The organism is Deltaproteobacteria bacterium (assembly GCA_029860075.1).
GTDB lineage: Bacteria > Desulfobacterota > JADFVX01 > JADFVX01 > JADFVX01 > JAOUBX01.
On the sequence record JAOUBX010000007.1, the window covers coordinates 57,672 to 101,071 of the forward strand.

Annotated in this window: 44 protein-coding genes (1 of these 44 only partly in view); 28 read left to right on the forward strand and 16 right to left on the reverse strand. The window is 45.7% G+C overall.

Translation table 11 applies throughout. From position 1 onward, the window contains the following. On the forward strand, nucleotides 1–453 hold the 3' portion of the coding sequence (locus tag OEV42_03740) for a SurA N-terminal domain-containing protein (GenBank protein ID MDH3973372.1). The gene continues 1,443 nt to the left of window position 1, outside the view; the window shows 453 of its 1,896 coding nt (coding positions 1,444–1,896); the start codon falls outside the window, past its left edge; the stop codon is at nucleotides 451–453. A gap of 106 nt (nucleotides 454–559) precedes the next feature. On the opposite strand, the gene OEV42_03745 is transcribed toward OEV42_03740, so the two are convergent. After that, on the reverse strand, nucleotides 560–1,474 hold the full coding sequence (locus OEV42_03745) for a ketopantoate reductase family protein (protein ID MDH3973373.1): 915 nt from the start codon (nucleotides 1,472–1,474) through the stop codon (nucleotides 560–562). A 310-nt stretch (nucleotides 1,475–1,784) separates the two neighbouring features. On the opposite strand from OEV42_03745, the gene OEV42_03750 reads away from it, so the two are divergent. From OEV42_03750 to OEV42_03840, 19 genes are all read left to right on the forward strand, one after another. After that, the gene (locus OEV42_03750; protein MDH3973374.1) at nucleotides 1,785–2,276 is read left to right on the forward strand and encodes a phosphatidylglycerophosphatase A; all 492 of its coding nucleotides are present in this window, start codon (nucleotides 1,785–1,787) and stop codon (nucleotides 2,274–2,276) included. Then, nucleotides 2,270–3,532, forward strand: a complete 1,263-nt coding sequence (locus OEV42_03755; protein ID MDH3973375.1) for a nicotinamide-nucleotide amidohydrolase family protein — start codon at nucleotides 2,270–2,272, stop codon at nucleotides 3,530–3,532. The genes OEV42_03750 and OEV42_03755 overlap by 7 nt, the downstream gene beginning before the upstream one ends. 12 nt (nucleotides 3,533–3,544) lie before the next feature. Beyond that, on the forward strand, nucleotides 3,545–4,135 hold the full coding sequence (gene thpR / locus OEV42_03760; GenBank protein ID MDH3973376.1) for an RNA 2',3'-cyclic phosphodiesterase: 591 nt from the start codon (nucleotides 3,545–3,547) through the stop codon (nucleotides 4,133–4,135). A 13-nt stretch (nucleotides 4,136–4,148) separates the two neighbouring features. Beyond that, the gene (recA, locus tag OEV42_03765) at nucleotides 4,149–5,168 is read left to right on the forward strand and encodes a recombinase RecA (GenBank protein ID MDH3973377.1); all 1,020 of its coding nucleotides are present in this window, start codon (nucleotides 4,149–4,151) and stop codon (nucleotides 5,166–5,168) included. 55 nt (nucleotides 5,169–5,223) lie between these two features. Further along, complete coding sequence (locus OEV42_03770; protein MDH3973378.1) at nucleotides 5,224–6,381, forward strand: type IV pilus twitching motility protein PilT; 1,158 nt, start codon at nucleotides 5,224–5,226, stop codon at nucleotides 6,379–6,381. Continuing rightward, on the forward strand, nucleotides 6,356–6,847 hold the full coding sequence (locus OEV42_03775) for a regulatory protein RecX (protein MDH3973379.1): 492 nt from the start codon (nucleotides 6,356–6,358) through the stop codon (nucleotides 6,845–6,847). The genes OEV42_03770 and OEV42_03775 overlap by 26 nt, the downstream gene beginning before the upstream one ends. After that, nucleotides 6,822–9,467, forward strand: a complete 2,646-nt coding sequence (gene alaS, locus OEV42_03780; protein MDH3973380.1) for an alanine--tRNA ligase — start codon at nucleotides 6,822–6,824, stop codon at nucleotides 9,465–9,467. Before OEV42_03775 ends, alaS begins: the two co-directional genes overlap by 26 nt. 134 nt (nucleotides 9,468–9,601) lie before the next feature. Continuing rightward, nucleotides 9,602–9,787: a twin-arginine translocase TatA/TatE family subunit gene (tatA, locus tag OEV42_03785; protein ID MDH3973381.1), complete on the forward strand. Its 186-nt coding sequence runs from the start codon at nucleotides 9,602–9,604 to the stop codon at nucleotides 9,785–9,787. A 24-nt stretch (nucleotides 9,788–9,811) separates the two neighbouring features. Next, complete coding sequence (locus OEV42_03790; protein MDH3973382.1) at nucleotides 9,812–10,294, forward strand: MogA/MoaB family molybdenum cofactor biosynthesis protein; 483 nt, start codon at nucleotides 9,812–9,814, stop codon at nucleotides 10,292–10,294. 1 nt (nucleotide 10,295) lies between these two features. After that, nucleotides 10,296–11,075, forward strand: a complete 780-nt coding sequence (tatC, locus tag OEV42_03795; protein ID MDH3973383.1) for a twin-arginine translocase subunit TatC — start codon at nucleotides 10,296–10,298, stop codon at nucleotides 11,073–11,075. A 16-nt stretch (nucleotides 11,076–11,091) separates the two neighbouring features. Continuing rightward, the gene (locus OEV42_03800) at nucleotides 11,092–12,057 is read left to right on the forward strand and encodes a DUF1858 domain-containing protein (GenBank protein MDH3973384.1); all 966 of its coding nucleotides are present in this window, start codon (nucleotides 11,092–11,094) and stop codon (nucleotides 12,055–12,057) included. Between the two features lie 143 nt (nucleotides 12,058–12,200). Further along, nucleotides 12,201–13,298, forward strand: coding sequence for an iron-sulfur cluster carrier protein ApbC (apbC, locus tag OEV42_03805; protein MDH3973385.1), 1,098 nt, complete (start codon nucleotides 12,201–12,203; stop codon nucleotides 13,296–13,298). Nucleotides 13,299–13,317: 19 nt separating this feature from the next. After that, nucleotides 13,318–13,554: a NifU family protein gene (locus OEV42_03810; GenBank protein MDH3973386.1), complete on the forward strand. Its 237-nt coding sequence runs from the start codon at nucleotides 13,318–13,320 to the stop codon at nucleotides 13,552–13,554. A 102-nt stretch (nucleotides 13,555–13,656) separates the two neighbouring features. Next, entirely contained in the window at nucleotides 13,657–13,953 is a 297-nt protein-coding gene (locus tag OEV42_03815; protein ID MDH3973387.1) for a DUF3467 domain-containing protein, read from the forward strand. Nucleotides 13,954–13,985: 32 nt separating this feature from the next. Continuing rightward, nucleotides 13,986–17,444 carry a transcription-repair coupling factor gene (gene mfd / locus OEV42_03820; protein MDH3973388.1) on the forward strand — a complete coding sequence of 1,153 codons (3,459 nt, stop codon included), beginning with the start codon at nucleotides 13,986–13,988 and terminating at the stop codon, nucleotides 17,442–17,444. Nucleotides 17,445–17,634: 190 nt separating this feature from the next. Then, nucleotides 17,635–18,606, forward strand: a complete 972-nt coding sequence (locus tag OEV42_03825; protein ID MDH3973389.1) for a peptidylprolyl isomerase — start codon at nucleotides 17,635–17,637, stop codon at nucleotides 18,604–18,606. Next, nucleotides 18,603–19,547: a peptidylprolyl isomerase gene (locus OEV42_03830; protein ID MDH3973390.1), complete on the forward strand. Its 945-nt coding sequence runs from the start codon at nucleotides 18,603–18,605 to the stop codon at nucleotides 19,545–19,547. Before OEV42_03825 ends, OEV42_03830 begins: the two co-directional genes overlap by 4 nt. After that, nucleotides 19,547–20,572, forward strand: a complete 1,026-nt coding sequence (gene pdxA / locus OEV42_03835; GenBank protein ID MDH3973391.1) for a 4-hydroxythreonine-4-phosphate dehydrogenase PdxA — start codon at nucleotides 19,547–19,549, stop codon at nucleotides 20,570–20,572. The genes OEV42_03830 and pdxA overlap by 1 nt, the downstream gene beginning before the upstream one ends. Beyond that, the gene (locus OEV42_03840) at nucleotides 20,562–21,995 is read left to right on the forward strand and encodes a phosphoglucomutase/phosphomannomutase family protein (GenBank protein MDH3973392.1); all 1,434 of its coding nucleotides are present in this window, start codon (nucleotides 20,562–20,564) and stop codon (nucleotides 21,993–21,995) included. The genes pdxA and OEV42_03840 overlap by 11 nt, the downstream gene beginning before the upstream one ends. Nucleotides 21,996–22,300: 305 nt before the next feature. Here OEV42_03840 and OEV42_03845 read toward each other — a convergent pair whose 3' ends face one another. The 11 genes from OEV42_03845 to OEV42_03895 all read right to left on the reverse strand — a co-directional run bounded on the left by OEV42_03845 (nucleotide 22,301) and on the right by OEV42_03895 (nucleotide 29,021). Then, entirely contained in the window at nucleotides 22,301–22,942 is a 642-nt protein-coding gene (locus OEV42_03845; GenBank protein ID MDH3973393.1) for a hypothetical protein, read from the reverse strand. Nucleotides 22,943–22,976: 34 nt separating this feature from the next. Continuing rightward, nucleotides 22,977–23,600 (reverse strand): hypothetical protein, encoded by a 624-nt coding sequence (locus tag OEV42_03850; protein ID MDH3973394.1) that lies wholly within the window; start codon nucleotides 23,598–23,600, stop codon nucleotides 22,977–22,979. Nucleotides 23,601–23,639: 39 nt separating this feature from the next. After that, nucleotides 23,640–24,095 carry a hypothetical protein gene (locus tag OEV42_03855; protein ID MDH3973395.1) on the reverse strand — a complete coding sequence of 152 codons (456 nt, stop codon included), beginning with the start codon at nucleotides 24,093–24,095 and terminating at the stop codon, nucleotides 23,640–23,642. Between the two features lie 18 nt (nucleotides 24,096–24,113). Then, nucleotides 24,114–24,296: a hypothetical protein gene (locus tag OEV42_03860; protein MDH3973396.1), complete on the reverse strand. Its 183-nt coding sequence runs from the start codon at nucleotides 24,294–24,296 to the stop codon at nucleotides 24,114–24,116. A gap of 52 nt (nucleotides 24,297–24,348) precedes the next feature. Then, complete coding sequence (locus tag OEV42_03865) at nucleotides 24,349–25,809, reverse strand: geranylgeranyl reductase family protein (GenBank protein ID MDH3973397.1); 1,461 nt, start codon at nucleotides 25,807–25,809, stop codon at nucleotides 24,349–24,351. 35 nt (nucleotides 25,810–25,844) lie between these two features. Next, nucleotides 25,845–26,546 carry a hypothetical protein gene (locus OEV42_03870; GenBank protein ID MDH3973398.1) on the reverse strand — a complete coding sequence of 234 codons (702 nt, stop codon included), beginning with the start codon at nucleotides 26,544–26,546 and terminating at the stop codon, nucleotides 25,845–25,847. A 101-nt stretch (nucleotides 26,547–26,647) separates the two neighbouring features. Beyond that, nucleotides 26,648–26,962 (reverse strand): hypothetical protein, encoded by a 315-nt coding sequence (locus OEV42_03875; GenBank protein ID MDH3973399.1) that lies wholly within the window; start codon nucleotides 26,960–26,962, stop codon nucleotides 26,648–26,650. Beyond that, the gene (locus tag OEV42_03880) at nucleotides 26,959–27,567 is read right to left on the reverse strand and encodes a hypothetical protein (GenBank protein MDH3973400.1); all 609 of its coding nucleotides are present in this window, start codon (nucleotides 27,565–27,567) and stop codon (nucleotides 26,959–26,961) included. Before OEV42_03880 ends, OEV42_03875 begins: the two co-directional genes overlap by 4 nt. A gap of 78 nt (nucleotides 27,568–27,645) precedes the next feature. Beyond that, on the reverse strand, nucleotides 27,646–28,365 hold the full coding sequence (locus OEV42_03885; protein ID MDH3973401.1) for a hypothetical protein: 720 nt from the start codon (nucleotides 28,363–28,365) through the stop codon (nucleotides 27,646–27,648). A 30-nt stretch (nucleotides 28,366–28,395) separates the two neighbouring features. Next, nucleotides 28,396–28,815, reverse strand: a complete 420-nt coding sequence (locus OEV42_03890; GenBank protein MDH3973402.1) for a hypothetical protein — start codon at nucleotides 28,813–28,815, stop codon at nucleotides 28,396–28,398. A gap of 2 nt (nucleotides 28,816–28,817) precedes the next feature. Continuing rightward, on the reverse strand, nucleotides 28,818–29,021 hold the full coding sequence (locus OEV42_03895) for a hypothetical protein (protein ID MDH3973403.1): 204 nt from the start codon (nucleotides 29,019–29,021) through the stop codon (nucleotides 28,818–28,820). Nucleotides 29,022–29,261: 240 nt separating this feature from the next. Between OEV42_03895 and OEV42_03900 the strand changes: the two genes are divergently transcribed. The 5 genes from OEV42_03900 to OEV42_03920 are packed head-to-tail and all read left to right on the forward strand — an operon-like array spanning nucleotide 29,262 to nucleotide 35,260. Continuing rightward, on the forward strand, nucleotides 29,262–30,992 hold the full coding sequence (locus tag OEV42_03900) for an alpha-amylase family glycosyl hydrolase (protein ID MDH3973404.1): 1,731 nt from the start codon (nucleotides 29,262–29,264) through the stop codon (nucleotides 30,990–30,992). 46 nt (nucleotides 30,993–31,038) lie between these two features. Further along, entirely contained in the window at nucleotides 31,039–31,971 is a 933-nt protein-coding gene (locus tag OEV42_03905) for a hypothetical protein (protein ID MDH3973405.1), read from the forward strand. After that, nucleotides 31,964–32,557: a hypothetical protein gene (locus OEV42_03910; GenBank protein MDH3973406.1), complete on the forward strand. Its 594-nt coding sequence runs from the start codon at nucleotides 31,964–31,966 to the stop codon at nucleotides 32,555–32,557. Before OEV42_03905 ends, OEV42_03910 begins: the two co-directional genes overlap by 8 nt. Continuing rightward, the gene (locus tag OEV42_03915; protein ID MDH3973407.1) at nucleotides 32,554–33,459 is read left to right on the forward strand and encodes a hypothetical protein; all 906 of its coding nucleotides are present in this window, start codon (nucleotides 32,554–32,556) and stop codon (nucleotides 33,457–33,459) included. Before OEV42_03910 ends, OEV42_03915 begins: the two co-directional genes overlap by 4 nt. 7 nt (nucleotides 33,460–33,466) lie before the next feature. Beyond that, nucleotides 33,467–35,260, forward strand: coding sequence for a GspE/PulE family protein (locus OEV42_03920; protein ID MDH3973408.1), 1,794 nt, complete (start codon nucleotides 33,467–33,469; stop codon nucleotides 35,258–35,260). A gap of 179 nt (nucleotides 35,261–35,439) precedes the next feature. On the opposite strand, the gene OEV42_03925 is transcribed toward OEV42_03920, so the two are convergent. Further along, nucleotides 35,440–35,922 carry a thioredoxin family protein gene (locus OEV42_03925; protein ID MDH3973409.1) on the reverse strand — a complete coding sequence of 161 codons (483 nt, stop codon included), beginning with the start codon at nucleotides 35,920–35,922 and terminating at the stop codon, nucleotides 35,440–35,442. Between the two features lie 1,132 nt (nucleotides 35,923–37,054). Here OEV42_03925 and OEV42_03930 point away from each other — a divergent pair. Continuing rightward, nucleotides 37,055–40,252 (forward strand): DUF5110 domain-containing protein, encoded by a 3,198-nt coding sequence (locus OEV42_03930; protein MDH3973410.1) that lies wholly within the window; start codon nucleotides 37,055–37,057, stop codon nucleotides 40,250–40,252. A gap of 250 nt (nucleotides 40,253–40,502) precedes the next feature. Here the strand turns inward: OEV42_03930 and OEV42_03935 are convergent, their stop codons facing one another. The 3 genes from OEV42_03935 to OEV42_03945 form a co-directional block, all read right to left on the reverse strand. Beyond that, nucleotides 40,503–40,841 carry a hypothetical protein gene (locus tag OEV42_03935; protein ID MDH3973411.1) on the reverse strand — a complete coding sequence of 113 codons (339 nt, stop codon included), beginning with the start codon at nucleotides 40,839–40,841 and terminating at the stop codon, nucleotides 40,503–40,505. A 401-nt stretch (nucleotides 40,842–41,242) separates the two neighbouring features. Next, entirely contained in the window at nucleotides 41,243–42,067 is an 825-nt protein-coding gene (locus tag OEV42_03940) for a zinc-dependent peptidase (GenBank protein ID MDH3973412.1), read from the reverse strand. 275 nt (nucleotides 42,068–42,342) lie between these two features. Then, complete coding sequence (locus OEV42_03945; GenBank protein ID MDH3973413.1) at nucleotides 42,343–42,801, reverse strand: hypothetical protein; 459 nt, start codon at nucleotides 42,799–42,801, stop codon at nucleotides 42,343–42,345. A gap of 96 nt (nucleotides 42,802–42,897) precedes the next feature. Between OEV42_03945 and OEV42_03950 the strand changes: the two genes are divergently transcribed. Next, nucleotides 42,898–43,149, forward strand: coding sequence for a helix-turn-helix domain-containing protein (locus OEV42_03950; GenBank protein MDH3973414.1), 252 nt, complete (start codon nucleotides 42,898–42,900; stop codon nucleotides 43,147–43,149). A gap of 17 nt (nucleotides 43,150–43,166) precedes the next feature. Further along, on the forward strand, nucleotides 43,167–43,400 hold a 234-nt coding region (locus tag OEV42_03955; GenBank protein MDH3973415.1), incomplete at its 3' end, for a helix-turn-helix transcriptional regulator.

Below are 43,400 nucleotides of genomic sequence, written 5' to 3' on the forward strand. Positions count from 1 at the left end.
GCCGCCGTCACGGCGGCGGTAAAAGAGAAAAAGGCAAGAGAGGTGGCCGCTGCCCTGGGAGAAAAGCTCCTGGAAGGGATCAAAAAAGGGTTAGACCTTAAAAAGACCGCTTCAAATAACGGTCTGAAACTGGAATCGACAGATCATTTCAGCAGGGTAGCCCATTCCATCCCGGGAATTGGCGTGTCGCAGGAAATAGTAGTGGATGTGTTTCAGTTGAGCAGTGAAAAGTCCATTTCTGAAAAAACCTACAACGTTGGAAACAATATTTTTGTTGTGGGCCTTAAAGAGAAGAAGGATGCTGATCCCGCGGAATATGAAAAAGAGAGAGAGAGCTTTCGTTCCAGACTTCTTGAGCAGAGAAGAGACGAGGTATTCAGGCGCTGGCTCGATGAGGCGAGGAAAAATGCCGACATCATTTATAACGAAGATTTGGCAGACCTGAAAGGGTAAGGTGAATCGGGAAGCTTAATCTCTGTTAAAGAGGGATTTTAATCGGGAAAGGCCGTGAAACCGATGAATTACACTATAAATATATGCCCCCTTGCTGTTTCCGGGCTTAAAAACCTCTCTTTTTGTTTATGGCCCTGACCATGCTGTAGAGGGTGTCGTTTACCGGTGTTTCTCTTTTGAGTTCTTTTCCCCTTTTTGATACTGCGCCATTTAACGCTTCTATCTCCATTCGCCGGCCCTTTTCCATGTCCATGAGCATGGAAGTCTTTATCTCACCCTGTTTTTCCGTGTGGGCAATTGTTTTTTGGGGAAGGTCACGGGAAACGGCAATGCCGAGGCCCTGTGCCAGGTCAACAACTTCTTCCATCGCTTTTTGGACAACCTCTCTTGTCGACTTGTCTGACAGTATATTACTGACGGCGCATCCCGTCAGGGCGGTAATGGCATTAAAACCGCAGTTCCATACCATTTTCTGCCACATTACCTTTTTGATGTCCTCTGAAAGTCTTGCCTCTATGCCGCAGGACTGGAATGTCCGGCAGACCTTTTCTCCTCTTTCAGAGAGGCCGCCCTCGATTTCGCCGAAGGTTATGCTCCCGGCAGCGCTGTGAACGATGAGTCCAGGCTCTTCCATGCGGGAGCCTATGAAGGCAACGCCTGCCATCACCTTTTCCATGCCCAGAATTTGTCCCAGCTGCTCTTCATTATCTACACCGTTTTGGAGGGAAATAATTATTGTTTCAGTTCCAACCATGGGTGCAATGAACTGAGCCACCTCCTTTGTGTCGAAGGACTTGACACAGAAAAGGATAAGGTCACAAATTCCTGTTTCGGAAGGATTGTCGCCCGCCTTGACGTTAATATGAAAATCACCCTTATAGCTTTTTACCCTGAGACCCTCTGTTTTTAAAGCTTCCAGGTGTTTTCCCCTGCCGAGAAAGGTAACATCCATACCTCCACGGGCAAGCAGACCTCCATAGTAAGCGCCTACACCGCCGGGGCCTGCCACTGCAATTTTCATTGTTTGACTCCCTTCCTTATTACCCATTTTTATGGAGGGTAAATTATAACCTTGTTCTCCCTTTTGTCAATACCGTAAGAGACCGGCTTTTTTGCCTGATGCGAGGGTGTTCGGGGGCTAGAATCTTCTTGACAGTAAGGGGATTTATTACTACTATTTCGGTGGAGGTTAGTACTCCTTCAAGGTGATAAATTGGGGCTCAGAGCTTCACAAGTCAGTCAAGGCAAGGCGCGGTCCGATGAGAATGGTTTGCCCTTTTCAAGGACTGCAACGCAGCATTGGCCAACTGAACTCTAATTTATCACCTTGAATGAGTACTAGGCAAATCAAAGAGAAAACATTCTCCGATCATGTTGTTCTTTTTATTGCAACGGGAGGGTATAGCGGTTACTTTCCCTTTGCCCCCGGGACGGCAGGGACGGTTGCCGCCATTCCTGTTTACCTCCTCTTTGCCATGCCCGGTCACATCCTTTACCTGCTCCTTTTCGCAATACTTCTTCCTCTGTCATTCTGGGCCTCGGGCCGTGCCGAGAAGATTTTCGGAGCAAAAGACAGCGGCATGATCGTTATTGATGAAATTGCCGGTTATCTTGTGACCATGTTTATGGTCCCTGCGGGGTGGCAGTATGTGGTTGCCGGTTTTTTTCTTTTCCGGTTCTTTGATATCAGTAAAATTTACCCCGCCGGGTCCATGGAAAAGATCGGCGGTGGTGTGGGTGTTGTTATGGATGATATCGTTGCCGGTGTTTACGCCAACCTCTCCCTTTGGTTGCTTATCTATGTGGGTGCTCTCCCGTGGTAGACAAGCGAAAGGTGGCGCCTTCAGCTGAGGTTATCGTTGTGGGAAATAACCTTGTTTTAAACCATCTCGGTGATGCGGCCAGGAAATATGTTGCATCGGGGCTGGTCAAGGCAGGGTTCAGGGTAGAAAGGTTCTCTCTCATCGGGGATGATGAAAAGGCCCTGGAAGAATTGCTGTCAAAGGGCCTTGAAACTCCTGATGCCGATGTTCTTATTGTTGTGGGAGGTATTGGGAAGGAGTCTGGCGACATTGCCTCCAGGGCTGCCGCCAGGGTGACGGGAAGGAGGCTGGTCGTTTCCAACGATATTCTGGGGCATATGAGGTCGGCACTTGAATCAAGAGGGAGAGAGATGTCTCCTTCCGATGAAAGGCTTGCCCTTATTCCGCAAAAAGCGCAGGTACTGAAAAATCCGGTAGGCCCTGTTTGTGGATTTATGCTGAAAGAGGGCAGGAAAAAACTTTTTTTTATTCCCGGCAGGTCCGGTTATATTCAGGCTATTTCATCGGAAAGTCTCTTTCCTCTTTTAGCTGAAGAGGCTCCCGGTAAGGGGCTTGCCTTTAACCGCCTCTTTCATACTTTCGGCCTTAAAGAAGAGAGAATGAAGGCGCTCCTTGCCCAGGCAATACCGCCTGTTGAGGGTGTGGAGATCACTTATAGCCATGCTCTTGAAGAGACGGCCGTCAGCCTTTCTGCCACAGGGGCAAAGGGAGAGAAGAGGCTGGAGAAGCTGACGTCCATCGTGAGAGAATCGCTCGGTGACTGGATCTTTGCAGAAGAAGGCGGAACGATGGAAGAGACGGTGGGAAACCTGCTCAGGCTTAAAAGGGCGAGCCTCGCGACGGCAGAGTCCTGTACCGGTGGAGGAATCGGGAACCGCATTACCAACGTATCGGGCAGTTCCGACTATTTCGAGATGGGTGTTATTGCTTATTCAAATGAGGCAAAAACCAAACTTCTCGGTCTTCAGCCTTCCCTTATTGAAAAGAAGGGCGCCGTCAGTTCGGAAGTTGCCCTTCTCATGGCGCAGGGAGTGCGCCGGCTCGGCAGGGCGACCTTCGGGCTTGCCGTCACAGGTCTTGCCGGGCCACGGGGCGGAAACAGGAAAAAACCGGTAGGGACCGTTTTTATTGCTTTTGCATGGGAAGAGGGGAGTTGTTTCGAAAAGTATAATTTTGAGGGAAGCAGGGAAGAAATTAAAAAACTGACTTCCCAGGCGGCCCTCGATTTTTTGAGAAGAGAACTTGTAAAGCGATAGCAGGTCTTGCCTATGAAAAGGAAGGAAGAAGATGAGATCAGGAGTTTTATTGCCCTCGATCTTTCACCCTCGAACCTTCTGGGCATAAAAAGACTTCAGGAAGGGTTGAAGCAAAGATCAGCAGGTGTAAGATGGTTAAAGACCGAGTCTATTCATCTTACGCTCAAGTTTTTGGGGAATATAAATGAGGAAAAAGTGGAGGCCCTCTGTGCTGCGCTAGGCGCTTTACGTGAAAGCCATAGCTTTTTTCATCTTTCACCTTCCCGGGTAGGCGCATTTCCCCGGCTTGACCGACCAAGGGTAATCTGGCTCGGTGTGGAAGGGGACCTTGACGCGCTCCATAGTCTCTGGCGGGACGTGGAAGCCGGCTGTTTTATGGCCGGTTTTGAGAAAGAGAAGCGGCCCTTTTCGCCCCACCTGACGCTGGGGCGGGTGAAGGATTTTAAGAAGGCGGCGGGCCTTGACAAGGCTTTGGAAGGAATGGGCTCCTTTGCTTTTGAACCTTTCAGAATTGATGCAGTTCATCTTTACAGGAGTGAATTAAGGCCTGAGGGCGCTCACTATACAAAAATAAAATCTTTTCCCCTCAAGGGGGGAGAGTAAGAGGAGGATAAAAATGTGTGCTGATGCAAACAGGGAAAAAGCGATAGAACTGGCCCTCGGTCAGATAGAGAGACAGTTTGGTAAAGGTTCCATTATGAGAATGGGTGGGGAATCTTTATATAACGATATCCAGACCATTTCTACGGGTTCCATCGGGCTTGACGTAGCCCTTGGCGTGGGCGGGGTGCCGACAGGAAGGGTCATAGAAATTTACGGACCTGAATCTTCAGGGAAAACGACACTGGCCCTGCATATTGCGGCAGAGGCCCAGAAAAAAGGTGGCATTGTGGCCTTTGTCGATGCCGAACATGCTCTCGATATTTCTTATGCAAAAAGGCTTGGTGTTAAGGCGGAAGACCTGCTCATTTCCCAGCCTGATACGGGGGAGCAGGCCCTTGAAATCGCTGAAATGCTCGTACGGAGCGGCGCTGTCGATGTGCTCGTTGTCGATTCGGTGGCGGCCCTTGTGCCACGGGCGGAGATTGAGGGTGAAATGGGAGATTCACACATGGGACTTCAGGCCAGGCTCATGTCGCAGGCGCTCAGAAAACTGACGGCCACCATCAGCAAGTCAGGAACGGTCCTTATCTTTATTAACCAGATCAGGATGAAGATCGGCGTTATGTTCGGCAATCCCGAAACGACGACAGGCGGTAATGCCCTCAAATTCTATTCCTCCATCAGGCTTGATATCAGGAAGGCGGGCGCCATCAAGCAGGGGCAGGATAATATCGGCAGCCAGACCAAGGTGAAGGTTGTCAAAAACAAGGTAGCTCCTCCCTTTAAGGAAGTTATCTTTGATATAATGTATGGTGAAGGCATATCGAAAGAGGGTGAACTTGTCGATATCGGCGCTGAAATCGGGGCTGTTGAAAAGAGCGGTGCCTGGTACTCTTTCGGCAGTGAACGTATTGGACAGGGGAGAGAAAATGCCAAGTCCTACTTCAGAGACAATCCTGAGGCGGCATTGAAGCTGGAAGAGCAGATTCTCAATCATTATGGCCTGAGCAGGGAAGAGACGGCAGAGGCATAGCCTCATTGTTTATTGACGCATAGCCTGGTTGCCTGTTAACTGACGAGGTGAAACAATGGAACTTGATGAAATATTAAAAGTGGGCGCCCAAAAAGGGGCTTCCGATGTTCATCTGAAAGTGGGACTTCCTCCTATCTTCAGGATTGATTCCGTCCTTTATCCTGTTAAAAACCTTCCCCGTTTCACAGCTGAATCACTTTCAGACATGATCTTTTCCATTATGACGGAATCCCAGAAGAAGAACTTCAGGAATGCCCATGAAATAGACCTCTCCTATGGTGTTAAGGGGCTGGGCAGATTCAGGGTTAATGTGTTCCAGCAACGAGGCACCCTTGGCGCTGTTTTGAGAATCATTCCCATGAATGTTAAATCCCCTGAAGAGCTTCATCTTCCCAAGGTTATTGAAAGGTTGGCTGAACAGCGGCGAGGCCTGATCCTTGTTACAGGGACGACGGGGAGTGGAAAATCGACGACCCTTGCATCCATGATCGATTACATCAATTCATCCCGTACGGCCCATATCATTACCATAGAGGACCCTGTCGAATTCCTTCACCGCGATAAGAAGAGCGTTATTACCCAGCGTGAAGTCGGTTTTGATACGCTCGATTTTTCAGGGGCCCTGAGAAGTTCACTGAGGCAGGACCCCGATGTCATCCTTGTGGGAGAGATGCGTGACGTGGAGACCATAGAGATAGCCATTACGGCAGCCGAGACGGGTCATCTTGTTCTCTCAACCCTTCATACCCTTGATGCCAAGGAGACCATTAACAGGATTGTTTCCGTATTTCCACCCCATACCCAGCACCAGGTAAGGCTCGCCCTGTCAGGGGTGCTCAAGGGGGTTATTTCCCAGCGTCTCGTCGTCAGAGCCGACGGCAAAGGACGTGTGCCTGCCGTGGAGGTGCTGGTAAGCACATCGAGAATCAGGGAGTGCATTGCCGAAGAAGAAAAACTCAAGGAGATTCCCGATGCTATTGCGGCAGGGCATACCATGTATGGAATGCAGACTTTTGACCAGTCGCTTATGGGACTTCTAAAAAAGAATTTCATTACCTATGATGATGCCATGAAAAATGCCACTAACCCTGATGACTTTGCCCTCAAAATGCAGGGTGTCTCTTCTTCGAGCGACAGCCAGTGGAGTGATTTTGAGAAAGAAAAGGAAAAAAAACCGGAAAAGGGAGATGACATCGATATCGAACGCTTCTGAGGGTGAAAGGGCAAGGAATACTGCCTGCAGATTTCTTTCCTATTGTGCAAGAAGTACCTTTCAAGTAGAAAAAAAGCTGAAAGAGAGAGGTTTTGCTGAAGAGGTTGTCAGTGAAACCATTGACAGGTTAAAGGAACTCGGCTTTCTTGATGATGCCTCCTTTGCAGAGAGCTTTGCCAGGGATCTGGCCCTGGTTAAGGGTTTTGGACGGTTCCAGATAGAGAAAAGGCTTAAAGATAAAGGTATTGAAGGGGAAGCGCTGACCCGGGCCATTGAGAGGGTTTTTTCTGAAATAGATGAATTTGAAGCTGCCCGAAGGCTTGCTTTGAAAAAAACAAAAGGACACTTAAATTCTGTCCGGGATAAGGCGAAAATAGGAAGGTACCTTTATGGCAGGGGCTATTCGTGGGATATTATAACTGAAATATTGAAGGGATTAGATGACCGGAAAAGAGATCAGGAATAGTTTTTTAAGTTTTTTTGAAAAAAAGGGCCACAAGGCGCTGGAGAGTTCTCCCCTTGTACCCCACGGCGACCCTACGCTTCTTTTTACAAATGCGGGAATGGTGCAGTTTAAGGGCGTTTTTCTCGGTGATGAAGAGAGGCCTTGCGGCAGAGCAGTAACCGTCCAGAAGTGTCTCCGTGCCGGTGGAAAGCATAATGACCTGGAAAATGTAGGGAAAACAGCCAGACATCATACTTTTTTTGAAATGCTGGGCAATTTTTCCTTTGGCGATTATTTCAAGGAAGAAGCTATCGAGCTGGCATGGGAGTATCTGACGGGGGTGCTTGGGCTTCCCGGGGAGAGGCTTATCATTACCATTTTCAATGATGACGATGAAGCGGGCAAAATCTGGGAAGAAAAGGCAGGCCTTTCGCCGGAGAAGATCGTCAGGTGCGGCGAAAAGGATAACTTCTGGTCCATGGGTGATACGGGGCCCTGCGGACCCTGTTCGGAGATCCATTACGACCAGGGAGAAGCTGTGGGTTGCGGCAGGCCCGAATGTAATGTTGAATGTGATTGTGACAGGTACCTGGAAGTATGGAACCTTGTTTTTATGCAGTATAACAGGGATGAAAAAGGGCAGCTGACACCTCTGCCTCATCCAAGCATCGATACGGGCATGGGCCTTGAGCGCCTCGCCGCCGTTGTGCAGGGCAAAAGCAGTAATTTTGATTCCGACCTCTTTGCCGGTATATTCAGGCACATTGAAGAACTGTCTGAAAGAAAGTACGGTGATAATGAAAAAGATGATATCTCCATGCGGGTTATTGCCGACCATATGAGGGCCATTACCTTTCTCATAACGGACGGCGTGCTTCCTTCCAATGAAGGGAGAGGTTATGTTTTAAGAAGGATTATGAGGAGAGCTGCCCGTCATGGAAGAAAGCTGGGTCTTAAGGAACCCTTCCTCCATCTGACGGCAGGCGCTGTTGCCGATGAAATGGGAGAGACTTATCCTGCCCTCAAAGAGACGCGGGATTATTGCGCCAGGGTCATTGTTCATGAGGAAGAGCGGTTCTTGAATACTCTCGATCACGGGATGCGCCTTCTTGAAGAAGAGGTTGAAAAACTGAAAGATGAGGGCGCTCACATGCTTAATGGTGAGGTCGCTTTCAAGCTTTACGATACTTATGGTTTTCCTCTCGATCTTACGGAAGACGTGCTGAAAGAATCAGAAATGACTGTTGACAGGGACGGTTTTGAACGTTCCATGGATAAACAGAAGGATGCTGCCAGGCAGGCATGGGCCGGTTCCGGCGAGGATAAGGTATCGGCTGTTTATGCAGAGCTTGTAAAAAAAGGGATTAATGAGACGGACTTTGCCGGTTATGATGCGGCTGAATGCGAGGGCAAGGTCCTTGCCATTATAAAAGAGGGCAAAATTGCTGATTCGGCCGGTGAAGGGGATTCCCTTGAAATCGTTACGGACAGGACCGTTTTTTATGGTGAATCGGGTGGTCAGAAGGGGGATGCAGGGGAAGTCTTCACTTCATCAGGCTCGGTCATGACCGTCAGTGATACCTGGAAGCCCCTTGCTTCACTTGTTGTTCATAAGGGGACGGTAAAAAGGGGACGCTTCCATAAAGAGGACAGGGTTCAGTTGAAGATTGACGCCGAAAAAAGAAGCGCCACAGAAAAGAACCACAGCGCTACTCACCTCCTCCATTCAGCCCTTAAAGAAGTGCTTGGCGACCATGTCAACCAGGCAGGTTCACTTGTTGCCGGCGACAGGCTCCGCTTTGATTTCAGTCACTTTACATCGCTTAGCCGGAGAGAGTTGGCAAAGATAGAAGAGATTGTCAATGAGCAGATCTGGTTCAATTCTCCTCTTTCCACTGAACTTCTCTCCATTGCTGAGGCCAAAGCGAAGGGAGCAACGGCGCTCTTTGGTGAAAAGTACGGTGATACGGTACGTGTCGTTACTGTACCGGGATTCTCCATGGAGCTTTGCGGCGGCACCCATGTTAATATGTCGGGGGAGATCGGCCCCTTCAGGATTATTTCTGAAGGGGGAATTGCTGCCGGTGTCAGGCGGATTGAGGCGGCAACAGGACAAAGAGCCTATGAAATTTCCCTCAGGGAAAGGGAGGAGCTTGATCATGTGGGAGCGCTTGTCCGGGGTAAGGGGGGAGAGATTGGTAAAAAAGTAGAAGCCCTCATTGCAAAGCAGAAGGGGCTTGAAAATGAAATTAACAAGCTTAAGGAAAAGCTTGCCTCTTCCGGTGGTAAGGACATGATGGCCGATGTGATCGAGGTGAATGGCACAAAAGTCCTTTCCATCCGCATTGAAGGCGCCGATGCAAAGAGCCTGAGAAGCCTTATGGATAACCTGAAAAACAAAATCGGCTCGGGGGTAGTCGTTATTGGGGCGCCTGATGCTGACAAGGTGCTTTTAATTGCCGGTGTTACCAGTGATCTGACGTCCAGGTTCCATGCAGGAAAGATTGCAGGCCAGATAGCTCCCCTCGTAGGTGGAAAGGGCGGTGGCCGGCCTGATATGGCTCAGGCTGGCGGTAAGGATGTTTCAAAACTTGATGATGCCCTTGCAAAAGTCAAAGAAATCGTAGCAAATACCGTCTAATAACACCTTTTTCTTGATTCATTGCCTCTTCTCCTGTAAATTATAAGGTCTTCTACATAGGGCGGCGTTTCCATGCCAAAGGCATAGGACCTGGCCCTATTTTAATTTTTTTGCAAAAGTGAAGGAGGTTAGACATGTTTGGAATAGGAATGCCGGAACTGATAATAATTCTTGTTATAATCCTCGTCATATTTGGAGCCGGAAAACTTCCCGAGATAGGGTCAGGTCTCGGCAAGGCAATAAAAGGTTTCAAGGGCGGCCTCAAGGAGGTTGAGGCTGATATCAAGTCTGATGATAAGGATGGTCAGGAAAAGGCCTGAACAGGGTTTTAAGGATTTTTCATCATGAGCGCTAAAAGAAAATTAATAGCCGGTGTGCTGACTTTGTCCGATAGCAGGAGTGAGGCTGAAGATGAAAGTGGAAAGGCCATCAAGGAGATCCTGGCGAGAGAAGGCTTTGAGACGGTAGAGTACGCCGTCATTCCCGATAACAAGGTGATGATAAAAGAGACGCTTGTTGTCTGGGCCAATGAAAGGCTTGATCTTATTGTAACAACGGGAGGGACGGGGCCCGGCCCGAGAGACGTAACGCCTGAAGCGACTGAATCGGTTTTAGAAAGGAATATGCCCGGCCTTTCCGAGCTTATTCGAATGGAGGGGCTCAAAAAGACGAAAAGGGCCTGCCTTTCGAGAGGCGTTAGCGGTATCAGGGGGAAGACGATTATTATCAACCTGCCGGGGAGTAAAAAAGGCGCCGTTGAGTCTCTCGAAGCGGTTATTGATCAAATCCCCCATGCCCTATTAATGATGGAAGGAGGGGGCCACTGATTTGAGTGACTCTGCCGTCGATAGAGAAGAGGAACAGGACGAGAGTGCGGCTCCCTTAACGGAGCACTTAAAAGAGCTTAGGACGAGGCTGATTCGCAGCTGCTGGGCTGTGGGGATCGGTTTTGCCGCTTCTTACAGTTTTTCCAGTGAGATTTTTAATCTGCTCATGCATCCCCTGGTAAAGGTCATGCCCGACAAGAGTTCCATGATTTTCACGGGACTTACGGAAGGTTTCTTTACTTATCTCAAGGTTGCATTTCTGACAGGACTTATGCTGGCCACGCCTGTTATTTTCTACCAGATATGGGCATTTATTGCGCCGGGTCTTTACAGCCATGAAAGAAAATATGTCATTCCCTTTACCGTTCTTTCCGTATTTTTCTTTACCGGTGGGGCAATTTTCGGCTACTTCCTGGTATTTCCCTTTGCTTTTGAGTTCTTTATGAGCTTCAATACGGAAGATATTGTTGCCCTTCCGTCGATGAAGGAATATCTCGCTTTTTCGACGAAACTGCTTATTGCCTTTGGCACGGCATTTGAGCTGCCCATCTTTATCGTTTTTCTGGCCAAGTTTGGTCTTGTTACTGTTGAGATGCTGACGAAAAACAGGAAGTATGTTCTCGTCGGTTCATTCATCGTGGCGGCTCTTCTTACGCCTCCCGACGTGGTCACCCAGACGCTGATGGCTTTCCCTCTTATGCTGCTTTATGAACTCGGCATTATCGGGACCCGATTATTTGTAAGAAAAAAGACAGAAACCAGTGAAGAACTATCAACATAAAGGAGTAAAGAAGTAAATGGACAAGTATCCACGCATGTTTATCATTTCCAGTGTAGTCTACCTCTTGATCGGCACCATGATGGGAGCCTTGATGGCGAGTCACGCCCTTGATCCCTTTTATCGTTTTATCCATATCCATGTCAATCTTTTCGGATTTATGGCTATGGTCGTATTCGGTGTTGCCTACCATATTCTTCCCCGTTTTATGGGGAAATCCTTAAAATTTCCGGCCCTTGTGCCCTTGCATTTCTATTCGGCACATATCGGTCTTATCGGGTTAATGATTGCCTATGCCGCCAATGGTTATGTTGACCCTGACCAAAAATCGGCCTACCTGCTTTTCCAGATGTCGTCAGGTTTTGCATCGCTGGCTGTTGTTTTCTTCGCCCTTAATATTATTCCCGTCCTTATTATGACGCCCAGAAAACCGATTAATGTGCCTGCACCGGCACCTTCGTCACAGCCGAAAGCTGAAAATGAGACGGGAGTGACCTTTACGGCAGATATGAAGATAGGGGAAATACTGGAAAAGCGCCCCGAGACGCTCTCCATTTTTGTCAGCGCCGGTTTTAAGGCGCTTGCAGACCCTGAAAAGAGAAAGTCCATGGGAGAGAAGCTTGTTTTGAAAACAGCCTGCCAGATAAGAGGTATCGATCTTAAGGACTTGCTCTCCAAACTTAACGGCCCTATCTCCGCGGAGGAAGCGAAGGTTGAAGCGCCTGCGGCTCCCCAGGTTCCCCCCCAACAGGCGCTTTCCCTCAAAAGGGGTGATCTTGTTGAACTGAAGACGCCCGTGGGGCATATGATCCAGGTTTATCCCGAAACGAGAAAAGTATTGGAAGATAACTACGGTGGCGAGTGTTTTACCTGTCCCGGTATGGCTATTGAAACGGTGGAGCAGACGGCCCACATGCATAACAAGGCGCCTGAGGATATTTTGAACCAGGTCAACAGCATTGTTAAGGATGCCTTGAGCGAGTAAAGTTAGTGGCGTGAAAATAATTTGAAACCCCTTTTGCCTTGAGGTATGAGGGGTTTTTTGTCCTTTATTCTTGAAAAAAAGGCCTCTTTTCTTTACTATAGTAAGGCTAAGCGCTTAAAAATAAATCAATCCAGGGACAACTTATGGCTGTTAGAGAAGAAGACATATTAGAAGCATTAAAAGTTGTGATCGATCCTGATCTCAAGAAAGATATCGTCTCTTTGGGATTTATAAAAGAGATGAAAATAGCCGGTTCAAGTGTAAGTTTTGATCTTGAACTGACGACCCCTGCCTGCCCGCTCAAGGCAGAGCTTGAAAAAGGGGCGAGAGAGGCCGCTTTATCCGTAGCGGGTGTTGAAGACGTTAAGGTAAATGTCACCTCCAGTGTGAGAAAAGCGGGTCCCGGTGGGATGACGGCGCCTAAAATTGAGAATCTAATTCCTTCCGTTAAAAATGTTATTGCTATTGCCAGCGGTAAGGGAGGGGTGGGGAAATCGACAGTCAGTGTTAACCTTTCCCTTGCTATGGCTGCGGAAGGCGCTAAAGTCGGACTCCTTGATCTCGATATTTACGGACCCAGTATTCCCATGATGATGGGCGCGAAGGGTCAGCCTAAAAATGATGGCGGCAAGATGGTTCCCATTGAAAATCATGGTGTGAGAATGATGTCGCTCGGGTTTCTCGTTCCTGACGGCGCGCCCCTTATCTGGCGTGGCCCCATGGTGATGAGCGCCGTCGAGCAGCTACTTAAGGATGTGGCCTGGGGAGATCTCGACTACCTCTTTATCGATCTGCCGCCGGGCACGGGAGATGCCCAGCTTTCACTTACCCAGAAGGCGCATATGAGCGGCGCTGTTATTGTTACGACGCCGCAGGACGTGGCCCTTCTCGATGCAACCAAGGGTCTTGCCATGTTTAAAAAAGTGAATGTCGATGTGCTGGGAATCATCGAAAATATGAGTTTTTATCTCTGCCCCAACTGCGGAGAAAGATCTGAAATATTCAGTCATGGCGGGGCGAGAAAGGCCAGTGAGAAGGAAGGCGTTCCCTTTCTCGGGGAGATTCCCATCAATGTAAATATCAGAGAAGGCGGTGACAGCGGCAAGCCGATTGTTATTGCAGACCCGGAGGGGCCGCTTGCAGAGCGGTTCAGGGAAATGGCAAAGGCTTTGGCTGCCAGAATTAGTATACAGAGTTTCCAGGAAAACCAGGAGAACAATGCAGCAACTGCAAACCAATAAAGAGAGCAAGGAGAAAAAAATGAGTATAAGTGAAGAGAAAAAGAATGCCATTATCGAGGCTTTAAACAGCATCAGACCCTACCTTCAGGCTGATGGTGGTGATGTAGAGTACGTGGATTATGTTGATGATGTGGTACAGGTAAGGCTTAAGGGCGCCTGCGGCACGTGCCCCAGCGCCATGATGACCCTTCAGATGGGTGTAGAAAGAGCTATTAGAGAAAAACTTCCCGAGATCAAGGGCGTTGTTGCCGTATAAGGGCTAAATTCTCGATTATTTGGAATGTTAACTATAATCCCCTCTTCCGGCAGAGCAGTCTTTGCCGGAAGAGGGGATTAAGTAATGAAAAGGAGTAAGTCCTTGGAAGATAAAAAAAAGGAAGTCAAACTGCAGATCGATATCGACGATGTAACGGCGCAGGGGGCCTACTGTAATTTTGCCATCGTCAATCACTCCGATACGGAATTTGTCATTGATTTTATCTACCTTCAGCCTATGCAGCCCAAAGCAAAGGTGAGGTCGAGAATCATTACGGCCCCCAAACATGCAAAGAAACTGGTTAATGCGCTTCTGGAAAACATCAAGAGATATGAAGAGAAGTTCGGGCCTGTTCCCGAAGATAACAGCGATATAACACCTCAGGATATTGTCCATTAATATTGCAACCGTCCCCTTCATCCCCTGATTTAATGTCAAACACACTTTCCGGTAACATCCCCCTGGGGCTGGCCGGTGATGAAAGGAAGGCCATTGCCGGTCTTAAAGGATCGTCCCTTGCCTGGCTTCTTTCCCGAAATATCGAGGCCGGTGAAGGGCCGTTTTTCATCATTGCGCCCTCTTCGACGGAAGCGGAAAAGCTCTTTGGAGATCTCAAATTCTTTCTGGGAGAAAAGAGCAGGGTCTGCTATTTTCCTCAATGGGAGGTTCTTCCCTATGAAAACCTTTCACCCCACCGGGCAATCGTATCGGAAAGGCTTAAAACCCTCTATGCTCTTGCTGTTGATGACGTGCATGCCCTTATAACGACGGTTCCATCGGCCATGCAAAGGGTTATGCCTAAATCGGTTATTACGGGCATGGTCGATTATCTTGTTACAGGTGAAGAGATCCCTTTTGACGGTTTCCTGGAGAGCCTGGCAGAACGGGGGTATGTAAGGACGCTCCATGTGGAAGAGATGGGAGAGTTCAGTGTCAGGGGGGGGATCGTTGATATCTTTGGGCCTGCAATGGATTTTCCGGTGCGAATTGAGTTTTTTGGTGATGAGGTGGAGTCGATGAGGGAGTTTGAACTTGAAAGCCAGAAGTCTACCGGTGTGGAACTTGAAGAGCTGACCCTTCTTCCTGCGGGAGAAATATTCCTCAATCCCCAAAAAGGGAAGGCCATTACCCGAATTATCAAGGTGAGGGGCGTTGACGGGGGAGCGTCGAGAGACCATCTTAATGAAATCCGGAACAGCTTTAACGAAGGAATTCCTTTTCAGGGGATAGAGTTTTTTCTTCCCGATTTTTATCCTGAATGGGCCACTCTCTTTGATTATCTTCCCCCCAAAACGATCACTGTGAGGCTTGATAACGAGGAGCTTCTATACCGGGCCGGTGAATTTGAAAAAAGCTTTATCGAAGGCTATGAAAAAGGGTGGGCCAATGGCTGGCCCTTTCCTGAGCCGGAAAGGTTTTATCTCCATGGGGAATCTCTCATGACAAGCCTCGATAAATGGCCCTCTCTCCTGGTGGGTGGCGTTAATGTGGGAGAGAAGGAAGCTGTCAGGATCGATGTAGAAAATAACCGTGATATTCGCACCTTCATTAGCGGCGCAAAAAAAGAAAAAAGTCCTCTTGAACTGCTTGTTGAGAAAATCAGTGAATGGCGAAATGATGGTATCTCTCTTTTCTTTTCTGCCCATACCCGGGGGCAGGGAGAGCGCCTGGGAGAGCTTCTCAAATTTCACGGCCTTAATATTTCCATTAAGGAAAGTCCGCCTGACTTTAAAGAAACAGGTGATGGAATTCCCCTTTACATAGGTGAGCTTTCTACAGGCTTTAAAGACCTGGAAGGCCGTTTCGTGCTTATCACGGAAGAGGATGTTTTCGGCGAAAGGCACAAAAGGCGCGGACGGCTTAAAAAGGCAGGTGATCTCAGGATTGCCTCCTTCGGCCAGCTTAAAAGCGGCGACTGCATTGTCCATGTTGATCACGGTATCGGGATATACAAGGGGCTGGGCAAGCTGGAAGCGGGCGGGACCATTGGCGACTACCTGGAACTTGAATACTTTGGTGGCGACAAGGTTTTTCTCCCCGTCGACAGGCTGAATCTGGTTCAGCGTTACGGAGGGGGTGAAAATGAAGTCCCCAAACTGGATAAACTTGGCGGCACATCCTGGGAAAAGGTCAAGAAAAGGGTCAAAAAGGCCGTTACTGAAATGGCGGCTGAACTTCTGGAAATTCATGCCGCCAGGGAGGTTATGAAGGGCCATGCCTATGCCGTCGACAGTGAGGAGTTCAGTGAATTTGAGGCCTCCTTCGAATATGAGGAGACACCCGATCAGAAAAATGCCATCGATGACGTTATTAACGATATGAAAAGCAGGCGGCCTATGGACAGGCTGGTTTGCGGGGATGTGGGCTACGGCAAGACGGAAGTTGCTGTCAGGGCGGCCTTTGTGACAGCCATGGAAGGGCGGCAGGTGGCCCTTCTCGTTCCTACGACCATCCTCGCCCAGCAGCATTACCAGACTTTTTGCGACAGGTTCAAAGGCTACCCCATTGTTGTCGAGAGATTGACCCGTTTTTGCAGCGGAGCCAGACAGAAAGAGGTGGTAAAAAAGCTTGAAGAGGGGAAAGTCGATCTTATTATCGGGACACACAGGCTTTTACAGAAAGATGTCAAATTCAGGAACCTTGGGCTTGTCGTCGTTGATGAGGAACAGCGTTTCGGTGTTACCCACAAGGAAAAACTGAAGAAGATAAGAAAAACGGTGGATGTGCTCACTCTGACAGCCACGCCTATTCCCAGAACACTTCACATGTCCATGATGGGAATCAGGGACTTAAGTATTATCAGCAGCCCTCCCGAAGGGCGTCTCGCCATACGGACCTTTGTTACCAATTATGACGAGGAAGTTATCAGGGAAGCCGTTATGAGAGAACTCAGGCGCGGCGGACAGGTCTTTTTTGTGCACAACCGGGTGCAGGATATTGAAAATGTTGCAGCCAATATGCGGGAGATCGTTCCCGAGGCGAAGATTGCCATTGCCCACGGTCAGATGCATGAGCATGAATTGGAAAAGGTGATGCTTGAATTTGATAAAGGTGAAAAGAACCTTATTGTTTGCACCACAATTATTGAATCGGGCCTCGATATCCCCAATGCCAATACGATAATCATGCATAATGCCCAGAGTATGGGCCTTGCCCAGCTCTATCAGTTAAGGGGAAGAGTGGGCAGGTCTAAACACAGGGCTTATGCCTACCTCCTTGTCCCAACGGGACTCATTCTCACGAAAGAGGCAAGAAAAAGACTTCAGGCTATACAGGAAATGAAGGAACTCAGTTCCGGGTTTCAGCTTGCTTCCTATGACCTCGAAATCAGGGGGGCCGGGAATATTGTGGGAGCGGAACAGTCGGGAAATATTGAGGCTGTCGGTTTTGAACTCTTCTCCTCCATGCTGGAAAAGGCAGTAGCCGAAGTGAAGGGTGAACTGCTTCGGGAGGAAATAGAACCTGAAATCAGGTTCCCTTATCCGGCCTTTATAGGGGAAGATTACGTGGCTGATACAAACCAGAGGCTAAACCTTTACAAACGTTTCTCCTCTTTGTGCGATGAAGATGAGCTGAATGAAATGAAACCTGAACTCCTCGATCGTTTCGGACCCATACCGAGAGAGACCCTGAATTTTATAGAACTCATTTCACTCAAAATGGTCCTTAAAAAACTGATGATAAAGGAAGCCCTTATTTCAGAAAAGGCGCTTTCTTTTGCCTTTCATGAAAAAGCGCCTGTCAATGTGGACAAGCTCCTTGCTCTTGTCAATAAATCACCGGCCAAATATTCAATTACTCCCGATTTGCGCCTTAAGGTTAAACCGTCCTCCGGTGACTGGTTAAAGGCCCTTAATGAAGGTAAAAAGATATTGAAAGGACTAGGTTAATGTGGTAGTTTTTAAACGGACTTTCAGTGGGGGAATCCCTTGTAAATCATGCCGCTTGAACCTCCGGCAGGCGCAGCCCCCAAGGAGGGCGATTAGTGGGGGCGATGAGTCGGGAAGCCGGGTTCCTCATTTGCGCCTTGCTGATTGTGCGGGGTGGTTTTTGCAATTTCAAATTTAGAGACTTAATATGATGAGAAATAACGGTAGCCTTTTATATATGAAAAGCCTTCTTTTTATCGGCATTCTCCTGCTTGGCGGTTGCAAAGGCAAGGCTCCCCGGGAGGAAGAAAAAGCGCTGGCCAAAGTCGGCATGAATGTTATTACGCTTACCGAATTTGAAGAGTCCTTTTCTTCTACGGGCAAGCGCTATGCTTCCAACTATCCCATGGACAGGAAGAACAGTCTCAAGCTCAAAGCGGCTTATCTCAACCAGCTTATTGAAGAGAAGCTGATTATGGCTGAGGCGGAAAAAATGAAAATTAATGTGGGGATGGAAGAGATTGATGCCACCATTGCAGAACTTAAAAAAAATTACGGTGATGATAACAGTTTCAAAAAGGTTTTTATCGATGAGCACCTGGATCTTGCCGTCTGGCGGGAAAAGGTGAAGAAAAAGCTTCTGGTGGAAAAAGTAATCTACCGGACGGTTTCATCAAAAGTCGATATTTCCGATGAAGAGATAAAAGATTATTACGAGAACAACCTTGATGAGTTCCATAGTGATGAAAAGGTCAAGGCAAAGCAGATCTTCCACATGGATGAAAGAGAAGCCAGCAAGGCGCGAGAAAGGGTAAGGGCGGGTGAGGATTTTGCCGCTGTTGCCATGGATGTTTCCCAGAGTCCCGATGCAAGTGAAGGAGGAGATCTGGGTTATTTCGGCAGGGGAATTATGCCCCCTGAATTTGATGAAACGGTATTTACCATGGAGGTAGGGTCCCTTAGTGAAGTGGTAAGGAGCAGTTACGGGTATCACATTTTTCTCCTTGAAGACAGGCGGGAAGAAAGAGATCTGAGCTTTGAAGACGTGAAAGAAAAGATTGCCGAAGTTATCCGCAGGAATAAGGAAGAGCATATATACGGAAAGTGGATAGATGGGTTAAGGGAGAAGACGAATATAGAAATCAATCACGAATTGCTTCAAAGGAGTATACTGTTAAGATGAAAAGTATTTTTTTATTCATATTGAGCGCCCTTCTGCTCTGTTCATTTCCGCTTCATGCGGAAGTTTTCGACAGGGTTGTTGCCTCTATCGGTGATGATGCCATTACCCTTTTCGATATCGATCGGGAAGCCGGCCCTCTTCTCAAACAGTATAAAAAGGATGAAAAGAGACTTTACGAAACACGGAAGGCAATACTCGAAAAGCTGATTGAAAAGGTGCTTCTCATGAGAGAGGCCAGGCTTATGGGACTGGAAGTGAGCAAAGGGGAAGTAACTTCCGCCGTCGATAATATTAAGCGAGAGAATAAGATCGGTCATGATGAGTTGGTACGGGCTCTGGCACAGGAAGGGATGACCTACGAAAAGTATGTAGATGAGTTGAAAGGACAGATCCTGAGATCGAAGGTGCTTGATAGAAAGGTTAGAGGCAGCATTAATATCAGTGATGATGACATCAGCTTTTATTATGAGAAAAATCGCGATATTTTTAAATCAGATGAAGAGATCAGGGTAAGGCATATCCTTTTTCTTGTTCCCAAGGAGGCGGGCGAGGAAAAGCTGAAGGAGGTAAAGACAAGAGCGGAAGCTGTTTTAAAACTTGCCAGAGGGGGAGAAAATTTTGAGGCGCTGGCAAAAAAACATTCCCAGGGGCCTTCCGCATCGTCAGGAGGAGACCTGGGGTATTTCAGAAAAGAAGATATGGTGAAGGAGTTTTCACGCGCCGCCTTTGCCTTGAACGTTAATGAGGTGAGTGACCTTGTCCTTTCTCCCTTCGGGTTTCACATTATAAAAATGATGGACAGGCGGGGAGGAAAGGCTGTTTCCTTCGATGATGTAAAGGGCAAGATCAAGGCCATCCTTTTTAGCGAGGAAATGGAAAAGGGCGCTAAAAGTTATATTGAAGAATTAAAAGACACTAACGATCTGAAAATTCTCCTCTAATGCAGGCAAGCTTACCTAAAATCGGCATCTCCATGGGAGACCCTGCGGGAATCGGGCCGGAAATAATCCTTAAGGCCCTGACAGATGAAAAGGTTCTGAATACTTGCCTCCCTCTTGTCATCGGTGATAGCGGTGTCCTTCATGAGATGGCCAAAAAGCTGGATATTCCTTTTCCGCTGACCTCACTGGATACCCTTTCAGATTGGCAAGATAATTCTTCTCCTGCCATCCTGTCTCTTACATCGCTTCAGCATGCAGTCTGCGGAGAAGTATCCAAATCATCAGGACATGCCTCGGGCTTGTACATTCAAAAGGCCGCAGAACTTGCCCTTGGCGGTGAAATTGACGGCATTGTTACGGCGCCCATTAACAAGGAATCATTCAATCTGGGAGGTTTTGACTATCCGGGGCATACGGAATTTCTGGCCCACCTTACTAAAACGGAAAATTACGCCATGATGCTCATGGGGGAGACGCTGAGAGTGGTGCTTCTCACCATTCACTGCCCACTCATGGAGGTTGCCGGGAGACTTACCAGGGAAGACACGATAAGGATTATCAGGCTCTCCCATGAAACGCTGAAAACATATTTTGCCATAGAAAATCCCAGGATTGCCCTGGCTTCGTTAAATCCACATGCCGGAGAAGGGGGCCTATTTGGTGAGGAGGAGGAACAAATCCTTATCCCTGCATCCCGTATGGCCAGGGAGGAAGGCATCGATGTGACTGAGCCTCTGCCGGCAGATACGCTCTTTTTCAGCGCCGTCAGGGGAAAGTATGATATCGTTGTATGCCCTTACCATGATCAGGGCCTTATTCCACTGAAACTGCTTCATTTTGAAGACGGTGTCAACGTAACGCTTGGTCTTCCCATTGTAAGGACCTCTCCCGATCACGGGACGGCTTTTGATATAGCCGGAAAAGGTCTTGCAAAGCCGGAGAGTATTAAGGCTGCTATCTTTACAGCCCTTACTATGATCCGGGCGAAGAAGACATCTCAAGGAGGCATTGCTTATGAAAAGTGAAATAAAATTCGGTACTGACGGCTGGAGAGGTGTTATCAGCCGCGATTTTACCTTTGAAAACGTGAGGTGGGTGAGTCAGACCGTGATTGATTACCTGAAAAAAGAGCATCTCCATGGGAAAGGGCTTGTCATCGGTTATGACAGACGCTTTCTTTCAAAAGAATATGCCCAGGAGGTTGCTTCTGTTGCCGCTGCCAACGGCGTAAAGGTTTTTATGGGGAAGAACTTTGTTCCCACTCCTGCCGTGTCCTGGGCCGTCAAGGAAAAGAACGCCGCAGGCGGGATAATGGTAACGGCCAGCCACAATCCGCCAAAATACAATGGTATCAAGTTTAAGGAGGCTTTTGGTGGTTCGGCCTTGCCGGAGACGACGGCCCTTATCGAAAATATGCTTGAGAAAAGACAGCAGGAGGGAAAGGAACCCCTTTCCGGCAGTTTTGGTGATGAAGTGGCAAAGGGAAATATTATCGACTATGACCCTCTCGAAAGTTACTTGAGGGCAGTGCGAAACTTTGTTGATCTCGATAAGATCAAAGGGAGTGGTATCCGGGTTGCCTATGATCCCATGCATGGCGCAGGTAGTGGCAGTATTGGCGCCATACTTGATGAAATAGGCATAGAGGTAAGGGAAATAAGGGGGGATGATAACCCCGGTTTTGGCGGCATCAGTCCTGAGCCGATAGACAGGAACCTGGAAAAGCTCATGAAGATGGTGGCCCGGGAGAACTATGATATCGGCCTTGCCACTGACGGAGATGCAGACAGGATTGGCGCCGTTGATGGTGAAGGAAAGTTTTTTAACTCTCACAGAATACTTACGGTGCTTGCCAGGCATCTCATTGAAGAGCGGGGAATGCAGGGCAGTATCATCAAGACGGTTTCGGGAACAGCCATGATCGATCATATGTCCCGTAAGTTTGGATTAAAGGTGGAAGAAACGCCTATCGGTTTCAAGCATATTTGCAAGAAAATGCTAAAGGGAGGCGTCTTGCTGGGAGGAGAAGAAAGCGGCGGCATCGGTATTACCTCACACCTTCCCGAAAGAGACGGTATTCTCGTCGGACTTTTGCTCGTAGAAATTATGGCTGTTAAGGGGAAGGGCATCTACGATGTGCTGGAAGAAGTTTTTCATGAATTCGGTCCTTTCCATTACGACAGGATCGATGTGGAGATAAAAAAGGAAGAGATGGCAACGGTGAGATCGCTCCTTGAAAGCTATCACCCGCAAAGCATTGCCGGTATGAAAGTAAAGGGTGAAAACAGGATGGACGGTGTCAAATTCCTTCTGGGAGAGAGAAGCTGGCTTCTCATCAGGGCTTCGGGAACGGAACCGGTACTCAGAATCTATGCAGAGTCCGACTCCCCTGAAAATGTAAAGAAATTGCTTGATGAAGGAAAAGAGGCTGCCGGGCTTAGGGATTGATTAAGAATAGTTCCCCCGGAATCAGCAGCGATTCCCGGCCTGTCCCTATGGAAATCTGCAACAATTATTTCTGCCTGGAATGACGCACAGTCATGGTTGTTTCGACTCGGAGGTTTCCGGCCGGAGATCTCTGTCCGGGAGTTTCTGAGAGGTACCGGGTTAAGACCTCTCACTATATTCGAGACAAGAATTTCTCCTCGCACCCCAAGGGCGCTTGTCACTTTGTTCAGGCGCATTTCAAATGACAGGTCAGCGCAAGTTCCCAAGGGGACATGACTGAGAGATCTCCCGAATTTATTCAGGGCTTAACAGCAGCCCCGAACTTGCGGATGGCAGCAGCAGTCATGATGGTGATAGTCATGGCTGTCATTACAATGGCAGGAACAGCCGCCATGCGGCCCGCAGTCATCATGATAATTAGGGTGGCAGGTACCATGATGGGAACCATGATGAGGATCACAATGGGAGCCATGATGAGGGTCATCATGATGCCGGCTGCATGCATGCTGTCCTGATAAACCACCCATGAGAGAAAGTCCGCCTGCGAGGCCTGTATTGATAAAGTCGATTCCAAGGCGTACCATTCCACCGACTTTATTGAGCAATTCCTGGTTTCCTTCATGCGCTTTGGGCGAAAGCGGCATTCCTGTGGGCGCTGAAGCATGATGGTGATGGTAACTTCCGTAGGGTTGTCCATGAATATGATATTGAGGCGGGAATGCCTGGATCTTCCCGGCATTAGCTGTCCACTGCTTACTTCTGTATGCCTCTGCCTGTCGCTGAAATTCTTCGTAGGCTTCTTTTGCGCTTGTCCCCTTCTCACCCAATGTTTCCCTTGAGACCACGTTTTCAGTGGCTGCGCTCAAATTTTCTCTGAGAGAATTAATGTTATCTGCCTTTACTTCTTTTATTGTTTTTGCTGATTTCTTTCGTGGTCTTGTAGCCATAAATGGTCTCCTTTATAAGAATGTGTGATTATCCTTAACAGCTGAATACCTCACACCACCTGACGCGGGCAATAGTGTTAATGGTGAGGGCAATTAACCTGGCGCCCGGATTTACCGTAATAATATCTTCTTTAATGTGATAGCCGGGCTGGATAGGGTCTTTCACCCAGACTAATGTGTGGTCTTCACTATCTTCCACTGCAACTGCAACGAGGGACTTTGCCGTATTGTCATTTTTCTCCAGCATATACTCAACTGACAGGTGAACGCAGCAACCACCGCCGATTATGCTCTTTTCAGCGCCTATGCCGGCGCTGGATAATAAAAGTGGTTTAAAAAGTAAGCCCGCTGTTTCAAAACCGTTTAATTTCTCGGAAATAAGTTTCACTCCCTCTTTAGGGTCCCGTATAATCAGGGGTTCTACCAAAAGTTCCTTTGATTCCTTGCGGCAATGTTTGTGTCCGCAGCAGCATTTGCTCACAGGGTGGCAACAGGAATGACAAAAATGATGATTATGGCCATGATGATCATGCCCATGATAATGAGGGCGGTGATAGCTGTATGCAGGGGAATTTGCCCGACGACGTACATTCCGGGTTGCCACATCAGCCGGGTTTCCCCCGGCATCAGCAGAGTTTGTATTAATAGTTAAAGCCATGTTTTGTCCTCCAAATAAAAAAATAATAAAAAGTTTAAATTAACAAATCAGGTCTTCACACCACCTTAGCCTGGCCCTGCATTTTTTTACCGTTAAACTGATTACCGAACCCGGCGGGAGTTGAAGGGGTAATTTTTTCACATAATATCCGGCAGGCGCCGATGTAATAGATAGAACCACTACAGAGTCAACTTTTACTTCTACTAATAAGGGGTCCGAACCGTCAGAGAGGTATTCCAGATTGACGGTAACGTCATTTTCTCCACCAATGTATGTTTCGGCCTCTCCTATCCCGGCAAAGCTGTCGGCAAATATTTCTTGAGGGTACTTTATAAGTATTGCTGATGGACAGCAACACTCATGGGGCGGATGATGGCAGCCGGGACAAAATTCCGCTGAAGGTACAGCATAATAATGGGGCGCCGGAGTCTGATAGTTATACCCGCAGCACGGGCAGCAAGACGCATGATGCGCAGGGTAAGTACAGTTATGCATTTTCACCACCTCCTGAAATTAGGGTTGTTGTTCCTTGGTTGCTTCCTTGATGCTTTCCAGGGTATCATCGACTATACTGAAACTGCTTTTTACTACCGTATTTAAAACTTCTGTAACACCCTCGGTAAGCTTGCTCGATATAATTTGATTTGCCGTTTCATTGATTACCTTGTTTAATGGTCCCAGCAGACTTATTGCCATAACATCACCTCCCTGTTGGATTAAATTTTTTTCTATTCCTGTTGTTGTGCTTTTATTGGATAAAAAGATGGCGGGCTGATATACCCTTTTTCATTGAATGAATTCCAAGATCTGAAGCTTTTGAGATTACATCCATTCCCCAATTGAGATTTTTTGTGGGGTTTTCCATCATTCTGCTAATAATCCTCGTTAAGTCTATTAATGTCCTTAATCCACTTTTAAGAACCCCGCCGGACCCATTATTTTGGGACTGATTCAACAGTTTAATCCAGAATGCCGGATTGACAGGAATGGCGTTCACTATGGTTAAGGGTGAGAAGCATGCGCTTGCCGGTGTCACGCCTGTAAATATTCCGCCACACATGTCTCTGAATTCCTTACTGTTTCTTGTCATCTCACAAATCATTTTCAGTGCAAGAAGGTAGGCTTCTCTTAAATTTGGATTTCTTGCGATACTTAATATGAGACTCCCTGTGAGCCTGTCCAGTCCTGATATGTCATCCTGGATTTCATTAAAGCTATTTAGGTTTTCAGCGGAAAAGTCATTTCTTTCAAGAGCATTCATGGCGATAAAAGCCGCCAGGTGACCACCTTCAAGGGCAATATGAATACCGCCGCCATTTATGGGGTCCGTCATATTTGCCGCATCGCCTATCAAAAGGACCCTTTCTGCGACGGTTTTTTCCAATTTAGGAAAACAGGCCCTGCCGCCGCCCAGTTTTTCCGGTTTGGCGTCTTTTTTTAAGCGATGAGACAGATTTTTTGCGACAAAATCGTCAAAAACCTCTTTAAGATGAGGTTTCATGGGGAAATTGGCGTCATAAACATAGCCGACACCCACATTTGCACGTCCACTGTCGTCGGCAAAAACCCAGCCATAACCGGGGAAAAAATCTTTATCGAAGTATATCTGGACTTTCGATTTATCTATGATCATGTCGGGGTAATATGCCCTTATGGAAGCGGCAACGGACTCCCCCTTAATACTGTTGCCGATCTCCCTGGAAACGACCGAGTTTACACCGTCAGAACCAATAACCATTTTGGCTTCATAGGTGACAGGTGCATTATCTTCAATGGCTTCTATGCATATGCGATCCTTTTTGGCAGCAATTTTCTTTACATGGCAGCCTTCTTTAAACGTTACTCCTGATGAAACGGCATTTTTTACCAATATATGGTCAAGCGTTCTCCGTTCAAGTTGTACGCCGAAACCGGGGAACTTTTCCCCTTCCGGAAAACCGCTGGAAATAACATATTCGCCGTTGACATAAAGGTCACCTGAATCGGTATAGCCTTTACATTCATCGAGTACCTCATTAATGCATCCCAGCATATCGATCCAGTAAACGGCTTTAGGGGCCAGAAAGTCACCACAAACCTTATCTCTGGGGAACCTGGACTTATCGAGTAATAAGACATTTACCCCTTCCCTTGCAAGAAAGGTAGAGGTGCTGCTTCCACCGGGACCGGCACCGACGACTATGACGTCATAAAAATTGTTGTTTGCCATTAGCTGCTTCCTGTTTGATCAGGATATATTTTACTCTAAACAGGGGAACTCACAATGATTACCAGGGGTATTTGATACTCATCTTCCCCTGAAACGGTGACGAGGCCCCTGTATGCATCAGGCGGTGCATTTTCAGGTATCTTCCCTGAAAATACGAGTTTCTCAAAATCCATCGGTGCAATGGATATTTTTGATGGATTAATTTTGAAGGACTTTGCATTTATCTGGAAATTAGTTTTATCTCCCACAAAATCAGCGGCAGCCGCAAATTGCAGTTGTTTTGATCCCTGATGCGTTTCATTATCTATTGAGAAGGAAATCGTTACTTCACCACCGGCAAAGGCAGGCATCCTGTTGCTGACAAGGGGCTGGCTGTTTTCCGGTTCCTGCCGATGGTTTGGCGGTGCTTCAGGAGGCGCTGTTTGTTCCTGGCTCTGGCCTGTAAATTTTCTGATTAAATCTTCATAGTTTACTTTTGGGCCTGATGAATCTTCCTGCGTCTGGGTTTTCAATATGTCTGACGCCTTGTCGGAGGCAACGCCTCCAAGTTTGCTAACCAGGTTAACGCCCAGTTCAAGCCCTGTTTCTACAAGGTCGATCCCTCTGTCAAAAATTACGCCTATTTTGTCAATATTGTCCTTCGATGAATGGTTGCTGGATTGAGACGCTCCTTCGTCGCCGCCTTTAGAAGAATTTCCGTTCTTTTTTTGAGACTTTTCCGATTCGGTTTTAACCACTTTATCCTCTTTATGCTTTATTTTTACGGGTACTTTGGGGTATGTACTATGGCATTTCTTCCCCTCTATCCCGAAAATCTATCTTTTTATACTGCCGCTATCTAACAGCAGCAGGAACAGCCGCATCGTTCATGATGAGGAGGATAGCAGTCGACTGTATAGCAGTGCTGATCACAGCAATGACTGCTGCACCCATGATGACCGTGATGACCGGAGTGATGGTAAGAATGAGACCCGCCACACCTCGGATCACCCCAGATAGCGCTGTCCACTATATTTTTTACCAAAGAAGACCCACCGTAAATAAAAGACGATGCCAGGCTTGTCAAACCGCCTGCAATTCCTGCCAGCCCACCTGTTTGTACCGGATAAGGCGAATGGCATGGATGATGACCATGGTAACCATGATAACTCATTTTGTTCCCTCCCCATGAATTGTTAAAGCGACCCTGCTTGCATTTCTTGCAAAAGATGAGACTTCACCTGAAGCCATTGATGCCTCTCTGCATTTTGAAGGAATAGCAGGATTTCCTCCTGTTGCTTCTATGGCATAACTGCGGTTATGCCTTATTTCCTGTTCTTTCCTGTATTTGTCCCGTGGAATCATATGGGTGCTGCCTTTTAACAGTATTCTGAATAGTTCCAGACCCAGAAATTTTCCGCTTACCGTATAATTAGAGGGTACGTGAAAGTCCTGGTACGTTCCAACGGAGATTGGCGGCATTCTTCGTACATTCATATCAAGCGGCGGAAGTTGCCTTAAAGCCACATTCATGGGGGGAAGGTTGGTCACCTGAAATTTATCGACTTTGATTGGGTCGATATTTCGGACCTGGTTGACATGAAAGGAATCGATATTGATAGGATCTATGTGATTGATTTCCTTTACGTGATGGGCAACAGGGTCAATATTGCGGACTTCTTTAACATGGAGGTCTACAGGGTCAATGCCTTTAACCTCCCTTATTTTCAGGTGTACACTTTCGCTATCACTGTCATTTTGTAAATAAACATTACCCATCTTTTATCCCTCTTTGCGTCTAAGATTTATAAAAGCTTCTTGTAAATGGTAAAGAGAACCGATCAACTATATATCGTTTTATGCCGGCCACTTATAATTTGCTAAAATTATCTTCGCTTCATCGCCGGCAGAGGTCCCGTTTAAAGAAACTTCAACAGTAACTACTGTTGTTGCTTCGCTTATGCTGTTTGGTGCGCGGTAAAAACCGCCGTTATCAATACTTCCCACTACAGGGCTTCTTGTCCAGGTGATATTCGATGATGTGGAATTACTGATAATAGTCCGGAATTGCTGGACCTTATTGCTATTATCTATATAGTTATTCTTATGTCCTGTACGGCAATATAAGTGCACGACCTTCGGGAAAATTTCGATAACCGGTTCGGCTTCAGGTTCAGGACCCACACCTACAATGTTGACGATGGCCGTTGCTTTCCTGGTGGGATCATCAATTGATGTGGCAACAACGATATCCGTCGTATAATTGCCATAATCAGTATCCGCATCATAATCAGGCGCTATATAAAGACCTGATGAATTGATACTGCCTTCCCCCGGTTCTCCTTTTTCATTAAATACTTCCCACCTGACTCTGTTTGTGGGGGCATTGAATATTGCCGAATCAAACTGTATCCGCGTATTTACAGGATCAACGTAGCGTTCATTTTTGAAGTAAACTTCTGCATTTTCAGGCCATATCTCGATTTCTATCTGATGCTCGCAAATGATGTGATGATGCCTTACATGGGGTAAGCATCTAACCTGATGGTTTCTATGTCTATGCTTATTTAAATACATAAGTGATTGGTTTTTACCGGAAATATATTTTTACTCGTCACAGTCGATGAGGCCGAGTTCTATTGACGGCTTTGCTGAAACCTTGCCATTTAATTTGCCTTCCGCCTCTATTTCGGAAGAGCACTTCATTTGCCCATCCATTTCCCCGCTTATCTCATCTGTTTTGACTGTTCCGCTTAATCTGAAGGAAGCTCTCTTTACTTTCAGATCAAAGGGGCTGATTCTTGCCTTAAAAGCCCCTACCGATGCAATCAATACGGGCGCGCGTTTTTTTCTGAAAGGGACAGTCATCTTAATGGGGATTTCATCTATAGCAATGTTTATTTCACCGACAGTCATGTCGCCGCGGCCGGAAGCAGTGAGGGAGGCTTTGCACTTGAGCGGATCAAGGCGGGTTTTCATTTTGAAAGAGGGGTTGCTTTTTAGTATTCCTTTAGCTTTAAAATTCATATCTACTTCTCCTCACAATCAGAAATTTCACCTTCTTCCCCTTCGGGATAAACACGATCTGCAAGATCGCCGCACATATCATCGAGGGTGACATTTAAATTTTCGTAGCCTGCCAGGGCTTCATTGAGTTCATTGCAGTTGTCACCTGAAACCTCGAATGAAACGAGCGGCCCCAGTCTGACTTTAAGTACGATTCTGGACGACATATAAAGTTCCCCTCTAGTCGATGAAATAATAAAAAAACAAAGTTCTTTCGTAAAATAAGATCAACTTATATAATTAAAGCAAAATATAAGTCAAGTTATTTTTGAACCAAATGTCAAGGGGCGCAGACTCCTAATGGAATCTGTATAGAAAGTTTACTCCATGAAATGGGGGTTGGCAAAAAAAGTTTTTGACCTGAGGAACGAAAAAAATAAAAGCAAGCTATGGTCCAAATTAACGATGTGGATTCCAATAAGATGACCTTACATTGTCCGGAAAATTGTGCAACTTTAGATAGAGACAGTTATTCTTATTACAACAGTAAGAGAGATCCTCACCCTCCTTCACAGGAAATAGAGATAGTCAAAACCATATTTCTTAGAGAATACGGGAAAAAGGATCCTCCTTCGGGCAGAATCAGAAGTGGTACCTTTGATGATTTTATGTCTTCTCTGGCAAGTCTGAAAGCAAAGCATGTAGACACAATCATTCTGCTTCCCCTTCATCCCCTTGGCAAGGCCCTGTGGGGCGCTGTGGCCAGTCCCTATGAACCGATGGATTATTTTTCAATAGAGCCCTCTCTTGTAAAACATAACTGGGGAGCAGGCACGGCGCGGCTTAAGAGTGAATACAAGCGCTTTAAAAAGAATCATCTCCCCGGAGAAATGGAGGAATTCAGGCTCTTTAAAAAAAATGTAAGAGTTCTGGAATATGCAAAGTACAATGCAGCAAAACTTATTAGCCGGGAAAAAAACAGGGCATTGAATGATTTTACTGATTATAAAGATGAGCCTCATTACAAACTGCTTATGGAGGAAACGCTCTTTGAGCAGTTTGTGGCAAGGAAGAAATTCCTTGGTTTTATTGAACATGCCCACTGGCTGGGATTGAAGATTATCATGGATATTCCGGGATATTTTGGTACAGACAGTATTGCCGATCTCTTTTATGAAAATTATATCCGTAAAAATAAAGACGGCACTTATTACCAGCCCGGTTTCGATCAATGGGGGCATGGATGGTATACGCTCAGGCAAATGGAGGTAAATAACTCCAAAGCGCTTCATTATTTATGTTCCATCTACAGGTATTGGGTTGATGAATTCAAGGTGGACGGCTTCAGGATCGACGCCATACTGACTCAGCCCGATCTTTATGTAAAAGCTATTCGGCAAGCTGTACCCCATACCTTTCTCCTGGGAGAAACGATAGGAACGTTTAAAGGTGATATTGAAAGGAAGTATATTGATGAGCTTAAGCTCGATTCAATCTATAATCCTGAATGGATATGGACAGGTGATATAAAGAAATATCTTGTAAAAGCGCACAAAAGACCTTCCGGCAGGCGATTGTTTCATATGAGGGATACTCATGACGAAGGGAGGCTCAAAAAGGGAGACCCTTTTTCCATACCTAGAAAGAAGTACCTCTCCCTCCTGGCAATGGCACTCCTGGGACTGCCGGGGAAAGATATTATCGGTTTTCTCGATGGAAACTTTGATTTGCTGGAAGGGACTCCAGAGCTTCACGAGCTTTATCTGAAAGAGTTTTATGTTGCTGATCAAAGCAGTATCTGCTTTTCCGATGGGACGGAACTTGGCTCATCAGAGTATATTAAGCGGCTCATATATCTTAGAAAAAAACTTGATCCCCTGAGAAAGAGTGGTAATATTGTCTTTCTTGAACAATGGAGCAAGCAGATCTCTTCCTATGTGAGAGAAGGGGAAAAGCTTGACGTCATTGTTATAAGCAATGTGGGAGATGTGAATTTCAGCGGTTCCGTTAAGATCCCGGTAAGGGCCGGTTTTTTTATCGATGAAAATAGGGACATTTGCAAAGATCTCATATCTGGTAAAAGAATAGGAATTCCTTGCTCCACAGGCAAAGGTATTATATTAACGCTCGATATCGGCCAGTCAGTGGCTTTCTCATTGAAGAAAGGCGATTGCTCTCTTTTGAGAAAGCAGATTTGACCGGTATTGTGTCAGAAATCTGAAAAAATGGTGTGCTAATCCTGAAATGATTGATATTGATGATTTTATAAAGAATGACAAAGGGCAGCAGGAAATCGATCATTGCCTGAAGAGGCTTCGTGATAAAGCTGATGAAGTTTTACGGCCTCTTGCCACAAGCTATTATCCGGCCATGATAGCCCATGATCATGCCAGTGAATTCAACAAAATGCGTGAGCTCAGCACCAAAATGATGCTTGTGGGGCAGGCATGTGCAGAGATTGCCGGATATGAATTTAATGATAAGCTCATTATGTTAAGTGCGCTTTTCGGCGGTTGCTGCTTTCTGGGTGATAGCTTTATCGATGATTATGACGATGAAGAAACACTGGATTATATAAACAGGCTGGAGCGGCTCCTTACAAAAGGGTGGTTTGAAATAAGTGATGACCGGGAAAAACTCTTTTATGTTATCGTGACAAGGCTTTTTTCTGAATGTGATGTTTTTGAAGAGAAAACACGGCAGGCCATTTTCGGACAGTTTCTGGCCCAGAAAAGGGATGCTTTATGGAGGCTGGACCATACAGAACTTATGTCCTTATCTCATGATGAGAAAATCGACGCCCTTCTCCAGTGCGCCAATGACCGGGGTGGATATGTGACTCTCGTACTTTCACTTGTCCTTACTGAGGAGCTTTCTCTGCATTATCAGCATATTCTCTATCTGGCCGGTAAGCTTTTTATGCATATCGATGACCACGGCGATCACCATCAGGATAAATACAACAAAAGATTTACCTATATGAACAGTATCGATAATCCGGCTGATAAACTGGAAAAACTTTTCAATAATATTGTTTCAAAGATCAAGTCGGACTTGCCAGAAAATGGCGGACGTGATATTTTAACAAACTTTTTGACACGCTATTATCACACACGCTTAAAAAAACATATTTTGGAGCAAAACAGGGGAAGCAGCAGGTGGGTAATTTATGAATGACTATTCCCATAATTACAGGAAGTTATTCGATCGTTTTTCTATAGAACTTCAGTCAATTTATAAAAGGCCATCTGAAAAAGAAAAGGCTCCCCTATTTAATATCAGTTGTGAAAATGAAGCGGCAAAGGCCCCATTTCAATATGACTCGGCAAATGCCGTTCTTCACAGGACAGGCTGTAAATATATTGATGGAAAATACAACCTTTCTATTTTTGCCCTGTGGGAAATCAACGAGGAAGACCTCGCTTTTGCCTGTAAAAAATGTAAGCCTCATTTAACCGGAGGAGAGGGTTTGGAAAAAGATCCAGTTTCAGATATGATGTACGGTATTTTTTCTCTCATCGACCAGTTTGGCTCGGTCCTTATAGAAAGAGGGAAAGAGTATAAAAAAACAGGCAGCGGTAAAAAGCTTGCCCATTCATTAGGCGCTAATCTCAGTGAACAGCAGGAAAAGCTCCTCGATAAATCCATATCCAGCCTTGACTTGCTCATTAATTCTCTTCATCAGCTCAATATGCAGCTGGAAAGCGGGGAGAAGAGAGACAAAAAAGAAGAAAACCATGGTAATTCGGAAAGCGCCAGGTGAGTTCCCATCACTTTACAAGCCGGTACAGAAAGAATCTCGACTGGCTGCAAAGCAAGGCAGTTAGTGACCTAAACTATGATATACAGGGGACTTTTTTAACGCTGGAGGTCGATGATAAGGAGCTTCTGAGCTTGCTGGCAGAGCGTTATGGTTGTTTTTTTTACGGGGAAAAAGTTTCTTCCTCGCGCAGAATCAAAATTAAGAAAAACAAGAGACACTTCATTTTTACAGATTCCCAGGGGAAATCGTTTCCTTGCCGTCATATGGGTGAAGTACTTTATCCATACCTGGCCCACACTTTCGATGAAATATATGAAGCTCTGGCAGGCCATTTAGTCTTTCATGGTTCAGCTTTTTCAACAGATGCCGGTGGTATATTGATATTGGGGAGAGCGGGAGCAGGGAAGACCAGCCTCCTCCTGGAAATGATTAAAAGGGGTTTTTCTTATATCTCCGATGATGTTTCAATCGTGGATATTTCAGGGAGAAAGGAGTTAATCCCAAATCCACAGGGCTTTAAATTGAGAGAGCCGCTGTTAAGCTGTCAGGGTGTTGAAAGGTCAGGTTTTAAGGGTAAATATATTAATCCATGTAATATTGATAATTTGGATATTTCATCGACATGCCCCTTGTTGGCAGTCATATTGCTGGCTGATGAAAAGGGTAATGGTTACGCCGGTCGTCCTGCTTATTTTGGTGATTATGCAGAACCTTTAAGTAAATTGATTATTCCCCCTTCAGCAAGAAAGTCTTCTTTAGGGACAATTAGCGCCCTTTTTGATAAAATACCACTTATAGTCATGAATTCCTCAAAAGAAATAGCTGTTGAGAAAAAAGCTCAAAATATTCTGGACCGGCTTGATCTCAATCACAAAGGTAATTCCACATTAAAAGCAGGGTGATAGTGCAATGGTGAAAAGCAGAGGCAAGCTGTCCATCAAGTATGTAGGCGGTCTTCTTTTAAAGCGAAATTTTATTACAGAAGAGCAGCACAGGGAGCTTCAGCTTCACGGGGAGGCACAACGGGCAAGGCTCAAAAAAGCGAGAGATTCAGCTTCAAAAAGCAAGATATCTCATCTCGATGACAGCATATCAGCGCCTGAGGTGATCGCTTCTTATGAAATCGAGATTCCCGGTAAAAAGGGGAAAACCCTTACGGAAGATACTATTACGGAAGTAATCGCCGATGAAGTGGGACTGAGCTACCTGAAAATCGATCCGCTCGAACTCGATATGGATACGGTCACTTCTCATATTTCCCAGCCTTTTGCAAGAAGGCACCTTGTTGTGCCTGTTACTGAAAAAAGAGGGGTCGTTACGGTAGCCGTGGCAGACCCCTTCGAGCTTGAGTCTGTGGAAGAACTGCAAAGGGCCAAAAAGCTGAAGCTCAATATCGTCATGAGTTCAAAAAGCGATATTGTCAAAATACTGAAAGAATTTTATGGATTCAGTTCCTCCGTTATTGCCGCACAGAAGGAGAGAACGGAGGGTTTCGATATAGGAAACCTCGAACAGTTTGTACAGTTAAAATCCCACTCTGAAATCGATGCCTCGGACCAGCATATCGTCAATGCTGTTGAATATCTTATGCAGTACGCTTTTGACCAGAGGGCAAGTGATATCCATATCGAGCCAAAAAGGGAAAAAACGAACGTCAGGCTGAGAATAGACGGTGTTCTTCACGAAATCTATTCCATACCAAAAGCAATTCACCCCCCCATTATTTCAAGAATAAAAATGCTTTCCCGTATGGATATTGCTGAAAAAAGGCGGCCCCAGGACGGGAGGATCAAAACCAATTATAAAGATAAGGATATTGAACTTCGTGTTTCCACCATGCCTGTCGCTTTCGGCGAAAAGGTAGTTATCAGGATTTTTGATCCCGACGTGCTTTTGCAGGACCTTGAAGAACTCGGTTTTTATCCCCGTGAATTCGAGTTTTTTAAATCATTCATTAATAAGCCCAACGGTATTATCCTCGTGACGGGGCCCACGGGAAGCGGTAAAACGACAACCCTCTATTCGGCCCTTAATGCCCTGGCCTCTCCCGATATTAACATTATAACCGTTGAAGACCCTATCGAAATGGTGATGGACCAGTTCAACCAGGTGGGACTTCAAACGGCCATCGGCGTTACTTTCGGAAATGCGCTGAGAACCATACTGAGGCAGGACCCGGACATTATAATGGTCGGTGAGATAAGGGACAAGGAAGCGGCGGAAAATGCCGTTCAGGCAGCGCTTACAGGTCACCTTGTTCTTTCCACGCTCCATACCAATGACGCCCCTTCATCCATTACAAGACTTATCGATCTCGGAATACCTTCCTTTCTTATTTCTTCAACAGTAATAGGCGTCATTGCCCAGAGGCTGGTTCGAAGGATCTGTCATGAATGTAAAAGGGAAAGAGAACTTACTCACGAGGAAAGGGCTCATCTCGAACTATCAGGAAAAGATATCACTGTTTATTTCGGAGAGGGTTGCAAGGACTGCAGGGGAACGGGCTACAGGGGGAGAGACGGTGTCTTTGAAGTGATGGAGATATCTGAATCTGTAAAAGAAGTTATGACTGACAAGGTAAGCCTGGCTGCTCTTAAGGAGGTAGTGAAAAGTGACGGTATCCTTACGGTCAGGGAGTGTGCCGTAAGAAAAATGCTTGAAGGGGTGACTACCTACGAAGAGGTGGTAAGGATTACGGGGTAGTTTTTGCCGTACTTTTTCATCTCGCGCAGAGGCGCAGAGAAAATTAATCACAGAAGGGTGGGGAAATCACGGAAATGTTTTTTGACAGGATTAACAGGATTAACAGGATTTAAGGGATGAAAAGGATTCAACGATTTTAAACTTGCAACCCGCAACCTGTAACCCGTAACAATCTTTCACTACCCTCTTTTATAGGCCAGGTCGATCTCATTTTTAATTTCATGAAGAAACTCATCAACAGTAAGGTTCCCGGCGCTTAAAAAAGGCGATATCAAAACAGGGGGGCTTTTCAATTTGGGAATAAAGACTAAAAAGGAAGGGGTGCCTCTAAGGCGATATTTATTAAAGAGGATTCTTTCAGCCTCTCCTTTGTCGGTGTTTATTTCCACTTTTAGAATATTTCTTAAAAATTCCTCCCCTTTTTCAGTGGCGAGATAATTATTTTCCAGCTTTTTACACCATGAGCAGGAGCTTGCGTGGAAGTAGACAATCAAAGGGCTTTCCTTCGCCTCAGCCTTTTTAAGGGCCAGCTCATAGCCCGGGGCGCCATGCTCCCAATGAGGGAAAGTATAGGCGGGTACAGAATGGTCGAAAAGGGATTTGAGAATTAATGAACACAAAGCAAGGGCAAAGAATGCGGGAATAATTTTTTTTGATTTCATGGTTGGCTGCTTCCTTTTTTTAACCTGGCATTATCAGGATTGATTAAGGGTAACCTTACCATACAGGAAAGTTTTTGTTAGATGGTGATTAATCTTAAAGGGTTCAAATGATGTCTTGATTAAAAGAGAATTTTTCGCGCAGAGCCGCCAGGAGCGCAGAGAAAATCTATTAAGTATTTCAAACAAATGCCACTTCAGCGATCAGGAGAAATCTTGAATTTTCATTTCCTGACAGGAACCACAGGGTTAAAGATTTTTGTTTTGGACTTTAGAGTCATTAACCCTTGAATAAGCCCCTATCCTTGAAATCAGTGGAAATCCGCTAAATCCGTGTCATCCGTGTTCTATAGCTCCTCTCTGTGCGAAACCAATCTCTCAATCCGCATTCCGCTTCAAGAAGGCTTCTTCCCTTTTTTAAAAGGACAAGATCGAGGTTGTTGAATTTTCCACCGACCGACTTTTGATATTTAAACCTGGAAAGAGCAGTTGGATCCAGTAGTGTCCGGTTAGAAAATTGCAGAAATTTAAAACCCCCTCCCTTTCAAGGGGAGGGGATGGGTTAACATGGAAATGGTATCAAAAAAAATAACCCATCCCCCTCCTGACCTCCCCCTTGAAGGGGGAGGAACAGCGGTGCAAATTCCTAACCGGACAATACTGAGTTGGATCATGGTTTCTACAAATTCTAAGGTTAAGCGTTATAAAACAAGCGAGACAATATCAATAACCTGATATCTCTCCTGGCCGGCATTAAAATACTTGGGATAGAGTCAACAAAAGAGCTTTTTACCTTCTAAAAATATAAAAATTCCACCCCAAAACCAAAGTTACCATCTATTTTAAGGAGCGCAAATTTTTTATTAATAATCAGGATCGGCAGGTATCGAAAAAATATTTATAAAAACTTGCATGTGGAAAAACAGATGCTAGAGTTAATCTAGGGGTGGGGATCCCTTTCTTCTTTGTTTTGTCATAAAAACACCACACTTCTTTAATAAGAGAGAACGTACAGTCACTATCCGGACAATTTTAATATCCGCAAGAGAATCATCATTATTGAATATTATCATAATAATTTAAACCAAACTGTCAGTCTTTGAGAAAAGTAACTTTATCAAGAAAGGACGTAGAAATGGCTGCTATCAATAATAGGATAAATTTTTTAAAAGTATCAGCGCTTATCTTGTTTACGGGTCTCTTTGCTTTACTTGCCACAGGGGCAGCAGACGCTGCTGAAGTTTTCAGAACCAAGTTTAAGGCAGGTTCAGCCTATCTGATCGTTGAGATTCTTGATGATGACCTGGCTCATTTTGAACTCTCAGCTATAGGCGATGGCCCATCAACGAATGACTCACTTTATACGTCGCCAATGGTCCTAAAGACTGATTACAAAGGAGCTGCAACTGTATCTCAAAACAATAACATTATAGAAACCAGTGAGATACGCCTTGAAATTGACAAAAGCAATCTTTGCATCAAGCTGATTGATAAAAGTAAGGGTAATTCTCGTCTAACGACGGTTTGTCCCGTTGATCTATCGATGGGATTGAAAGGGATAAATATTGAACCGGGACAAATACAGAATATCTATGGCCTGGGTCAGGAATTTAAGCGCTTAGGCTCATCAGATGGCGACTGGATTAAATTGGGAGTACGTCAGGGAATGAGTCGAAAGAGCAATCAACAGGTGGGTTTTGAACAAGCTCCCCCGGGGCAACAATTTTTTGTAGATGCAGGAAACGGTTTCCAGGGCTTCCAACAAGCGGCTGTGGGTAACGTGCAAATTCCAGTGTATTATGCTGTCGGTGCGAATAATCTCAACTATGCTCTATTTATGGATAATATCTACTGGCAGAGGTGGGATTTTAAAAAAAATTGGTGGCAGGCCCGGATGTATGGAGATCAACTGCGTTTTTACTTTATGACCGGTCAGGATTTACCTGATCTGAGGTCGGACTTTATGGAATTGACGGGCACGCCGCCAATTCCTTCACGGAAATCATTCGGTATGTGGGTATCCGAATTTGGCTATGACAATTGGGATCAGGTCGATATTCTTAAAAAAACTTTGAGAGATGATAAATTCCCATTAGATGGTTTTGTCCTTGATTTGAATTGGTTTGGCGGCATAAGTCCGAAAACCAACATGGGGCGCCTTAATTGGGATCAGGATCAGGATGCCTTAGTGAAGAATAACGGGTACTTTTTTCCAAAACCAAGTGAAAAAATTAAAAAATACGCTGAAGATAATATTCGTATCGCCGCAATTGAAGAATCCTATTTAGCCAGGACAGAGCCTCTTCTTGATACCTTTAAAAATATACCAAAGAACTTTATGGCCTACCAGCGAAACGGCAACAGCTGTAACTCAACCATTGAGGAACCCGTATTTATTAATGCAGCGGACTTCTGGGGCGAAGGCTGGATGTTTGACTGGTCTGAGCCGGCACTCGGCCAATGGATTCACAATAACCGTCGCTTCCCGGAACTGGTAAAAAGAGGAATCCATACTCATTGGACTGATCTGGGAGAACCCGAGCGTTTTGAGCCATCTGCCTGCTACGAGGGGGTAGAGACTACTGTTTCCGGCAAAAAGAACGAACATACGGATATCCATAACATATACAATCTGCTCTGGAATAAATCTATTTGGGACGGCTACGTTGAAAAGCAGGGGCAGGCGGATGAACTGGGCATAATCAATCCGCGCCCTTTGATTCTGACCCGTTCAGGGGCCGCTGGAACTCAGCGATACGGCGCAGCAATGTGGTCCGGGGATATTGCCTCTAGCCTGGAGTCTCTTGCCACGCATTCAAACGTACAGATGCATATGTCCTTTTCCGGCATTGACTATTACGGTGCAGATATTGGAGGTTTTCGCCGCGAAGTACTTCCAGGCAACAAAAAAGAGGGCCCCTTTAACACAAGTTATCAAGATGAGATGTATACTCAGTGGTTTGCCAACGGAAGCTGGTTCGACATCCCCGTCCGTCCTCACACCGATAACGAATTCGGGGAGAACCGAAACAGCTGTAAGAATAATTTCGCCAACAGAAAGCCACCCTGCTACGAAACAGCGCCAAATCTTGTAGGCAAGCCTGATAGTAATTTAGCCAATATCCGTCAACGGTACGAATTGATTCCCTACTATTACTCCCTTGCTTATCGAGCCTATCTTCAGGGAGAACCTGTAATACCACCCCCTGTATTTTACTATCAGAACGACTCTAACTTGAGAGAGATGGGGCATGAAAAGATGATTGGCAGAGATATTCTGGTCGGAATTGTCGCTAAACATGGTGAGTATGAGCGCAATGTTTATCTGCCGAAGGGTAGATGGGTAAATTATCATTCTAATGAGTGGGTTGACAGTTCGGGAGAGGAGATAAAGAATGCACCTCTTTATCGGGAAGGAATTTTGCGGTTGCCGGCCTTTGTACGTGCCGGAGCTATCCTTCCCCAGATGTTTGTTGATGAAAACACTAAGGATGCCTTTGGCCATCGGCTTGACGGAACTGCAGCTCATAATGAATTGATTGTTCGCGTCTATACTGATGAAAGGCCATCGACTTTCACATTGTACGAGGATGATGGATTAACCCTGAATTATAAGGAAAGCGGGCGGCCAGGCTATCACTACAGAACAACTGTCCTCAAGCAGCAAAAGAATAATGACACTGTAACCGTTACTATCGACCCGGCTGTTAACAAGAACGGTGACGACGAGGTGGCAAAGTCCTTTAATGGAGCTGTCAGCAGCCGGGCAAATATTGTTAAATTGATTGTCAACAATGCCGAGGCAAAAGCAGTCAAAATTAACAATACGCCACTGACTAAATATACATCTCAAGAAAATTTCGATACCGCTGAAAGTGGTTGGTACAATGCTGCCAACAACCTGATTGTGGCAAAATCGGGCAAAATGGATGTCAACAGTACCATTAAAGTTTTTTCTTTTCAGCTAAGATCTGTTCCGGCAAAAACATCGGTCAACTTTGTCTGTGACAATGGTTTTACAACTCCCGGCGAGAGTATCTATGTTACAGGCAGTATTGAAGCCTTAGGTAATTGGAACCCGGATAAAGCGGTTAAGCTTGATCCAAATATCTACTACGAATACATCCTACGAGCGGATAAAAAGCTTCCTGGTCCTACGAAACCAGTCTGGACAAGTGTAATTAATAACCTGCCGCCTAATACTACCTTCGAGTGGAAATGTATACGGCGACATGAAAACGATGCGAACCAGGTTCAGTGGCAGCCGGGGGACAACAATAAGAAAACTACTGTTACTCATGGCTACGCGGGAAAGAGTTACGGTACCTTTTAAATTTATTCATGTACGTATTTGACAATGTTTTTTCCGGGCACACCGGGGTGCATTTCATGCACCAAAAAAAGCGTTGGCAATGCCTCAAAAAAATAATGGACGAGAAAAGGGAAAACGTAACGGTTCTCTTTTTCGAGGAAAGACTGTTTTAAAAAGAGAATCGTCCCGTTTTCTGCCCCCAAACAAATGTCATTTCGACGATCAGGAGAAATCTTGAAAATCTTTTTTTGACAGGATTAACAGGATGGGCTCAGATATTGGATGGTAAAAATGTAGTAACGATTAATATTATCATCAAAATAAAGCCCACAATTGTAAGACGTTTTCCTGATGACAGACCACCGAGCGCCCATCCGGCATAACCGAGTAAAATGACAGGAGCGGAAAGTACTGCTGCACCCAAAATATAGGCAAAGGCCAGCTCTCCATTTCTAAAAGACGGATTGTTAAGAAAATTTTCAATGACTTCACTCCTTATATGGACCCCGTCAGAAGGGCCTACCGTCAATGCAAGAAAAGGAGCGAGGCTCCATCCCGTTATGACAAATAAATATGAAAAAATCTTTTTCCAGTTTATGTTTGATAGCATGATTTAAAGTGAGTTGCCTTTGTTTATTCTCATTCCCTATCTTAATTACTGCTTCCTTTAATTAGTTTTCATCGGTCAAGGGTGCTTTTTCGCAATCTCTGCGTCAATCTTCAGATTTGCTTGTGCGACGTACAGCAGTACGACTCGGCGAAACCCTTGATTTCCTTGACCTTGCAAAAAATCCCTCCTTTCCGAATTGAAAACATAGTTTGATTTATTATAGTTTCTGGATGGGAACTAATTAGCAATTATCAATATGTTCATTGGTTTTTAATTGTTTAAACAGTGCATTTCATCCCCCAAAAGAGGCTTTTAAGGTCAAAAAGTGGGCTGATATTGAAGGTTTATTCTTTAATATCAATTGCTTGACCTGGTCCGACCCCCCACACCACCTCCGTGTTCTATTCTTCGTTCCATGCAACAGGATCCACTTTATAAAAGCTCTCCAATTCATGATAAAGCTCGGCATGCTTCTTCTTCAGTTGTTCCGGTTTTTCAAAAAAGGTTTCAGTAGCAACAGCGAAAAATTCTGCTGGATTAGTGGCGCCGTATTTATGCATCACACTTTTTTTCCTTTTAGATGCTTTTTTCCTGAGCAATTCATATTCTTTTGAAAAAGTCCGTGACCAGGTCGAGTAAGCAGAGCGCACTTTAAGGACAGGTGCCCCGTCGGCGCTGCCATCCTCCTGATCAAGTTGATGGGCAAATTCATGCATTGCCACATTATGGCCGTCCTGAAAATTCAGTACACCGTTTTTTACACTATCCCAGGCCAGAACAACGGTGCCGTGCGTCCATGATTCACCAAGACGAACAGACGAGTCAGTTGAATTTGAACCGAAACGACTTTGGGTGCCCGTCACGTAAGCGCCGGGATAAAGGAGTATGGAAAAAAGTTTCGGGTAGCAGTCGACTTTTCGATTGAGCAGGAGCATGCAGGCCTGTGCCGCAATGGTAACCCTCATCTCGTCAGTCAAAGTAAGCCCGCCGCATCCTTCAAAAGATTTTTCTGAAATAAATATTCTAATATTGTCGTTCAGCTGTTGTTTTAACAGGGGAGGTATCTTTTCATAAAGGGGGAAATTCCTCTTCAGGATGGCAGCCCATTCCGCCGGGAAGGGTGTGCTCAGCAATGCCCGCCTTTTTTGCCGACGTCGGACCGACTTAAAAATCTTAAGGCCCAGCACCACTGCTGCGACAACTGAGATAACAATAATAAGCTTCATCTGGTAATTTTAGTCTATAAATAAAAAAAGGTAATGTTCTCTCTCTAATCAGACCTTCCATATTAAAAGAGATCCGCTGTCCCCACAAGTATAAAAAACTCTTTATTCGGAATAAGTATTGTCCTCAAAAGTCCTTGTCATTCCTTACTTGATCGGCAATCCGGCTTTCTTAGTTACAGAAGCTACAGAATTCACAAAAGCTTTTTTCCGTTATTTCCGCGTAATTCCATGGTTAACTTTCTTTCAATCCGCATTCCGAAATCCCAAATCCGCAATCAATCCCCCCCCATCCTCTCCAAACATTTCCCCTTAAGCTCCTGAGCCACCTCCTTAAGCTCACTGTCCCGCCCGATGACCACATCGAGGTAGCCAATGGCTTCTTTCAGCATTTCATGGGCCCTTTCTTCATTGGTGTAAGCACCATAGTGGACCAGTTCGAGAAGCTTCTCTCCTCTTTTTAAAAGGACAAGATCGAGGTTGTTGAATTTATCAAGGTACTCTTCCAGTATCTTTTGTTGTCCTTCAAGGTAAAACTGGAAAATCTGCAAAAGGCCCCAGCGGAGATTTGCACTTTTATGTTCACCGCCCGTCTCCCCGGTGAATGCCTCCAGCGTAGATGAGCAAATCAGCTCTGCCAAAGCCTCCAAAGCAGAGGTATGACTTTCCAAATGATTACACATATCCCTCATGAGCCATTCATCAAATTCTCCGTCCTTTTGCTTTGCTTCTGTCATGACTTGCCCCTCCGTTAATTTATCTATTGAAATAATGACGGCAATATATCATGCTCGGAATTTTAGAGCAAGGACTTTTGCTCCTATAATCGAAGCATGAAAAAGACAATTCACAGCCCACATGGGAAAGTCATCAGCCAAAGGCTTGTCGAGCTGAGAAAAAAAGCGGGATTGACGCAAAGAGAGCTTGCTAAAAAATTGGGTAGGGAGCATTCATTTGTTGCTCACTATGAACTTGGTGAAAGAAGAATTGACCTTGCCGAGTTTTACTGGATTTGCAAAGCTTGTGGAGCTTCGCCGAAGAAGGAAGTGGTGGAGTTGATAAAAGCCTTTGATGTGATGGAATAATTTACTGAAGTTTTCTTTTGACCAAGAAAGACACCGACTATTCGGAAATAAGAGTCGAATTAAGTATTGTCTCCAGAATTCACGGTATGGTTAAGAATATTTCACCTTCTCATAAAAAAGCCTTACAACAATGTCTCCGGGAAATTAGAAAGAAAGCCGGGTTATCACAGGTAGAGCTTTCTAAAAAACTTGGCAAGCCTCAGTCTTTTGTCAGCAAATATGAGTCTGGTGAACGCCGTTTAGATATTCTT

What these genes read in the sequence shown, in the direction of transcription:
- OEV42_03850 (MDH3973394.1), bottom strand. Translation starts at nt 23,600, where the DNA reads ATGGCTTTAACTATTAATACAAACTCTGCTGATGCCGGGGGAAACCCG.
- OEV42_03905 (MDH3973405.1), top strand. Translation starts at nt 31,039, where the DNA reads ATGATTGATATTGATGATTTTATAAAGAATGACAAAGGGCAGCAGGAA.
- OEV42_03860 (MDH3973396.1), bottom strand. Translation starts at nt 24,296, where the DNA reads ATGGCAATAAGTCTGCTGGGACCATTAAACAAGGTAATCAATGAAACG.
- OEV42_03875 (MDH3973399.1), bottom strand. Translation starts at nt 26,962, where the DNA reads ATGAGTTATCATGGTTACCATGGTCATCATCCATGCCATTCGCCTTAT.
- OEV42_03830 (MDH3973390.1), top strand. Translation starts at nt 18,603, where the DNA reads ATGAAAAGTATTTTTTTATTCATATTGAGCGCCCTTCTGCTCTGTTCA.
- OEV42_03750 (MDH3973374.1), top strand. Translation starts at nt 1,785, where the DNA reads ATGAGTACTAGGCAAATCAAAGAGAAAACATTCTCCGATCATGTTGTT.
- OEV42_03895 (MDH3973403.1), bottom strand. Translation starts at nt 29,021, where the DNA reads ATGTCGTCCAGAATCGTACTTAAAGTCAGACTGGGGCCGCTCGTTTCA.
- OEV42_03920 (MDH3973408.1), top strand. Translation starts at nt 33,467, where the DNA reads ATGGTGAAAAGCAGAGGCAAGCTGTCCATCAAGTATGTAGGCGGTCTT.
- OEV42_03880 (MDH3973400.1), bottom strand. Translation starts at nt 27,567, where the DNA reads ATGGGTAATGTTTATTTACAAAATGACAGTGATAGCGAAAGTGTACAC.
- OEV42_03845 (MDH3973393.1), bottom strand. Translation starts at nt 22,942, where the DNA reads ATGGCTACAAGACCACGAAAGAAATCAGCAAAAACAATAAAAGAAGTA.
- OEV42_03775 (MDH3973379.1), top strand. Translation starts at nt 6,356, where the DNA reads ATGACATCGATATCGAACGCTTCTGAGGGTGAAAGGGCAAGGAATACT.
- OEV42_03825 (MDH3973389.1), top strand. Translation starts at nt 17,635, where the DNA reads ATGAGAAATAACGGTAGCCTTTTATATATGAAAAGCCTTCTTTTTATC.
- OEV42_03745 (MDH3973373.1), bottom strand. Translation starts at nt 1,474, where the DNA reads ATGAAAATTGCAGTGGCAGGCCCCGGCGGTGTAGGCGCTTACTATGGA.
- tatA (MDH3973381.1), top strand. Translation starts at nt 9,602, where the DNA reads ATGTTTGGAATAGGAATGCCGGAACTGATAATAATTCTTGTTATAATC.
- OEV42_03770 (MDH3973378.1), top strand. Translation starts at nt 5,224, where the DNA reads ATGGAACTTGATGAAATATTAAAAGTGGGCGCCCAAAAAGGGGCTTCC.
- OEV42_03930 (MDH3973410.1), top strand. Translation starts at nt 37,055, where the DNA reads ATGGCTGCTATCAATAATAGGATAAATTTTTTAAAAGTATCAGCGCTT.
- OEV42_03800 (MDH3973384.1), top strand. Translation starts at nt 11,092, where the DNA reads ATGGACAAGTATCCACGCATGTTTATCATTTCCAGTGTAGTCTACCTC.
- thpR (MDH3973376.1), top strand. Translation starts at nt 3,545, where the DNA reads ATGAAAAGGAAGGAAGAAGATGAGATCAGGAGTTTTATTGCCCTCGAT.
- OEV42_03910 (MDH3973406.1), top strand. Translation starts at nt 31,964, where the DNA reads ATGAATGACTATTCCCATAATTACAGGAAGTTATTCGATCGTTTTTCT.
- OEV42_03940 (MDH3973412.1), bottom strand. Translation starts at nt 42,067, where the DNA reads ATGAAGCTTATTATTGTTATCTCAGTTGTCGCAGCAGTGGTGCTGGGC.
- OEV42_03950 (MDH3973414.1), top strand. Translation starts at nt 42,898, where the DNA reads ATGAAAAAGACAATTCACAGCCCACATGGGAAAGTCATCAGCCAAAGG.
- pdxA (MDH3973391.1), top strand. Translation starts at nt 19,547, where the DNA reads ATGCAGGCAAGCTTACCTAAAATCGGCATCTCCATGGGAGACCCTGCG.
- OEV42_03790 (MDH3973382.1), top strand. Translation starts at nt 9,812, where the DNA reads ATGAGCGCTAAAAGAAAATTAATAGCCGGTGTGCTGACTTTGTCCGAT.
- alaS (MDH3973380.1), top strand. Translation starts at nt 6,822, where the DNA reads ATGACCGGAAAAGAGATCAGGAATAGTTTTTTAAGTTTTTTTGAAAAA.
- OEV42_03840 (MDH3973392.1), top strand. Translation starts at nt 20,562, where the DNA reads ATGAAAAGTGAAATAAAATTCGGTACTGACGGCTGGAGAGGTGTTATC.
- mfd (MDH3973388.1), top strand. Translation starts at nt 13,986, where the DNA reads ATGTCAAACACACTTTCCGGTAACATCCCCCTGGGGCTGGCCGGTGAT.
- OEV42_03890 (MDH3973402.1), bottom strand. Translation starts at nt 28,815, where the DNA reads ATGAATTTTAAAGCTAAAGGAATACTAAAAAGCAACCCCTCTTTCAAA.
- OEV42_03855 (MDH3973395.1), bottom strand. Translation starts at nt 24,095, where the DNA reads ATGCATAACTGTACTTACCCTGCGCATCATGCGTCTTGCTGCCCGTGC.
- OEV42_03925 (MDH3973409.1), bottom strand. Translation starts at nt 35,922, where the DNA reads ATGAAATCAAAAAAAATTATTCCCGCATTCTTTGCCCTTGCTTTGTGT.
- OEV42_03885 (MDH3973401.1), bottom strand. Translation starts at nt 28,365, where the DNA reads ATGTATTTAAATAAGCATAGACATAGAAACCATCAGGTTAGATGCTTA.
- recA (MDH3973377.1), top strand. Translation starts at nt 4,149, where the DNA reads ATGTGTGCTGATGCAAACAGGGAAAAAGCGATAGAACTGGCCCTCGGT.
- apbC (MDH3973385.1), top strand. Translation starts at nt 12,201, where the DNA reads ATGGCTGTTAGAGAAGAAGACATATTAGAAGCATTAAAAGTTGTGATC.
- OEV42_03865 (MDH3973397.1), bottom strand. Translation starts at nt 25,809, where the DNA reads ATGGCAAACAACAATTTTTATGACGTCATAGTCGTCGGTGCCGGTCCC.
- OEV42_03810 (MDH3973386.1), top strand. Translation starts at nt 13,318, where the DNA reads ATGAGTATAAGTGAAGAGAAAAAGAATGCCATTATCGAGGCTTTAAAC.
- OEV42_03935 (MDH3973411.1), bottom strand. Translation starts at nt 40,841, where the DNA reads ATGCTATCAAACATAAACTGGAAAAAGATTTTTTCATATTTATTTGTC.
- OEV42_03945 (MDH3973413.1), bottom strand. Translation starts at nt 42,801, where the DNA reads ATGACAGAAGCAAAGCAAAAGGACGGAGAATTTGATGAATGGCTCATG.